This is a genomic window from Thioalkalivibrio sp. ALMg13-2 (assembly GCF_000381185.1).
GTDB classification, from domain to species: Bacteria; Pseudomonadota; Gammaproteobacteria; order Ectothiorhodospirales; family Ectothiorhodospiraceae; genus Thioalkalivibrio; species Thioalkalivibrio versutus.
Genome location: NZ_KB906122.1, coordinates 1 through 40,595 on the forward strand (window position 1 = coordinate 1; position 40,595 = coordinate 40,595).

32 protein-coding genes and 2 pseudogenes are annotated in these 40,595 nt (G+C 66.5%); 19 read left to right on the forward strand and 15 right to left on the reverse strand.

The window, feature by feature from the left end; genetic code table 11:
- Positions 1 to 344: 344 nt before the first annotated feature.
- Together F618_RS0112255 and F618_RS0112260 are read right to left on the reverse strand one after the other, a co-directional pair.
- Entirely contained in the window at positions 345 to 2,012 is a 1,668-nt protein-coding gene (locus F618_RS0112255) for a Na/Pi symporter (protein ID WP_018939084.1), read from the reverse strand.
- A gap of 48 nt (positions 2,013 to 2,060) precedes the next feature.
- Positions 2,061 to 2,615, reverse strand: a pseudogene (locus tag F618_RS0112260) (sodium-dependent transporter); the annotation flags it as partial.
- 3 nt (positions 2,616 to 2,618) lie between these two features.
- On the opposite strand from F618_RS0112260, the pseudogene F618_RS14915 reads away from it, so the two are divergent.
- A pseudogene (locus F618_RS14915) lies at positions 2,619 to 3,051 on the forward strand (aminotransferase class I/II-fold pyridoxal phosphate-dependent enzyme); the annotation flags it as partial.
- A 24-nt stretch (positions 3,052 to 3,075) separates the two neighbouring features.
- Here the strand turns inward: F618_RS14915 and F618_RS0112275 are convergent.
- Positions 3,076 to 4,449, reverse strand: coding sequence for a sodium-dependent transporter (locus F618_RS0112275; RefSeq protein WP_019568732.1), 1,374 nt, complete (start codon positions 4,447 to 4,449; stop codon positions 3,076 to 3,078).
- 3 nt (positions 4,450 to 4,452) lie between these two features.
- Entirely contained in the window at positions 4,453 to 6,090 is a 1,638-nt protein-coding gene (locus F618_RS0112280) for an alpha-D-glucose phosphate-specific phosphoglucomutase (RefSeq protein WP_019568733.1), read from the reverse strand.
- Between the two features lie 428 nt (positions 6,091 to 6,518).
- On the opposite strand from F618_RS0112280, the gene F618_RS0112285 reads away from it, so the two are divergent.
- On the forward strand, positions 6,519 to 7,004 hold the full coding sequence (locus tag F618_RS0112285) for a DUF1249 domain-containing protein (protein ID WP_018145970.1): 486 nt from the start codon (positions 6,519 to 6,521) through the stop codon (positions 7,002 to 7,004).
- Between the two features lie 44 nt (positions 7,005 to 7,048).
- Here the strand turns inward: F618_RS0112285 and F618_RS0112290 are convergent, their stop codons facing one another.
- Positions 7,049 to 9,184 (reverse strand): EAL domain-containing protein, encoded by a 2,136-nt coding sequence (locus tag F618_RS0112290; protein WP_019568734.1) that lies wholly within the window; start codon positions 9,182 to 9,184, stop codon positions 7,049 to 7,051.
- 24 nt (positions 9,185 to 9,208) lie between these two features.
- Positions 9,209 to 11,338, reverse strand: a complete 2,130-nt coding sequence (locus F618_RS0112295; protein ID WP_019568735.1) for an HDOD domain-containing protein — start codon at positions 11,336 to 11,338, stop codon at positions 9,209 to 9,211.
- Between the two features lie 208 nt (positions 11,339 to 11,546).
- Here F618_RS0112295 and F618_RS0112300 point away from each other — a divergent pair, with 208 nt between their 5' ends.
- Entirely contained in the window at positions 11,547 to 12,995 is a 1,449-nt protein-coding gene (locus F618_RS0112300; protein ID WP_019568736.1) for a MinD/ParA family protein, read from the forward strand.
- Positions 12,996 to 13,017: 22 nt separating this feature from the next.
- On the opposite strand, the gene F618_RS15675 is transcribed toward F618_RS0112300, so the two are convergent.
- Positions 13,018 to 13,194: a PLDc N-terminal domain-containing protein gene (locus F618_RS15675; RefSeq protein WP_018145966.1), complete on the reverse strand. Its 177-nt coding sequence runs from the start codon at positions 13,192 to 13,194 to the stop codon at positions 13,018 to 13,020.
- Between the two features lie 174 nt (positions 13,195 to 13,368).
- On the opposite strand from F618_RS15675, the gene F618_RS0112310 reads away from it, so the two are divergent.
- The gene (locus F618_RS0112310; RefSeq protein ID WP_018951260.1) at positions 13,369 to 13,818 is read left to right on the forward strand and encodes a YaiI/YqxD family protein; all 450 of its coding nucleotides are present in this window, start codon (positions 13,369 to 13,371) and stop codon (positions 13,816 to 13,818) included.
- Between the two features lie 14 nt (positions 13,819 to 13,832).
- Here the strand turns inward: F618_RS0112310 and F618_RS0112315 are convergent, their stop codons facing one another.
- A complete protein-coding gene (locus F618_RS0112315) occupies positions 13,833 to 14,039 on the reverse strand; it encodes a hypothetical protein (protein ID WP_019568737.1) in 207 nt (68 codons plus the stop codon).
- Positions 14,040 to 14,273: 234 nt separating this feature from the next.
- Here F618_RS0112315 and F618_RS0112320 point away from each other — a divergent pair, with 234 nt between their 5' ends.
- The 3 genes from F618_RS0112320 (at position 14,274) to F618_RS0112330 (ending at position 17,224) form a co-directional block, all read left to right on the forward strand.
- Positions 14,274 to 14,648, forward strand: a complete 375-nt coding sequence (locus F618_RS0112320; RefSeq protein WP_019568738.1) for a hypothetical protein — start codon at positions 14,274 to 14,276, stop codon at positions 14,646 to 14,648.
- Between the two features lie 53 nt (positions 14,649 to 14,701).
- Positions 14,702 to 15,028, forward strand: coding sequence for a non-heme iron oxygenase ferredoxin subunit (locus F618_RS0112325; RefSeq protein ID WP_019568739.1), 327 nt, complete (start codon positions 14,702 to 14,704; stop codon positions 15,026 to 15,028).
- Between the two features lie 213 nt (positions 15,029 to 15,241).
- Entirely contained in the window at positions 15,242 to 17,224 is a 1,983-nt protein-coding gene (locus F618_RS0112330) for a DUF1631 family protein (protein WP_019568740.1), read from the forward strand.
- Positions 17,225 to 17,496: 272 nt separating this feature from the next.
- Here F618_RS0112330 and cysZ read toward each other — a convergent pair whose 3' ends face one another.
- The 4 genes from cysZ to queF form a co-directional block, all read right to left on the reverse strand.
- Entirely contained in the window at positions 17,497 to 18,225 is a 729-nt protein-coding gene (gene cysZ / locus F618_RS0112335) for a sulfate transporter CysZ (RefSeq protein ID WP_019568741.1), read from the reverse strand.
- Positions 18,226 to 18,235: 10 nt separating this feature from the next.
- A complete protein-coding gene (locus F618_RS0112340; RefSeq protein WP_018650312.1) occupies positions 18,236 to 18,445 on the reverse strand; it encodes a DUF3185 family protein in 210 nt (69 codons plus the stop codon).
- Between the two features lie 376 nt (positions 18,446 to 18,821).
- Positions 18,822 to 20,117 carry an FGGY-family carbohydrate kinase gene (locus F618_RS0112345; RefSeq protein ID WP_019568742.1) on the reverse strand — a complete coding sequence of 432 codons (1,296 nt, stop codon included), beginning with the start codon at positions 20,115 to 20,117 and terminating at the stop codon, positions 18,822 to 18,824.
- Positions 20,118 to 20,128: 11 nt separating this feature from the next.
- A complete protein-coding gene (gene queF / locus F618_RS0112350) occupies positions 20,129 to 20,551 on the reverse strand; it encodes a preQ(1) synthase (RefSeq protein ID WP_019568743.1) in 423 nt (140 codons plus the stop codon).
- Between the two features lie 217 nt (positions 20,552 to 20,768).
- Between queF and smc the strand changes: the two genes are divergently transcribed.
- The 9 genes from smc (at position 20,769) to F618_RS16410 (ending at position 33,874) form a co-directional block, all read left to right on the forward strand.
- Positions 20,769 to 24,263 (forward strand): chromosome segregation protein SMC, encoded by a 3,495-nt coding sequence (gene smc / locus F618_RS0112355; RefSeq protein WP_019568744.1) that lies wholly within the window; start codon positions 20,769 to 20,771, stop codon positions 24,261 to 24,263.
- 39 nt (positions 24,264 to 24,302) lie between these two features.
- Positions 24,303 to 25,520, forward strand: a complete 1,218-nt coding sequence (locus F618_RS0112360) for a cell division protein ZipA C-terminal FtsZ-binding domain-containing protein (RefSeq protein WP_019568745.1) — start codon at positions 24,303 to 24,305, stop codon at positions 25,518 to 25,520.
- A complete protein-coding gene (gene ligA / locus F618_RS0112365) occupies positions 25,517 to 27,607 on the forward strand; it encodes an NAD-dependent DNA ligase LigA (RefSeq protein WP_019568746.1) in 2,091 nt (696 codons plus the stop codon). The genes F618_RS0112360 and ligA overlap by 4 nt, the downstream gene beginning before the upstream one ends.
- 156 nt (positions 27,608 to 27,763) lie before the next feature.
- A complete protein-coding gene (locus F618_RS0112370; protein ID WP_019563822.1) occupies positions 27,764 to 28,219 on the forward strand; it encodes a transposase in 456 nt (151 codons plus the stop codon).
- Positions 28,220 to 28,520: 301 nt separating this feature from the next.
- Positions 28,521 to 30,422: a nucleoside-diphosphate sugar epimerase/dehydratase gene (locus F618_RS0112375; RefSeq protein ID WP_026331226.1), complete on the forward strand. Its 1,902-nt coding sequence runs from the start codon at positions 28,521 to 28,523 to the stop codon at positions 30,420 to 30,422.
- 229 nt (positions 30,423 to 30,651) lie between these two features.
- Positions 30,652 to 31,818, forward strand: coding sequence for a nucleotide sugar dehydrogenase (locus tag F618_RS0112380; RefSeq protein ID WP_019568748.1), 1,167 nt, complete (start codon positions 30,652 to 30,654; stop codon positions 31,816 to 31,818).
- A gap of 399 nt (positions 31,819 to 32,217) precedes the next feature.
- Positions 32,218 to 32,463 carry a DUF6364 family protein gene (locus F618_RS0112385; protein ID WP_018950448.1) on the forward strand — a complete coding sequence of 82 codons (246 nt, stop codon included), beginning with the start codon at positions 32,218 to 32,220 and terminating at the stop codon, positions 32,461 to 32,463.
- Entirely contained in the window at positions 32,460 to 32,861 is a 402-nt protein-coding gene (locus tag F618_RS0112390) for a PIN domain-containing protein (RefSeq protein ID WP_019563919.1), read from the forward strand. The genes F618_RS0112385 and F618_RS0112390 overlap by 4 nt, the downstream gene beginning before the upstream one ends.
- A gap of 551 nt (positions 32,862 to 33,412) precedes the next feature.
- Complete coding sequence (locus F618_RS16410; protein WP_231362683.1) at positions 33,413 to 33,874, forward strand: type II toxin-antitoxin system Phd/YefM family antitoxin; 462 nt, start codon at positions 33,413 to 33,415, stop codon at positions 33,872 to 33,874.
- Positions 33,875 to 34,023: 149 nt separating this feature from the next.
- Here the strand turns inward: F618_RS16410 and F618_RS0112395 are convergent, their stop codons facing one another.
- The 3 genes from F618_RS0112395 to F618_RS0112405 are packed head-to-tail and all read right to left on the reverse strand — an operon-like array spanning position 34,024 to position 37,831.
- Entirely contained in the window at positions 34,024 to 36,249 is a 2,226-nt protein-coding gene (locus F618_RS0112395; RefSeq protein WP_019568749.1) for a polysaccharide biosynthesis tyrosine autokinase, read from the reverse strand.
- A 4-nt stretch (positions 36,250 to 36,253) separates the two neighbouring features.
- Positions 36,254 to 36,694 (reverse strand): low molecular weight protein-tyrosine-phosphatase, encoded by a 441-nt coding sequence (locus F618_RS0112400; RefSeq protein WP_026330574.1) that lies wholly within the window; start codon positions 36,692 to 36,694, stop codon positions 36,254 to 36,256.
- Between the two features lie 3 nt (positions 36,695 to 36,697).
- Positions 36,698 to 37,831, reverse strand: coding sequence for a polysaccharide export protein (locus F618_RS0112405; protein WP_019563922.1), 1,134 nt, complete (start codon positions 37,829 to 37,831; stop codon positions 36,698 to 36,700).
- Positions 37,832 to 37,991: 160 nt separating this feature from the next.
- On the opposite strand from F618_RS0112405, the gene F618_RS0112410 reads away from it, so the two are divergent.
- The 3 genes from F618_RS0112410 (at position 37,992) to F618_RS16025 (ending at position 40,332) form a co-directional block, all read left to right on the forward strand.
- Positions 37,992 to 38,957 carry an IS5 family transposase gene (locus F618_RS0112410; protein WP_019568750.1) on the forward strand — a complete coding sequence of 322 codons (966 nt, stop codon included), beginning with the start codon at positions 37,992 to 37,994 and terminating at the stop codon, positions 38,955 to 38,957.
- A 615-nt stretch (positions 38,958 to 39,572) separates the two neighbouring features.
- Complete coding sequence (locus tag F618_RS16020) at positions 39,573 to 39,872, forward strand: nucleotidyltransferase domain-containing protein (protein ID WP_155998032.1); 300 nt, start codon at positions 39,573 to 39,575, stop codon at positions 39,870 to 39,872.
- 301 nt (positions 39,873 to 40,173) lie between these two features.
- A complete protein-coding gene (locus F618_RS16025; RefSeq protein WP_155998034.1) occupies positions 40,174 to 40,332 on the forward strand; it encodes a hypothetical protein in 159 nt (52 codons plus the stop codon).
- The last annotated feature ends 263 nt before the right edge of the window (positions 40,333 to 40,595 follow it).

Below are 40,595 nucleotides of genomic sequence, written 5' to 3' on the forward strand. Positions count from 1 at the left end.
CGGTTGAACCCCAGGATCAGTGTCTTCGGGCCAGGGCATGAGAGGCCGGTGAGGAGAACCCCTGGCGCTCCTATGAGGTGCGCCCTTCCCCGGAAGGGCCGACCCTCGACTGTAGAGAAGGGCAGCTCCGCGACGAAGTGAAGTCCGGTCGGTAACCAACCCACGTATATCAGAGTGATCCACCGTCGCAATTCGCTTCTCGTGCCCTGACCCGAAGACATTGAAACAAGGAGGCCTCTATCGAACGCTATAGCCAACCGTTGACAGGTCAATCCATATCAGGAGGCTAGCCCTCTGGCCGAAGGGGCGCTGGCGAGGCCAAGATCGCCGAAAGTACGCGGCTCCTATGCGCTGGTGGCTGCGGTTTCGGGGGCCTCGTGGCGAGCGCCCTCCGGGGAGGCCAACAGCAGGGAGTAGCGGCGCAGCAGCCAGACCCCGCGCTCGAACAGGCTGGTGGCACCGAACACTGCGTCGCGCGTGCTGCCGACGAGTTCGCCGCCGGTCAGTAGACGGCGCCGGATCGAGTCCATCAGTTCCGATCGATCATGGGTCAGCGACTGCAGCAGTTCGATGTCGTCGGCATCCTCGGTACGCGCCGCATCGTTCAGCGTCAGCAGCATCATGTGGAGGGTCTCGATCAGGCCATGGGTCAGCGCACGCGCCTCGGCCGAGTCCTTGCCAGTGCGCGCGCGTTCGACCTCGATGACCAGGTCGTTGAGGGTCTCCTGCAGCGACCCGATCAGTTCGTTCCGGCTCTTCAATACGATCGCATGGTCCAGGGTGGCGCCGCTGAGGGCGCCAGACAGGATCTCGTCCAGGAATTGTGCCGTCGCGTCCGCGACCTGGGTTCCGCCGCGCTGCAGGCTAACGCGGTCGTGACGGGGCTGTGGAATCTCGTCGCGCACGCCGTCGAGATATTCCGGCAGATGCCGCAGCAGGCGCAGCTGCTCCTGTTCAGCGAGCATCAGGGCACTGCCCGCGTCGTTCTGGGCCCCGGCGTACAGGTACTTCGGCTTTCCCAGGGTCTCCTCCGCGGTGGGTGGGGCCTTGCGTTCGAGATAGTCGGCGACGCGGTGGTGGAACGGGTGCATGACCATGTCGCAGGCAATCTGATAGAGCACATAGGAGAACGCGATCTGGAAGCCAATCCCGACCGGGAGTGCGGCCAGCAAGGCCGCGACCAGCGGGATGCCGCCGTAGAACTCGATCCAGAACAGTGGAAGCAGCAGGGCCAACCCCATGGCCTTGAGGATAAACTGGTACAGCGCTAGCTGCCGCCCGAGCCCCTTGTGCGAGGCGGCCAGCACAAGGGTGCTGATGCCCGTGCCGAAGCCCGCGCCGTAGACCACCATCAGCCCGTACTCCAGATCAATCACGCCACTGGCGGCCAAGGCCATGGTGACGATGGTGATGCTGGAGGCGGAGTGGGCGATGACCGCGAATACCAGCCCCGTCACGAACGCGATCAGCAGGGATTGCGCCGAGAGGGACATCAGTTCGGTCATCCAGGGGAGGTCGGCCAGCGGCTTGGCCCCCTCCTTGATGAAGATCAGGCCCAGAAACAGCAGCCCAATGCCGAGCAGCGCGCGGATCAGATGGCGCAGGCGAGCGGACTGGTCGCGATCGAAATAGAACAGCAGACCGGTCACACCCACCAGGATGAACACCATCAGGCTCAGGTCCAGGGCGGCGATCAGCACCAGCAGCGAGGTCCCGAGATTGGCGAAGTTGATGACCGGCTGGGCACGGCGCGCATCCAGCACGCCTGCGGTCACTAGCGAGATCAGCACGAAGATTACGGCGTGGATGCTCTGGCTGATGGCCCCGCCTACTAGTCCCAGCGCGGCAGCCGAACGATCGCTTGCGGTTGCCCGTCCGACCAGGGTGCGCAGGCGCCGATCCGCCAACTGGCGCAGATGTTCGCTGATCAGGCGGATCCCGACGAAGAACAGCCCGAGTCCCGCGAACAGGGTGGCGGCGATCTCGAACGTGACGATCCATTCATCATTCATGGGCGTATTCTAACGGTGCCTGAGGACGAAACGTGCAGCGGGCGTCGTTCACAACGGCAGATGGCCGCCCAGGTCCGACAGCTGCCAAAAGAGGCCGAGCAGGGCCGCGGGCGCGAGATAGCGCAGGATCGTGCGCCGTAACGAGTCGGTGATTCGCCACTGTCCCATCTCGCTGGCGGCGATCTGGTTGGGGGTGACCCAGCCCGCGAACAGGGCGATCAGCAATCCGTTCATGGGTAGCAGGATATTGATTGAGGCATGCTCGATCAGGTGGTAGAGCGTGGGCAATTCTCGCCCCAGCAGGGTTAGCTCGATCTGCGCCCATTCGGCATCGGTAAACGAGGCAATGGTGATCAGGCTGAGCCCCCAGATTGCGAGTCCGGAGATCATCGCAGCCCCGGCCGGATGCATCCCGAAGCGCTCCCTTAGCAGGTGCATGAAGACCTGCACATTGGCCATCATGGTGCTGAATACCCCGATACTCAGGACCACGAAAAATACGGTCGCGCGCAGCACACCCGCCGGGATTGCCGAGAGTGCCAGGGGCAGAGCCTCGAATATCAGACCCGGCCCCGCGGCGGGGTTCAGCCCATGGGCGAACACGGGCGCCTGGGCTGGATGGTGGTGCCGGAGACCTGGGTGGACCCGGTGCGGCGCCTGGCACAGAATCTGTGTGTGGCCCCAGCCAGCATGGCCCAGACCGCGGCGCTGGCGGCCTTCGCGCCCGAGACCGAGGCGTTGCTGCAATCGCGGGTGCGCGAGCTGAAACGCCGTCGGGACGTGCTGCTGGAGGCGCTGCCGGGGCTCGGGTTGGAGGTCCAGGCGCGGCCGGAGGGCGCGTTCTAAATCTATGCCGACTGTACCGCCCACGGCCCGGACTCCGAGGTCCTTTGCGCGCATCCTGGACACGGTCGGTGTGGCCCTGACGCCGGGGACGGATTTCAGCCCCAGCCGGGGCCGGGACTACCTGCGCATCGCCTATACCCAGTCCGAGTCCCGCCTGCGCGAGGCCGTCGCGCGCCTGCGGGGCTTGTTGTGATCCCCCTGGCCGCACTCCGTCGGGCTATATCCAACCGGCCAGATTCAACAGGAGTGCACCGAGTCCGATTGGCGCAACATAGCGGAGCACGAGGCGCCAGATGGTGAACGCGAAGGGGGCCAGGGCGAGCTCGTCGCGGGCCACGCGGGTATGCACAACCCAGCCGGCAAATACCGCGATCAACAGGCCCCCCAACGGGAGCATCAGGTTGATGGCCACGTGTTCGATGGCGTGGTAGACGGTCGGGATCTCGCGGCCCAGCAGGGTGATGTCCAGGCGTGTCCAGGCCGCTCCGCTGAACGAGAACACACTGGCCAGGCTCAGCAGCCAGACCGCGCCGCCACACACCAGGACGGCGAGCACGCGGGACGCATGCAGGCGCTCGTGAAACAGGTGCACGAAGGCCTGAACATTCGTGATCATGGTGCTGAATGCGGCCAGGCTCAGGGTGGCGAAGAACAGGGTCGTCAGCAGGACGCCGGCGGGCACGGCCGCCAGTGCCAGCGGCAGGGTCTGAAACATCAGCCCGGGGCCTTCGGCCGGGTCGAGCCCGAAACCGAACACGATGGGGAAGATCGCCAGCCCCGCGATCAGGGCGACCGCAGTATCCGCCAGTGCCACGCCAATGGCAGTGCGGCCGATGGACGTGTGCTGTGGCAGGTAGGCGCCGAACATCATCAGCACCCCGGAGGCCAGCGTCATGGTGAAGAACGCATGGCCCACCGCGATCAATACACCGTGCGAGGTCAGCGCGGAGAAGTCCGGCCGCAGCAGGAAATCCAGCGCCTGGCGGACATCCCCAATCCACCAGGCGCTGGCCAGTGCGGTCAGCAGCAGGACCAGCAGCACCGGCATCAGCACATGCAGCCAGCGTTCCAGCCCCTGGCGCAGGCCCAGGGCGACAATGCCGAAGGCCAGGGTAACGGCGAGGGTGCTCCAGGCGAGCATCTCGGCGGGGGAGGCCGTCATGGCGGCGAACACTCCCGCCACCTGGTCTCCGTCGGCGCCGACAAAGGCGCCGGTGGCGGCCTTGTGGATGTAGGAGAAGGCCCAGCCGGTGATCACCACGTAGAAGCTCATGATCAGAAAGGCGGAGAACAGGCCCAGCCAGCCGACCAGCTGCCACAGGTCGTGGGCGCCGCTCTCGCGAGCCACTTCGCGGGCCGCGTATCCAGGCGAGCGGCGGCCCCGGCGACCGATCATGACCTCCGCCATCATGATCGGTATGCCGATCAGGACGATGCAGCCGAGGTAGATCGCGAGAAAGGCGCCACCCCCGTTCTGGCCGAGGATGTAGGGAAACTTCCACACGTTACCCAGCCCCACCGCCGAGGCCGTGGCTGCGAGGAAGAAGGCATAGCCGTGGCTCCAGCGCTGCGCAGTGGCAGTGATCGTCATCCGTCAGGTGATGACGTCGGGCTTCTCGCGGCGGGTCAGGCCGGGGATGTCGCCCAGGCGGGAGGCGGCGTCAATAAGCGGGCCCAGCAGTTCCTGAGGGTCGGCATCGAGGTGTTCGGGATGGGTCTCGTGCTGCTCGATATACAGGCGCAGGGTGGCGCCCTCGGTGCCGGTGCCGGACAGGCGGAAGACGATGCGGGCACCGCTCTCGAACAGTACCCGCAGGCCCTGGTGCTCGGTCAGGCTGTTGTCCACCGGATCGCGATAGGCGAAGTCGTCCGCCTGGGCGACGCGCATGCCGGCCAGGGACTGGCCCGGCAGTACCGAGAGCTGCTCGCGGATGCGCGCCATCACCTGTTCGGCCCGTTCGCTCTCCACCGCTTCGTAGTCGTGGCGCGTGTAGTAGTGGCGGCCGTACTGGCGCCAGTGATCACGCACGATCTCCTCGACCGACTGGCGGCGTACGGCCAGCAGGTTCAGCCAGAACAGCACGGCCCACAGGCCGTCTTTCTCGCGTACGTGATCGGAACTGGTGCCGAAGCTCTCTTCGCCGCACAGGCGGATGCGCCCGTCGTCCAGCAGGTTGCCGAAGAATTTCCAGCCGGTGGGGGTCTCGAAGCAGGGGAGGGCCAGCTTCTCGGCGACCACGTCCACGGCCTGGCTGGTGGGCATGCTGCGGGCCACGCCCTTCAGGCCGTCGGCGAACGCCGGGATGTGATGGGCGTTGGCGGCCATGATGGCGAGGCTGTCCGACGGCGTGACGAAGAAGCGGCGCCCGAGGATCATGTTGCGGTCGCCGTCGCCGTCCGACGCGGCCCCGAAATCCGGGGCATCCCTGCCGAACAGGGCCTCGCTCAGTTCACGCGCATGGGACAGATTCGGGTCCGGGTGACGGCCGCCAAAGTCGGCCAGCGGTTCCGCGCGCAGGATGGTGTCGGCCGGGGCGCCGAGGCGGTTGATCAGGATCTCCTCGGCGTACGGGCCGGTAACCGCGTGCATGGAGTCGAAGCGCATGCGGAAATGGTCGGATCGCAGCAGTTCGCCGATGCGGTCAAAGTCGAACAGCGTGGCCATGTAGTCGGCGTAGGTGCCCACGGGGTCGACGACCTCGATGTCCATGTCGCCCATCTGTACTGCGTGTAGATGATCGATGTCGACATGCTCAGCGCCGTTGGCGATCCGGTAATGGCTGATGCGGGTGCTCTGTTCGAAGATCGCGTCGGTCACCGAGTGCGGGGCCGGGCCACCGTTGGCGGTGTTGAGCTTGATGCCGAAATCCCCCTCCGGCCCGCCCGGGTTGTGGGAGGCGGACAGGATCAGGGCGCCCGTGGCCCCCCGAGACCGGATCAGGTACGAGGCGGCCGGCGTGGACAGCAGTCCGCCATACCCGATGGCGACCTTCTGCACCCCGTTGGCTGCGGCCATGCGCAGGATGACCTGGATCGCCTCGCGATTGTGGAAGCGCCCGTCGCCGCCGACCAGCAGTTCGCCGTTCTTCAGGTCCGGGCAGGCATCGAAGACGCTCTGGATGTAATTCTCCAGATAGTGCGGCTGGCGGAACTGCCGGACGCGCTTGCGCAGGCCGGAGGTGCCGGGTTTCTGATCGGGAAAGGGCTGGGTCGTGACGACACTTATGTCCATGGGTCGCTCATCCTTGTTGTCCAGGGAGACGCTGAGCAATGCGGACGCTCGCGCTCGAGTCGATTCTGTGGCCTGACAGGGCGTGGTGACTGGCGTGCAGTCGCTCGGCACAAGGGAGTCGCCTTGCGGGCAACGGGCCCGTTTTCATCCAGCACGGGCGGCCGAGTCCCGTTTTTCGATGGCTTGTGAGGATGGTGCCCCGTGTTCCGCAATCCTGTGTTGCGCCTTGATGAGGACAGGAACGGGCCGGTAGCACCACCACCGGACTGCGTGCCGGGCCGGGTCTCGGAGAACATGGACACCAACGCGTGCGAGTACAACATTGCTCGGCACCTCCCCTGTCGACGTTACCAAAAAGCCCTGGGGGTGTCCTGCTCTGGATGCGGACAATCGGTGTCCCGCGAAACGGTGCTGTTAGACTGCGCGACATGTTGCTGGAGCGTAAGACCCCGTCCCATCTGGAGCCCAGGCCCGAGAGCTTTGCGGCGCTGATGGAGATGTACGAGGAAAACTACCTCGCACTGCGGCGTTTGTGCCCGGAGCTCGAGCGGCAGCCGTTGCGGTCGGTCTCGCGGGTCGAGGGTGCGCTGGATCTGTATCTGGAGGTGCTGGAGCGCACCCGCTACACGACCACGCTGCACCTGACCTACCGGTTCGACCACCAGGGCGAGCGTCGGCAACAGCCGGACATGCGCGTACGCATGTTCCATGATGCGCGGCAGGCGGAGGTGCTGGAACTGCACTGCCGCACGATGGGCGACGGTCGCGCGCCAGAGATGCTGACCGGTCACCCGGGCCTGGTCTGCCGCTGGAGGCATAACCGGTTCCTGTACAAGTGGCTGCGCTACTGCCTGCGCCAGGGACACCGCTTCCTGGCCGATGCGGCGCCTGAGGTGGTCGCGGCCGATTCGTAGGGACACGCAAGGGAGTCGCAGCGTCCCCCGGGTTGCCGGAGAGGCTACTGGCAGGTAGTGGGTGCGGCGAAGAGGGCCTCGTTCTCCAGCAGGGTATGCAGTGGCGCCGGCTGGCCGAACAGGAAGCCCTGAATCATCGGGCACTCCAGGTCGCGCAGATAGTCGCGGTGGGCCTCGGTCTCGACCCCCTCGGCCACGATGTTCATGTGCAACCCGCGGGCCATGGAGATGATCGCGTTGACGATGCAGGCCTCGTCCTCGCGGCAGATCGTATGGGTAAAGCTGCGGTCGATCTTGAGCGTGTGAATCGGCAGCTTCTGCAGGTAGCTTAGCGACGAATAGCCGGTGCCGAAGTCATCCACCGCGATCTGCACGCCGGCGGCCCCTAGACGGTTCAGCTTGTGCACCGTGTCCGGGGTGTCGCTCATCAGCAGGTTCTCGGTGATCTCGACCTCCAGAAGGTCGGGCGGGAAGCCCGTATCGCCCAGGATGCCGAGGAAGTCCTCGACGAAGTCGTCACGCTCGACCAGCACGGGCGACAGGTTCACCGCCAGGCGCAGCTCCGGGTAACCGGCGCGGCTGTGGCGCTGCATTTCGCGGATGGCGGTGCGCAGGGTCAGACGGTCGAGATCCACAATCAGGCGGGTCTCCTCGGCGACCGGGATGAACTCGGCCGGGCCCAGCAGCCCGAGCGTCGGGTGATCCCAGCGGATCAGGGCCTCGACGCCCACCATATGCCCGGTTTCCGTATCCACCTGCGGCTGGTAGAGGATGTGAAACTCGTCGCGCTCGAGTGCGCGGCGCATGTCCTGTTCCAGTTGCAGTCGCCGCGGCGGATGGCCGCCCATGTCCGGGCTGTACACGCGCACACCCGTCTTGCCGCTGCTCTTCTCGCGGTACATTGCGATATCCGCATTCTTGATCAGGGCCTCGAGGTTGTCGCCGGCATCCGGGTAGATCGCGATGCCGATGCTGGCCCCGACGAACAGCTCCTGGTCGCCGATCTTGAACGGGGCCTGCAGGCTTTCCAGGATCTTGTCGGCTACCTGGATGGCGGCCTCGTTGCTGGCCAGTCCCGGGATCAGCAGCGTGAATTCGTCGCCGCCGAAGCGTGACAGCGTGTCGCCCTTGCGGATGCAGGCTTGCAGCCGCTGGCCGACCTCCTGCAGCAGGCGGTCGCCCATGGTGTGACCGAGGGAATCGTTGATCACCTTGAAGCGGTTCAGGTCGATGAACAGCACCGCCAGCTGGGTGCCCGAGCGCTGCGCATGCGAGATGGCCACATCCACCCGGTCGCGGAACAGGGCACGGTTGGGCAGTCGGGTCAGGAGGTCGTGATAGGCCTGGAAGTTGATGAAGGCCTCGGATTCCTTGCGGTCGGTGATATCCCGTGCCGTGCCGTAGATCAGCGTTTCGCCGTTGTCCGCGTCGTCGCTGTTGCTGGACGGCCACACCGCGACCTCGAAGAAGCGGCGGGTGCGCGAAGGCGTGCCGGGCTTCAGGGCCAGTTCCACCGAGCGGATGTGGGGGTGCGGGCTGGCGGCCTGTTCGAAGAAGTATTCCGCCTTGTCGCGATCCTCGGGTTCGACGAGGTCGAACACCGAGCGGTCGATCAAGTCGCGGCGGGCATGGCCCAGTAGCTCGTGGACACGTGAATTGACGAAACGGAAGCGATGGTCGGCGCCGAGAACAAAGACAATATCCGGGGAGTTATTGACGATCACCCGGTGCAGGCGCTCGGACTTCTCCAGGCGGGCCCGCATGGTCCGATTGGCGTCCTCCAGCGCCTTGTGGTGCAGGGCATTGCGGACGGTGGCCAGTAACTCGGCGGGCTCGTAGGGCTTTTTCAGATAGTCGTGGGCGCCCTCGCGCAGCGCCCCGGCGACATCCTCCACCGTGCTGTTGCCACTGACGACCACGGTGAGGGTCTCGAGCCCGGCGGCTTGCATGAAGCGCAGCACGTCCAGTCCGTTGAGTTCCGGCATGGTCAGGTCGAGCAGCAGCAGGTCGTAGTGCTTTTCGCGCAGGGCCTCGATGGCCGCGCCACCCCCTGCGGCCGTCCGCACGGGGTAGCCCTGAATGGTCAGGAGTCCGCGCAGGCTCTCGAGCAGGCCGGGATCGTCATCGGCAATGAGGATTTTGACGGATTGCGGGTCGATCGGCGCGTCGCGTTCGGGCATCGGGGTCTCGTGGTCAGTAGCGAATCATTGTCGCGTCGTCCCTGATGCGCTCGCCAACCCCCGTGATGCGTGGGGCAGTGCGATTTCGAAGCGCGTCCCTGCGCTCCCGCTGGTGAATGAGAGTCCCGCACCGATCTCCTCGGTCAGGCGTTTGACGATGCTGAGTCCGAGCCCGGCATGGCCTGTGCCCTTGGTCGATGTCACAGGCGCGAATGCCGCGGCCTGGACCTCGGCAGGGAGCCCGGGCCCCTTGTCCTCTACCGACAGGGGCACAACCCTGCGGCCGTTCACGGTGGTTGGGGCACGGGTGGCGATGGTGATCTCCCCGCCGGATGCCTGGGCCTCGGCCGCGTTCTTCAGAAGATTGATGAGGATCTGCCGCAGGTGATCCGCGGGGGCCGACAGCGGTGGATCGGAGGGGGTCAGATCCAGGTGCAGGCGGACGCCTCGTGTGCGACAGAGTGAGCCGTCCACGATATCGGCGACTTGGCGGACCAGTGCATTCAGCGAGACCGGTCCGGTGTCCTCGTTCCCGGCAGCCTGCGGATCGCGCAGGCGCAGCAGGATGCGCCCGACCCGGTCGATTTCGTCCTTGATCAGGCCGAGCTCGTGGCGCGCTTCGTGTTCTTCGCCGAGCTTGTGATTCAGCACGCTCAGGTAGTTCTGGATGATACTGAGCGGGTTTCCGGCCTCGTGCACCGTGTCGCGGATGCGCTGCTCGGTGGCGCCGTCTGGGGCATCCGCCGGCTCGGGTGTGGCGACCAGCGCCCGGGCGATCTCGCGTGCGAGGGAGCCGATGAAGTCCGAGCGGGCCTCCAGGGCCTGCGCCTGACTGCGTGCAAGGCCCAGGATCAGCACCCCCGCGGGTTCCTGGCCGTCGGCGAGCAGCGGAAAGCTCCACAGGATTTCGGCTTCGCAGAGCCGGAACAGTTGCTGGTCGATCACGGGCAAGCCGGCGGCGTTCTCTTCCTCGTGGAGCTGAATCTCGCGATCCAGCAGCGTATCGGTCACCAGGCTGCGCCCGGGTAGCAGCGGCAGGGTGAAATCGGGGATCTCGTCGTCCTCCACCCAGGCGGCGACGGACTGGTGATCCGGGTCGATCAGAAACAGCAGGCTGTGGTCTATGCCCAGCGTCAGGTACAGGGTGCGGCGCGCGGCGGTGCAACGCTCCTGCAGGTCGGCCGCCCTGGCCAGTTCGCCATTCATGCGTTCCAGCTCGGTCAGATCACGGACGCGGGCGGCCAGTGCGCGCTCCGCCGCGTGATCGGTCTCCTCCGGCTTTTGATCCGCCGTGGTCCGGGTGGCGCCCAGATCGATTTCCAGTGATCCGGCAATTCGCCGCACATCCTCGGCCACGCGCCCGCGCAATTCGCGGGTCAATCCCTCGTTGAGGCCGAAAAGCGTATCCGCCGCGGCCAGGGCGGTCTCGTTGCACCCGGCCGCGGAATCCTGTGTGCCTGCGCCTGGCAGACAGCCCATTGCATGCGACAGGTTGACCAGTTTGACCAGGTGATGGGCGTCGCGCACGCGCTCGGCCGGTTCCAGGTGGTAGCGCACGGCATCGGCCAGGAACGGGCCCAGCCCCCAGGCCTCGAGGCATTCGCCGCCCAGTTCCCCGTAGTGTTGACTGTAGGTTGTGCGTTCGGTCTCGATCAGGTGGGGGTCGTCTTCGGCGGACTGGAGGATGGGCCAGTAATGCCCCTCGTCACCCACCAGGCGGACCAGGCGCCCGATGTCGATCAGCAGTCCGGCGAGGTAGGCCTCCTCGGGCCGCGGATAGCGGGTGAGGGTTGCGAGGACCTGTGCCAGGTTGGCGGTGGTCAGCGCCCGTTGCCAGATGGTGCGCAGGTAGCCGCGATGGCGCGGTCCGAACTCGCCGAACAACTGCTGGATCGACGCGGTCAGGGCCAGGCTGCGCACGGTATCCAGGCCCAGGCTGAACAGGGCGCGATCGATGGTGCGGCAGGTGGAGCCGCGATAGTAGAAGGGCGAGTTGGCGGCCTGCAGCAGGCGGCTGGACATGCCCGCGTCCTGCATGATCGCCTGGGCCAGGGACTGGAAATCGGCCTCATGGGCCTGGGTGGCGTCCAGCACCGGGATGAGCGCCTGGGGCAGGCTCGGTAGACCGTCCGTTGCCGTATTGACGCTCGTCATGCTGCTCCCCGGTCGCGTGCAGTCGGCCTGCCGCGCCTTTTGCCCTGTGTGCGTGTCCGGAACCGAACCTCTGATGCAGTCTGTCGGATCACCACTGGTTCCTGACTATACTGAGTGGTATTGCCCCGCGCCACCGAATGGGGTAGACCGACCGTGAGTTCGCCATCATTCTTTCCCAATGCCGATGAGTGCCATGCAGGAAGCCGCGATGTCCCGTCACAGCGCCTTGACGGATACCCGTTCCCGGGTCGCCGCGCGCCCGCGGGTTCTCGTCGTGGCCAGCGGCAAGGGCGGGGTGGGCAAGTCCAGCATCGCGGTGAACCTGGGGATCACGCTGGCGCGGCGGGGGCGGCGGGTCGGCATCCTGGATGGCGATACCGGCCTCGCCAACGTGAACATACTGCTGGGGTTGCGCCCGCAACAGGGCCTGGCGGAGGTCCTGGCGGGCGAATGTGGAATCCGCGATATCCTGCTGGAAGGGCCGCACGGCCTGAAGATCATCCCCGGCGCCAGCGGTATTCGCGAATATGCGGAGCTCTCCGGGGCGCATCAGCAGCGGCTGGCGGAGGAACTGGCGAACATCGAGGCGGATTTCGACGACCTGCTGCTGGATACCGCCGCGGGCATCGGTGATACCACGCTCGATTTCCTCGCGGCCGGGCACCAGGTCCTGCTGGTGCTGACGCCGGAACCGACCTCGCTGACCGATGCATTCTCCCTGCTCAAGCTGGCGTTGCGGCGTCAGGCCCTGGATGTCCGCGTGATCGTGAACATGGTGGCGGATGTCGCCGAGGCCCGCAGCGTCTTCCAGCGGTTTGCCAATGCCGTCGAGAAATATCTGCATACCCGGGTCGAATTTCTCGGCTTCGTCCAGCGCGACGAAAGCCTCCGCTCGGCCGTCACACTGCAGCACCCGGTCGCCCTGTTCGCCGAGAATGACCCCTCGGCGCGTCCGTTCCAGCGTCTGGCGAATGCCCTGGAAGACAGCCTTCCGCATGAAGACGCGCCAGCATTCAGCCTTTTCTGGCGGCGTCGTCTGCAGCAGGATGATCCGGCTGCGCATACGCCGTTGGGGGACGCCCGTCCACAAGCCCCGGCGCTCGCTGCGGAGCCGCCCTCGGTCGACCATGCCTCGGAAGCCTCGGAAGCCTCGGACGGTTTGGGCAGCGAAGAGGGTGTGCTCGGGCGCTTGCGCGCGGCGTTCGACGCGGCCCTGGAGGTCTCCGAGCCCGAGGCGCTGGCGGTGGAATTGGACGCCATGCACGAGCAGTACCGGGCGCGAACAGGCCGCGCTGCGATCGATCTGGTGGCACTGGTGGACGCGCTGCAGGCGGATCCGGAGGCCCATGCCGGGTTGCTGGGCCGTTTGCGTGCGCGGCTTGCGCCCGCGATGGACGCACCCCAAGACGTAGCGGCGCCGGCGACCATGCAAGCCGGGGAGGGTCGACGCCCCGGGGCTGACCGTCCTCCGCCCGATTTCGGCTGGAAGGGTCGGGACGAGTCGACCGCCAGGCCCGCTCGGGCGGGCTCCGCGTCTCGTGTGCCGGCAACTGCCTACGACGCGGCCCGTTTTGGTCCCCAGGAGGCGCTACTCGAGCGACTGCGTCAGGGGGGCGATGACGCGCCGACCCTTGCGGAGTTCCTGCGCCGGATGTGAGCGCCCGGTGCCTGGGTTGGGCCTACTTGGGCCCGAGCAGCAACCAGGCGATCAGACCGACCAGGGGAAGAAACAGCAGGATCAGGATCCACAGTACTTTCACTATGGGGGTCGCGGGGCTTTGTGCGGTGCGCACGATTGCCCAGATCACGATCAGCAGCCAGATCAGGCCCAGAATGCCGGTGACTTCAATGCCCATGTAATGCTCCTTGCGAGGCTTGGCCCGGAAAGGTCAAGCATGTTGGTTGACGTCTCCCAAGCAGATAGCACGTGTACCACCCCGGCGCCAATCCGAACGGTGAGGAAATGTGCCGGGCGCCGCAAACGACTACCCTGCGCCCCGATCATTAGCGAGCTTTCGGGAAGGAGAACCATGAAGATCTGGGTCGACGCGGATGCCTGCCCCGCGGTCATCAAGGAGATTCTGTTTCGTGCGGCGAAGCGCACGGGGGTTCCGGTCACGCTGGTGGCCAATCAGCCGATGCGCACGCCGCCGTCGAAGCTGATCGACTCGATCCAGGTCGGGGCCGGGTTCGACGTGGCCGACAACGAGATTGTCCGGCGTCTTGGCACCGGGGACCTGGTCATCACCGCGGACATCCCGCTCGCCGCGGATGTGATCGAGAACGGCGGGCAGGCGTTGAATCCCCGGGGCGAACTCTATACTCCCGACAACATCCGCGAGCGCCTCAGCATGCGCGACTTCATGGACACGCTGCGCTCCAGTGGGGTCGAGACCGGCGGCCCGGCGGCGCTGGGCCCGCGCGACCGCCAGGCCTTCGGCAATGCCCTGGATCGCTGGCTTGCTCAGAACGTGAAATAGCGTCCTCGGTCTCCCTAGATGCGTAGCTGGCGGATCAGTTTCAGGGTTTCGTTGGCGAGCTGTACCCAGTCATCATCCTGCGCGGTACTCCGGGATTCCTGCGCAACGGTGATGGAATGGTCCCGGCTGGGGCTGACAGTCCCTTGGCGGTATTCCTTCGGCGAGGATGGGCCGTTGTTCCAGGTCCGCGGGGCCTGATGATGGTGGCGTGAAGAGTTCACTGGTGGGGCCGTCCTTGATCGCGGGTGTGTGCGATTTACCTGCCCAGGGTAACGGCGGTGATGCCATCAGCTTGAGCGTGCACCTCCGAACGATAACGCTCCTGAAGCCCCGACGGGGCCGACGTCGCGCGAACGGATCCGGGTTTCCTTAGGCCCGTCATTCAGGGGTGAATGGGCGTGACATGGTGCAGTTTCGGTAGGCTGGAGCCGGATAAGCGTCGGCAGTCGCCGCGAGTGCAACTGGGAGAGAAGATCGTGCTGAAAGGGATCAATGCCGTGTGGCTGGGGCTGGCCATGACCGCCCTGCTGGTGGCTTGCGGGGGCGAGCGGGTATCGCCGGTGACCCTGGAACAGCTGGCTGCATCCGCGCCGGCCTTCAATGGCGAACTGGTGGAAACCGAGGGTGTCGTGAATCGTTTTGATGATCCGGAGCACTACTGGCTGGAAGACGACGCCATCAACCGCGTGGCGGTCAAGCCCGGGTCGGCGGTGCGTGATCACCTGGGCGAGAACTTGCGGGTGGTGGGGCGCTTCTCCTACCACCCGGAAGAGGGCCGGCGGATCGAGATCGATGCGGCCGCGACCGCGGCCCTGCGGGCGTCCCCCTGAGCTGCAAGCGCAGGGGGGCGATACCGGAAATTTTCAGAAGCAAAGGAGTCGTGATGACGGAATGGATTGACGTAGCCCCGGTCGGGACCATCCAGGATGGCGATCATCGCCTGGTGGAGACAGCGGATACCGAGGTGGCGATCTTTAACCTGGGTGGTGAATATTTTGCCGTGGAGAACCTCTGTACTCACGAGGATGTGCCCATCGCGGATGGTGAGATCGGCGCCGATGACTGCATCACGTGTCCGATGCACGAGGCCCAGTTCTGCCTGCGAACCGGCGAGGTGATGGCCGCGCCTGCCGAGGAACCACTGACCCGGTTCCCCGTGCGTGTCGAGGGCGAAATGGTTCAAGTGGGAACGCAGCCGCTGGAGCTTTAGGCAACGTCTCAGCAAGGGTCTCCCTGTCCGGTGCGAAACTGCGCTGGATGCCCCGCTTTGGTCGCGCCTGTACACTGTGGACGGGCTCACGCTGAACTAACGCGAGCCACCACGCAGCAATACGAGGACACCTCATCGATGGCAGGCAGGGAGCATACGGACAGGGAAGCACGGGCCGCGGACCCGGCCGCGGTCTGGTCGGGTCTGTCCGGTTTGTCGGATGCCCAGCGCCAGCAACTGGTGCGCGGGATCGTCCCGCGGGTGACCGATCACCTTGAGCGCTGCCTGGAATCCGTCGCGCAGGATTGGTCCGCTGGCGGTGACGAGGCCGACAGCGCGGAGTGGGCGAACCAGCTCCAAGGCTATCAATATGTGCTGCGTCGTCAGTTCGAGGAGGCCCTGGAGCGTGACTTTGTCTCCACAACCTACCCACCCGAGTACAAATTCTCCGGTTCCAGCTACGCCGATGACAACTCCGGCCTGCAAATCCTGGACGATTACCAGTCCACCCGCCGTTCCCTGCGCCACAAGCTCGAAGGGCTGGTCCGCGAGCAGAACCGCTACTCCTGGTTCGTGTTCCTCCAGGCCGCGCGCGAGGATCACCGCTTCGAGCACCCCGGCTGGGCGCCGTGGTCGCCGCTGAACTGGTACGAGCGCCTGATCGAGTCGGCCGAGGAACAGTTCGGCCGGACGGATATGACGCTGGGCCTGATGCGAGCCTACGTGCGTTGTCTGGGCCAGACGGCCGCACCGACCCTGGCCTTTGTGGTCGAGACAGTCGAGGGCTGCGGGCTGGTCAGAGAGCCGGTGTCCGAGGTCCCGGAGGGCGACTTGCCCGGAGCGTCGCCGCGTGCGAGCTGGGCCCATGCCACCCGGGAAGAGGGCCTCGCCACGGCGTCGGAATCGGCTGCGACGGAGAGCGCCGCACCTGCGGTTGGCGGAGCAGGGGGCCTTGCGGTCTCTGGTGCCGTGATGCCGGCCCCGGATGCCGGCGCGGCGGACTGGTTGCAGTGGGCCGCGGCGGCTGGCTGGCTGCCATCGGGCCATGGAGCTGCGGTAGGCGGCGGTGGCCCCGCGACCGCCGCCGTGGCGGACGAAGCCACGGCGGACCCACGGATCGAGAGCGTCATCGAAGGGGTGCTGGCCGGTGTATTCGCCGAGGTATCGCGTCACCTCGATTGCCATGCAGCGTTTCGCGCAATGATGCTGGAGCTGCAGCCGCTACTGGTACGTGCGGTTAGCCACGACCTCGAATTTTTCCATGACCCCGGGCATCCCTTGCGCGAATGGGTCGGTAGCCTGATCAATACGGGCGTACGGATCAGCCCCGAGGTCAGCGCGGACGACTCGGAGACGGTCCGCCGCTACCTGGAAGCCATGCGCCGGAGTATCGAGCACCTGGGGCGTGCGATCGATGATCTGGATCGCCCTGCGGCGCAGGCGCTGGCAGACGACTGGGCCGCCGCTGTGGCCGCGGAACACGAACACTGGCAGGCGCAGGCGGCCGAGTTCACGGGGCCGATGTGTCAGAGGGAACGCGCGGCCCGCGCCCGGCGCACCCTGACGGTCTGCGTACTGGAGACCGGGGCCGAGCTCCCGGAGTGTTCCGCCGAGCAGATCGTCGAGGCCTGGGAGGACCTGCTGGCAGTGGACGAGGCGGCTGTGCAGGTGCTGGATGGCCAGGTGCAGGAGCTCGTGCGGGCCATCTGCAACCAGGCGTCCCCAGACGAAGCGAATCCGCTGGTGCAGCGCATTGTGGCCACCGCACGTGAGCATGGCGCCGACGAGGCGCGCGTCAAGGCGGTCGTGCAGCACCTGGGGCAGGCCCATCTGCAACGGATCCGGGCCTCCGCCGACGAGCCGCGCTTCGATCCGCAGGCGCGCATCGAAGCGCGGCGGGCCGTGCGCCTCGAGGATGACGACCCCGACTTGTTGACCGATCTTGACGATCCCTGGGTCTTCGATGCCAGCCGGATCCGCACCGGCGAGTGGTTCGAGATGGTCGACAAGGCGACCGGGCAGTTTCACCGCATGGGCCTGGTCTGGCGCGGTGAGGCGACCCGCGGCTACCTGTTCCTGTCGCTGGATCTGGGCGCCAGCCGGCGCCACTCCCTGCAGGGTGTGGCCCAGGAACTGCGCGAGGGCCGCATGCGCCCGCTCCCCGACGACAACCCGCTGGATGCCCTGCTCGCCTGACCTGCGCCTTTGCGCCAAGGGTCAAAGGCCTTTATGGCACCTCGAAGCGCACGAAGGCACGAAGAGGCGTCAAGGGTGCGGCACCCGAGAGGGTCCGGAGACGGCAAGGGAATCGGGATGAGAACGTTGGTGCCGAGAGCCGTACGGGGTTTTCATGACGACGCGCCTGGTATTGGGCTTGAGGTACCCCGGACTATGGTGGAGGTATGGGCGTTGCGCCCTGTGAAAAGCCCCGTTCGGAGACGTTCGCGTCCATCTGGAGTGTCCCGACGTTAGGCCCGGGGCAGGCGCACTCGCAGGTGGGTCGCGCCGATGACCGCGGCCGGTACCAGCAGCAGATTCACTAGCGGGACCATTGCCAGCAGCGTGGTCCCGGCGCCGAAGCTCAGGGTCTCCAGCCGGTGGGCGCGCAGCATCGTGCGTACCTCGGCGAATGCCAGGCCGTCGTTGGCCAGTGGCGCCTCCAGGAATTCCACGGCCAGTACCCAGCTCCCGAACGTGAACCAGGCGATCGGGGCCAGCAGGTTCAGCCCGGGAATGATCGTGATCAGGAGTACGGGGATAAAAAGCAGGCCGTAGTAGCCGGCCTTGCGCAGCGCGGTTACGGTCGCGTGGCCCATCTCGCCAAGGAACGAGCGCGCCGGCTGGCGGGGCTCGTGGCCCAGCCCGCGGGCGGTGCGGTAGGCCAGTGGTCCGGAGAACGGGCTGGCGATGATCGCCGCCAGCGCGACGGCGGAGACCCCAAAGGCCACCAGCAGCGCCAGTGCGAACAGGGGCCACAGTAGCCAGGCGAGCCAGTCCCACCCGCCGGGCAGCCAGGCCGCCAGAAGGGCCTCGAAGCCGACCCCGGCGGCCGTCGCGAGCCCAATTACGACCAGGATGTTGATGATCAACGGGCCGATCACCAGACCGCGCAGGCCCGGGTCGAATACGCGCGCGAGCCCGCGAAACGGCGCGAGGAAGGCGAGCAGCGGCGTCAGGCGGAGGGTGCCGGCGGGCACGGATGTGTCCTTAGCGGCGCACCCCAAAGATCGCGAGTACGAGGCCCACGACGGACATGATCCCGCCGGCGATCAGGTACATGCGCGTGTCTTCCGTATAGCGCCCCATGAACTCCTGGTGCAGTTCCTCGCCCAGGCTTTCTGTGGCGTTGTAGCCCATCACCAGCAGGATGATGCCGCCCACCAGCAGTGCAATGCCGAGAATTCGCGTCCAGTGCATGTCGTATCCCCTTGTTGTTGGGTGCCTCCCCCGAATGTAGCACCGATCCGCACCCTCGGCGTCATGGCAGAGCACATCGTGGGACGGGTTTTGTGGGAACGGCCTGCCCGTGCCTTGTTCTGGCAAACAGCGCCGTAGGATGCGACGAGCGCAGCGAATCGCATCAATCACCGGGGGGCTGAGCAATGATGCGATTCGCTGCGCTCATCGCATCCTACGTTTGTTGTCCGAGTCCGGCTTTGTCGGGGACTTCGCGGCCAAGGCCGTTCCCATAAGATCCCCTCATGGAATGGGTGGCCCCACCCGGCATCGCGGTCGGCTTGCAGGCGAAGCCCCGGCCAAAGCGGGCGATTGCCGAGCCTCTCGGCCTGGCCGGTCAGCCCGTGAAACCCGGCTCCAGCCCCACGCCGATGCGCGCGAGCCGGGCGGCGCCGCTGGCGGCATCGTCGTCCTCGGCCGTGGTCACCGGCAATCCTAGGATCCGGCTGCGGAGGCGTGTCCACACGGGGTTCTGGGCGCCGCCACCCAGGGACACGACACGCTCCACGTGCGGGGCGCCCAGCTCGGTCAGGCGTTGGTAGCCGTCACGTTCCACGCGGGCAATCCCCTCGAACAGCCCCTGTAGGAAACGCGCGTCGTCCTCGGGGCGTGGGGTGAGGCGGGGTTGCAGCTCGGGGTCGTTGACCGGGAAGCGTTCGCCGCGGCGGGGCAGGGGGAGATAGTCGAGCCCGCTGTCGGTCTCGGGGTCGATCGTGGCGCTCAGCCGCTCCAGGGCCGCATCATCGAAGTGCTGGCGCAGCACCGCGCCGCCGCTGTTGGAGGCCCCGCCCACCAGCCAGCGCCCCAGCAGCCGGTGGCTGTAGATCCCGAGTTCCGGGGCGTAGATCGGCTCCGGGGCCAGCTGCTTGATCACCAGCGTGGAGCCCAGGCTGGTCACGCCCGTGGTGTCGTCGTCCACACCGGAGGCGAGGAACCCGGCGATGCTGTCGGTGGTGCCGGCGACCACCCGGCAGGCCGGGTTCAGCTGCAGCGATTCCGCCATTTCCGGGTCCAGCGGGCCCAGCACCGTCCCGGCCGGGACCACCTCCGGCAGTAGCGACGCGTCACTGCCCAGGGTCTCCTGCAGCCAGTTTGGCCAGCCGCCCCACAGCGCGTCGTAGCCGAGCTTCAGGGCGTTGTTCTCGTCCATGCGGTCGAAGCGCCCGCGCAGGCGTCCGGTAACCCAGTCGGCCTGGTGCAGGACGCGGCGCACGCCGGAGAGCCCCTCGTGGCGACGCAGCCACAACAGCTTGGCCGCCGACGAGCTGGGGCTGTGCACGGCGGAGTCCGCGGGCGCGACCCCGGCCAGTACCGACAGCATGTCGGTGGCCCGGGCATCGTTGTACATCAGGGCTGGATGGGTCGGGCGTCCGTCGGCATCCTGGCGCAGCAGGGTGGCGGAAGTGCCGTCCACCGCGATGGCGGCGGGCTCGCCGTGCAGATGCGTGGCCGCCTCGCGCAGCAACTCGCGCACGATGGCCCACCACAGCGCCGGGTTCTGTTCCGCCCGCTGCTCGTCACCCCCCACTGACGCCGGCAGTGCCCGGTGCGCGGTGTGGATGCGCGCCCCGTCCGGATCCAGCAGTGCGAGCCGGATCCCGGAGGTGCCCAGGTCAATCCCGATGGCGTGCATGGCGGGCTCGGTCAGCCGTTCATGTCCAGCGGGCTGCGCGTCGGCGTCGGCAGGTGCACCGGCTCCGGGGGCGTCCAGCCGGGCTTGCGATGTTCCGCAACCACCGTGGTATAGACGCCGCCACGCACGTTGAAATACGAGGTCAGGCGCATGTAGCGCGGGTCGGTCGCCGCCACCAGATCCGCCAGGATGCGGTTGGTGACCGCCTCGTGGAATGCGCCCTCATCGCGGTAGGACCACATGTAGTTCTTCAGCGACTTCAGCTCCACGCACTTGCCGTCGGCAACGTACTGGATATGAATCTCGGCGAAGTCCGGCTGCCCGGTGGCGGGGCACAGGCAGGTGAACTCCGGGACGCGGATATAGATCGCGAAATCGTTCTCCGGCGCCGGGTTGTCGAAGGTTTCCAGGGTCTTGCTCGGCTGGCTGGGCATGGGTTTGTCGCGTCCTCGGTCGTTCCTGTGGGAGCGGGCCTGCCCGCGAAGCCCCCGCCAAAGCGGGAGGCAAGGAAGGCATGGCGTGCAGGCGCGCCGCAGGGTTTTGTGTGGTTTCGTGAAACGGTTGGATTGTCGAACTGGCAGTGGGTCACGGTAAACGTCTAAGCGTGTACCATTCTAACCCCGACTTTCCTGACCGCGGATAGCGCCGAACGTGCGACTCGCCCGAATCAAGCTGGCCGGCTTCAAGTCGTTCGTGGACCCGACCACACTCGTCCTCCCCGGCAACCGGGTGGGCGTGGTCGGGCCGAACGGCTGTGGCAAGTCCAATACCATCGACGCCGTGCGCTGGGTCATGGGCGAGTCCTCGGCCAAGCACCTGCGCGGGGACTCCAGCGAGGACGTCATCTTCAACGGCTCCTCCAGCCGCAAGCCGGTGGGGCAGGCCTCCATCGAGCTGGTGTTCGACAACTCCGACGGCCGTCTGGGCGGCGAGTACAGCGGCTACGGCGAGATCGCGGTCAAGCGCGCGCTGACCCGCGACGGCCAGTCCAAGTACTTCCTCAACGGCCAGCGCGCGCGCAAGCGCGACGTGGTCGACCTGTTCCTCGGCACCGGTCTGGGCCCGCGCAGCTACGCCATCATCGAGCAGGGCATGATCGCGCGGCTGATCGAGGCGCGCCCCGAAGAGCTGCGCGTCTACCTGGAAGAGGCGGCCGGTATCTCCAAGTACAAGGAGCGCCGCCGCGAGACCGAGAACCGGGTGCGCCATACCCGCGAGAACCTGGAACGCCTCGACGACGTGCGCGACGAGGTGTCCAAGCAGGCCGAGCGCCTGAACCGCCAGGCCGCGACTGCCGAGCGCTACCAGGCGCTGGCCGCCGAGCGCCGCCGCAAGCGCGCCGAGGCCATCCTGCTGCGCCTGCAGGCCCAGGAGCAGGAGACGGAGGCCAGCCGCGGCCGCCTGAACGACGCCGAGACCGCGTTGGCTGCGAGCCAGGCCGAGGCCCAAAAGGCGCAGACCGGCACCGAGCAGGCACGCCAGGAGCGGGTCGAGCTGGAGGCGGCCACCACCGAGGCACAAAGCGCCTATTACGATCGCGCCGCCGAGGTCTCGCGCCTGGAGCAGTCCATCCGCCATGCGGAGGACGAACTGGCGCGCGAACAGGCCGAACTGCGCCAGCTGGAAAGCCGCATCGAGGCCGCCGCCAGCGAGCACCAGGCGGTGGAGGCGCGCATCGCCCAGGCGGAACAGGAGAGCACGCAGCGTCAGGAGGCCGCCACGACCGCCGAGGGCGAGCGCGAACGCCTGGAGGCCGCCGCCGAAGGCGCCGAAACCGAATACCAGACCGCACGCGAGGCACTCACCGAATGGGAGCGCTCGCTCGCCGAGCCGCGCCAGAATGCCCAGCTCGCGCGCTCGCGCATGGACAATGTTGAGCAGCTGCTCAAGCGCGTCGCCCAGCGCCGGGAACGCGTGGAGGCCGAACGCGCGGCGCTGCCGCAGACCCATCCGGGCACCGAGGCCGACCGCCTGGACGCGGAGCTCACCGCGCTGCGCGAGCGCTTGCAGGGGCTGCAGGGCGAACGCGACCAGCAGCAGGCCGCGCTGGCCGATCTCGAACAGGCCCAGCGCGAGGAGCAGGACACCCTGCATGCCACCGAACGCGAGGCCCGCGAGGTCGCCGGGCGCCTGGCGGGGCTGGAGCACTTCGCCGGCGAGGACGACCCGCAGGAGACCCGCGCCCGCCGCGAGGCCTGGGCGCGCGAGCACGGGCTGGACCTGTCGCGCCCGCTGGTGCAGCAGCTGGAGGTGGCCGAGGGCTGGGATACCGCGGTGGAGATGGTGCTGGGCAGCTGGCTGGAGGCCGCCGTCACCGATCAACCAGAGACCGCGCAGGATCTCCCCGAAGCGATGCTGCGCCTGGTTGGCACGGGCCTGTCGCACACGCCGCAGGTGCCGGCGGGGCGCCTGGCCGGGCACGTGCAGGGCTCCCCGGTCGTCACCGCCTGGCTCGCCTTGGTGCATTGCGCGGAGGATGCCGACGCGGCGCGGGCGCGCCTGGCCACGCTGGGGCCGGGCGAGAGCGTGATCACCCCGGACGGCACCTGGCTGGGCCCGGGCTGGGTCGCTCATCGCACGCTGGAGGGTGGGGCCAGCGGTGCGGTGGCCCGCGTCCGCCTGGCGCGCGAGCTGCAGGAACGCCAGGAAGACCTGAACACCCAGGTGAGCCGGCTGCAGGCTGCGCTGGAAGAACGCAACGAGACCATCGCGGCCACCCGCGCCCGGCGCGAGGCGCTGGACGGGCAGATCCGCGAACAAAAGGCGCAGATCGAGGACCGTGAGCGCCGCGTGCAACGCCTGCGTGACCAGGCGCGGCAGCTGGAGCAGCAGCAGGAACGCATCGACCGCGAGTCGGGCGAGCTGGACGACGAGGCCGCGCGCGCCCGCGAGCAGTTCGCCGCCGCGGAGGCCGAACGCAACGGGGCCCTGACCCGCATCGAGACCCTGGAGGCCGACCGCGCCGCTCTGGAGGCGCGGGTCGAGGCCGCGCGCACGGCCCAGACGGGCGCCCGCGATGCGGTGCGCGCGGCGCGCGACACGGCCAACCAGGCGCGCATGGCCGAGCAGGAGGCGCGCCATCGCCTGGAACGCGAACAGAATGAACGCGGGCGACTGGAGCGCCAGCGCGAGGACGACGCCCAGCGCCGCGAGCGCCTGGCGCAGGGGCTCAGCGACCGCCAGGGCCCGCTGGAGCAGTGGCGCGCAGACCTGCAGACCGCGGCGGAACAGCGCCAGGCTGCCGAGGCCCGCCTGACCCAGGCGCGGGCGGACCTGGAGGCGTGCGACGCGCGGCTGCGCGAGCTGGCGAGCACCAGCACCGAGCTGGGCAACCGGGTCGAGGCGCAGCGTTCCACCTGCGAGGAGCTGCGCCTGGACCTGCGCGAACGTTCGGTGCAGATCGAACAGCTCAAGACCCAGTTCCAGGAATCCGGCTTCGCCTCCGAGGCCCTGGCGCCCGAACTACCGGAGGACGCGACCGTCCCCGCCTGGGAACAGGCGATCGGCGAACTGGATCGCAAGATCGAGAAGCTCGGACCGATCAACCTGGCGGCGATCGACGAGGCGCGCAGCCTGGAGGAACGTTCGCGCTACCTGGAGGAGCAGCACGCGGACCTGATCGAGGCGCTGGAGACCCTGGAGGCGGCGATGCACCGCATCGATCGCGAGACCCGGGCCCTGTTCAAGCAGACCTTCGACCAGGTGAATGCCGGGCTCGGGCACAAGTTCCAGCGCCTGTTCGGGGGCGGCGAGGCGCGGCTGGAGATGACCGGCGATGACCTGCTGGATACCGGGGTCACCATCATGGCGCGCCCGCCGGGCAAGCGCCTGTCGACCATCCACCTGATGTCCGGCGGCGAGAAGGCGCTCACCGCCTCGGCCCTGGTGTTCGCGATCTTCGAGCTGAATCCGGCGCCCTTCTGCATGCTGGACGAGGTGGACGCCCCACTGGACGAGGCCAACGTCGGCCGCTTCTGTGACCTGCTGCGCGAGATGTCGGAGCAGATCCAGTTCATCTTCATTACTCACAACAAGGCAACGATGGCCATGGCGGAACAGCTGATCGGCGTTACCATGCACGAGCCGGGCGTGTCGCGCCTGGTTAGCGTGGATATCGACGAGGCTGTGGAACTGGCCGAGGCCTGACCGTCGGTACCGGGATCAACGAGGTTTTTTGTGGATTGGATGCGTATCAGCCTGGTCATTTTGGGAATTGTCCTGATCGCGGGGATCTGGGCCGCCCATCGTCTGCGCGCGCGGGCGCAGCAGCGCGATATGGAGGACGATGCCGCGGACTGGGGCGACGAGGCCGTACATATCCGTGCCAGTGACGAGCCGGGCGACAAGCGCTGGTACGCGCCGGCCGAGCCCGGGGACTCCGCTGAACCGGAGGCCGGCTGGGGCGATCCGCTGGATACCGGCCGCAGCGTTCGCACCGGCGGCGCGCGCGAACCCGCGTTCGACGAGCCGCGCATCCCCGGCGCGGCGCGCGAGGAGCGCCACGAGCCACACCTCGGCGTGACCGCCAACGACGACGGGCCAGATCTGGAACCGGACTACGGCCGACGCGGTGAACGCGCCCAGGACATCTACGGCGTGCTGGACAGCGACGACGAGCCCACGCCGCCCCCGCCGCACGGGGCGTTCGAGCCGTCACCCGAGGATCGCCCGGCCCGGGCCTGGCGCAAGGGTTCGGCCAGCGCCCCGGTCGAGCGGGCTCGCGAGGCGTTCGGGGGGCTGGGTGCACGGCTGCGCTCCGGCATGGATCGCCTGCGTCCGGGCAAGCTCAAGCCCACGCGCGCCGATGACACCCTGGGCGAGCATCTGGATCCGGACCACGAGATGAACCCGGACCTGATCGAGCAACCGGCGCCGGATATGGAGACGCTGGGCGAATACGTGTCCGAGCCGCGCGTGGTTGGGCGCAATCCGAGGGCCGAACGTCGCCCGTCGGAGGAGAAGATCCTGCTGCTGCACGTGGTTGCGCCGCGCAACAAGCCGTTTACCGGCGTCGCCCTGGGTGCGGCAATGCAGCGCGCCGGCATGACCCCCGGCGAGATGGATATCTACCATTTCTTTGAACCGGAGACGGATGCGGGTGTGCCGCTCTTCTCCGCCGCCAACATGATCCCGCCCGGCACCCTGCGCGAGGAAGACCTGGCGGACATGATGACGCCCGGCGTCACGCTGTTTACCCAGGTGCATCGCAGCGCCGAGCCACAGCGCGCCTTCGAGGCGTTGCTGGAGCATGCCCACGTGCTGGCGCGCGATCTCGGCGGCAGCATCCTGGATGCCCAGCAGTCCACCGCGACCAACCAGACGCTGGCCTACATGCGCGAGGACCTGAGCGACTGGCTGCGCCGTCACCGCCCGGATGTGCTGCGCCGGCGGAGTACGCGGTGAGCCGGTCGGGTTCGCCTGCCTCGCAGGCTGGCTCGACGGATTCTCCGAAGACGCGCATCGACGCGCTGCGTCGCCAGATCGAGCATCACAACTACCGCTACTACGTGCTCGACGACCCCGAGGTCTCGGACGCCGAGTTCGACGCCCTGATGCGCGAGCTGGAGCAACTGGAGGCGGACCACCCGGAGCTTGTTACCCCTGATTCGCCCACCCAGCGCGTGGGCGCCACCCCGGCCGAGGGCTTTGCCACGGTCCGGCATCGCCTGCCGATGCTGTCGCTCGCCAACGGCTTCGAGGCGGACGCGATCCGCGACTTCGACCGCCGCGTGCGCGAGCGCCTGGCGAAACAGACTGGTGAGCCGGCGCGCGGCGAGGGCGCCGTCACCTACATGGCCGAGCCCAAGCTGGACGGCCTCGCCATCAGCCTGATCTACGAGAACGGCCGTCTGGTGCAGGCTGCCACCCGCGGCGACGGCGAGACCGGCGAGGACGTGACCGCGAACGTGCGCACCGTGCGCCCGATCCCGCTGCACCTGGGCGACCGCTTCACCGACGACGCCCCGCAGGTGCTGGAGGTGCGCGGCGAGGTCTTCATGCGCCGCGCCGATTTCGAGCGCCTCAACGCCGGGCTGGAGGCTGAAGGCCTGCGCGGCTTCATGAACCCGCGCAACGCCGCCGCCGGCAGCCTGCGCCAGCTGGACTCGAAGGTGACCGCGCGCCGCCCGCTCAGCTTCTTCGCCTACTCGGTGGGCTTCGTCGAGGGCGGGACCCTGCCGGATACCCAGTCCGGCACCCTGGACTGGCTGCAGGGCCTGGGCTTCCCGGCCTGCCCGGAGCGCGAGGTGCTGGAGGGGGTCGAGGCTTGCCTCGACTACTACGAGCACCTGGCCGCCCGCCGCGCGGGGCTGGACTACGAGATCGACGGCATCGTGTACAAGGTGGATGCCCTGGCCGATCAACAGCAGCTGGGCTTCGTTTCGCGCGCGCCGCGCTGGGCCATCGCCCACAAGTTCCCGGCGGAGGAGCGCACCACCACGCTGCGCAATGTCGAGTTCCGCGTCGGTCGCACCGGCGCGCTGACCCCGGTGGCGCGTCTGGAGCCGGTGCTGGTGGGTGGGGTGATGGTTAGCAACGCCACGCTCCACAACATGGACGAGATCGCGCGCAAGGACGTGCGCATTGGCGACCGCGTGATCGTGCGCCGCGCCGGCGACGTGATCCCCGAGGTGGTCGGCCGTGCCGGCGGCGAGCGCCCCACCGAGACGCGTGCCATCGAAATGCCCGCGGCCTGCCCCGAGTGCGACTCGCACATCGAGCGCACCGAAGGCGAGGTCGTCGCCCGCTGCACCGGCGGGCTGGTCTGCCCGGCGCAGCGGCGCGAGGCCCTCAAGCACTTCGTCTCGCGCCGCGCGATGGACATCGAGGGCTTCGGCGAGAAGATCATCGAGCAGCTGGCCGACGGTGGGATCGTGCAAAGCCCGGCGGATCTGTTCGCCCTGGATACCGAGCGCCTGGAAGCGCTGGAACGGGTCGGCCCCAAGCTTGCCGAGAACCTGGTCAACGCGCTGGAGCAGGCGCGCGAGACCACGCTGGCGCGCTTCATCTTCGCGCTGGGTATCCGCGAGGTGGGGGAGGTCACCGCCCGCAACCTGGCCGAATACTACGGCGACCTCGACACGCTGATGCAGGCCGATGCCGAGGCACTGCAGGAAGTCCCGGATGTCGGCCCCATCGTTGCCGAGCACATCGCCAACTTCTTCGCCGAGCCGCACAACCTGCAGGTGATCCGCGCCCTGCGCGAGGCCGGTGTGCACTGGCCCGACCCGCCCCGACGCGAGGCCGCGGAGGCGGGCGACGACGCGCCGCTGGCCGGCTGCACCTACGTCCTCACCGGCAGCTTCGACGCCATGACCCGCGACGAGGCCAAGGCCGCCCTCGAGGCCCGCGGCGCCAAGATCACCGGCTCCGTCTCCAAAAAGACCACCGCCGTCATCGCCGGCGCCGACCCCGGCTCCAAGGTCACCAAGGCCGAATCCCTCGACATCCCCATCCTCGGCCCCGACGACCTCGCCCAACTCCTAACCTGAGGCAATTTGGGCTGCCGCAATTTCACTGTGGGAGCGGGCCTCGCCCGCGAAGCGCCTGCCGGTGTTGGGCTTGGGCGGGAGGCATCCGCGGGCAAGGCCCGCTCCCACAAAGCTCGTTCCTGCAAGTAAGTGCTTCAACAAGTCAAGGAGGTTGGAATGCCACGGAAGGCACGAACGCACCGTCTGCGCCTCGGCCGTTTCAGCGAGCCGGGGCGGGTCTATCTGATCACCGCGGTCTGTTCTGATCGGCAAGCATGGTTTTCGCAATTCGACCAGGGTCGCTGCGTCGTTCATGCGTTGCGCGATCTGGAAGGCGCGGCGTCGACGCTCTGTTTCGTGGTCATGCCTGACCATGTGCACTGGCTGATGCAGTTGGAAGGGGGTGACCTCTCCAGTACCGTGCAAAAGCTCAAGAGTCTCACTACCCGCCGGATTGGGCGACTGCGGAGGTGCACGTGTCGAGTGTGGCAGAGCGGCTTCCATGACCGCGCGTTGCGCCGGGAAGAGGATCTCCAGGCGGTCGCCCGCTATGTGGTGGCGAACCCGCTGCGGGCAGGGCTGGTCGGCAATCTCGGTGATTACCCCCTGTGGGATGCGGCCTGGCTGGAGTAAGCGGCTGAACGGACTTTGGCGGGGGCTTCGCGGCCAGGGCCGCTCCCACAGTGAATGAGGCAGGGAGCGGGGATGGAGTCTGCTAGCGGTAGCGGCCCTGTGGGAGCGGGCTTGCCCGCGAAGCCCCTGCCAGCGTCGGTTGGTGGCAACACTCTCGGCCGTGAGTGCATTTTTATAACGGCTTGCTTATGCTCCGCACGCCGCGATGGAGAGCGGGTGCGTACACTTGCTGTAGTGTAATTCGGGCTGTTTTTGTGGACGGGGGAGTCGGGCGAGACATGCCGGAACGGTATTGCAGATCATGCTGAGGAAGGGCCTGGAAAGCTTGTTCAAGCTGCCGCGCTCGAAGAAGCGCTGGCTCATGGTGATGGCGGATACCGTCATGCTGCCGCTGGCGTTGTGGTCCGGCTTTGCGATCCGCCTGGCCGAGCCGTTCCCGCCGATCATGCTGGAGACCTGGTGGCTGTTCCCGCTGGTGGTCCTGGTCGGCATTCCGCTGTTTGTGAGGCTGGGGCTTTATCGGGCCGTGGTGCGGTTCATGGGATCGCGCACCATCTGGGCCGTGGGGTCCGGGGTGGTGGTTCTGGCGTTGGTGCTATGGACGGCCGCGATGCTGGGACGGGTCGAGGGCTTCCCGCGTTCGGTGCCGATCAATTTCGCGATCGTGGCCTTCATCTATGTCGGCGGCAGCCGCTTCCTGGTGCGCACGTGGTATCGCTCGATCATCGAGGCGGGCGCGGGTGCCGAGCCGGTGGTGGTGTTCGGGGCGGGCGAGGCCGGCGTGCAGCTCCTGTCCGGGCTCAAGGCCGGGGGCCGGTTTCGAGTGGTCGCCTTCGTGGACGAGGATCGCAGCCTGCAGGGGAGTTCGATCGACGGGATTCCCGTCCATAGTCCGGACTGTCTGGAGCGCTTTGTGTCGCGTTTTCGGGTCAAGCGGATGCTCCTGGCCATCCCGTCCGCGACGCGCCAGGAACGCCGGCGCATCCTGGAACAGCTGGAACCGCTTCCGGTGTACGTGCAGACGGTCCCGTCGATGGAGTCGGTGGTTTCCGGGCATGCGAGCCTGGAACAGCTGGAAGATGTTGACATCGCCGATCTTCTCGGGCGCGACCCGGTACCCCCGGACCCCGAGCTGCTGACCTGCAGCGTGCACGGGCGGGTGGTGATGGTGACCGGCGCGGGCGGTTCCATTGGCTCCGAGCTGTGCCGGCGCATCATCCGTCTGGAGCCGGCGGCGCTGATCCTGTTCGAGCGCAACGAGTTCGCGCTCTACAGCATCGAGCGCGAGCTGCAGGAGTACTCGGCGCAACTGGAGCAGTGCCCGGCCATCCACGCGGTCCTGGGCTCGGTGGCCAATGCGCGGCGTGTGGCCTCTGTTCTGGCGGAATACGGCGTACAAACGCTGTACCACGCCGCGGCCTACAAGCATGTGCCGATCGTCGAGGCCAACCTGATCGAGGGCGTGCGTAACAATGTCTTCGGTACCGCCGCGCTCGCGGAGGCAGCGCTCAATGCCGGGGTGGACCGCTTTATCCTGATCTCCACCGACAAGGCTGTGCGCCCCACCAACGTCATGGGGGCCACCAAGCGCCTGGCCGAGATGGTCCTGCAGGATCGCGCCCGCGAGCAGCGCGGGACCATCTTCAGCATGGTGCGCTTTGGCAACGTGCTGGGCTCGTCTGGCTCCGTGGTGCCGCTGTTCCACCAGCAGATCCGCGATGGCGGCCCGGTGACGGTGACCCATCCGGAGATCACGCGCTACTTCATGTCCATCCCCGAGGCGGCCGAACTGGTGATTCAGGCCGGCGCCATGGCCGAGGGCGGCGAGGTCTATGTGCTAGACATGGGCGAGCCGGTCCGCATCGTGGACCTGGCGCGGCGCATGATCCACCTGCATGGGCGTCAAGTGAAGGAAGACGGCGTGCCCGAAGATGGTGTGGAGATCGTATTCACCGGCCTGCGTCCGGGCGAAAAGCTCTACGAGGAGCTGCTGATCGGCGACAACGTCCAGGCCACAGGCCATCCGCGGATCATGCGCGCACGCGAGGACTGCGTATCGGCGAAGGACCTGCACGCAGCCCTCAATCAGCTGGACCAGGCCGACCACGACATGGACACCGAGCGGGCCTGCCGCACCATCTGCGCTGTAGTACACGAGTACGCCCCGGCCAATCACCCACCGCAGGAACGCGTGGCGGGGTAAGGCGGGCGTTAACCTTTCGTGCCCCCGATCGCATCATTGTTCATGGAGCCCCAGTATCCTCGGGCGCTGGGCAAACGTGCCAGCGCCCCTGTAGGAGCCTGCTCGCAGGCGAAGCCCCTGCCCGCGCCGGCCTTTGGCAGGGGCTTCGCCGTCAAGGCGGCTCCTACGGGGCTCGGACGCACGGCCGACGAACTTGGCTACACAGATTGCAACAGGAAGGAAACCAGGAATGAAAATCGCAGTCGCCGGAACCGGCTACGTCGGGCTCTCCAACGCCGTCCTGCTCGCGCAGAACCACGAGGTCGTAGCGCTCGACGTGGTGCCGGAGAAGGTCGAGCAGATCAACCGCAAGCACTCCCCGATCATCGACGCCGAGATCGAGGACTTCCTGGAAAACCACGCGCTGAACCTCAAGGCCACGCTGGACAAGCAGGAGGCCTACGCGGACGCGGACTTCGTGATCATCGCCACGCCGACGGACTACGACCCGCAGACCAACTACTTCAACACCGCCACCGTGGAGTCGGTCATCCGCGACGTGCTGACGATCAATCCGCATGCGGTGATGGTCATCAAGTCCACCGTACCGGTCGGCTACACGCGCGAGATCAAGGCGCAGCTGGAGACCGACAACATCCTGTTCTCGCCGGAGTTCCTGCGCGAGGGCCGGGCGCTGTACGACAACCTGCACCCCTCCCGGATCATCGTCGGCGAGCAGTCCGAGCGGGCCGAGACCTTCGCCCGGCTGCTGGCGGAAGGCGCGATGGACGACGATATCCCCATGGTCTTCACGCACTCGACCGAGGCCGAGGCGATCAAGCTGTTCGCCAATACCTACCTGGCCATGCGCGTGGCGTATTTCAACGAGCTGGACAGCTACGCCGAAGCCAACGGCCTGGATACGCGCCAGATCATCGAGGGCGTGTGCCTGGATCCGCGCATCGGCAGCCACTACAATAACCCGTCGTTCGGTTTTGGCGGCTATTGCCTCCCGAAAGACACCAAGCAGCTGCTGGCCAACTACGACGAGGTCCCGAACAACATCATCAAGGCCATTGTTGACGCCAATCGCACGCGCAAGGACTTTGTTTCCGACGCGATCATCAAGCGTCAGCCAAAGGTCGTCGGCATCTACCGCCTGGTGATGAAGAGCGGCTCCGACAACTTCCGCGCCTCCGCCATCCAGGGCGTGATGAAGCGCATCAAGGCCAAGGGCATCGAGGTCGTCGTCTACGAGCCGGAGCTCCCCGATGACGAGTTCTACCACTCCCGCGTCATCCGCGACCTGGACGAGTTCAAGCACGTGTCGGACGTCATCGTCGCGAACCGCATCACCGACGACCTCCGCGACCAGACCGACAAGATCTACACCCGCGACCTCTTCAACAACGACTGACCCTTGCCCCTGTCCTGCCCACGCGCAGGAGGTGCATGTGGGAGCGAGCCCGCCCGCTCCCACAATTCAAGGACGAGCCCGACCGGCACTTAACCCGACCTCGTGATCCCCGCCGAAGGCCACCGGCCTCTCTCGTCATCCCGGCCGGACCGAAGCCACCATGCCCGTCATCCCGGCCGCAGCGAAGCGTAGAGCCGGGATCTCCAGCGGTGGGGGCACCCGAACGTGCGAGATCCCGGATAACCGCTGCGCGGTTTCCGGGATGACGAGGGGGTGGCGCGGTTTCCGGGATGACGAGGGGGCGCATGATCGCGCGTGCTGCCGTGTGTTTTTGGTCCGGAGGTGATCGTGCCGTACAATGCTTCGATCTCTGCCATACAGTCCTGGGAGGCAGGTCGCATGGAACACGAAACGACCAAGGTCACCGTCCGCTTGCCTAAGCAGGACGTCGAGTTCGCGAAGGCCTATGCCAAAGCGCATGGGATCACCATGACCGAAGTGATCGACCGTCACCTGCGCCGTCTTCGGGCGCTCGAGCGCCATGCACCCAGTGCAGAGCTGGACGCGATTACCGGGCTTCTCCCTCCTGACCTGGACGCGGAACAGGCGTACCGCGACCATCTGCTGGAAAAGCACCGCTCGTGATCATGCTCGACCTCAATGTCCTGCTGGACGTGCTGCAAAAGCGGGAGCCGCACTACCGAGTATCGGCAGCGGTACTGGAGCAGGTGATTCACGGTGAAGGGCCAGGAGCCCTGAGTGCTCATGCGGCCACCACCATCTATTACCTAGTGGGGAGGTATGTCGGCCGCGACGCCGCCGAACAGGCACTAGGGTGGCTTCTCAAGAATCTTCACGTGTGTTCGGTGGGGCGCGACGAACTCGAACGGGCGCGTTCTCTCGGTTGGTCGGATTTCGAAGACGCGGTGGTGGCAGCTGCCGCTGAACGTGCCGCCTGCTCCTGCATCGTCACGCGCAACGTCAAAGATTTCGCAGCCTCGCCCGTGCCTGCTCTCACGCCACAGGAGTTCCTCCTGCGCTAAACATCGTCCCGGCCGTACGCTAGCCCGGCCCGTCATCCCGACCGTAGCTCACCCACCACTCCCGTCATCCCGGCCGAAGCGAAGCGTAGAGCCGGGATCTCCAGCGGCGGGGGCGCCCGAACGTGCGAGATCCCGGATAACCGCTGCGCGGTTTCCGGGATGACGGTGGGATGGTGCGGTTTCCGGGATGACGGTGGGGTGGTGCGGTTTCCGGGATGACGATGGTTGGAGCGGTTTTCCGGGATGACGGAACTCGGGGAAGTGCGGAGCTCGGAGTGACGAGGCCGGGCACGGTTGCGGGGTCGACCAGGGGCAGGGCGCAAGCGCAACCCGGAACACCCTGTGGGAGCGAGCTTGCTCGCGAAGATTCGGCCAAGGGACCCAGCCCCAAACATCTATCCAGGCGTGCAGGGCGGCTTTCTCAAAAAGGGGGTCCAGAAGGCGGCGGAGGACAGCCTACTCACAAACCGCAGATGGTCGGACGAAAGGCTTCGCCCTGAAATGGTTCGGCGTGTACAAATATTGTGTACACATTGGATTCGAGGTCCGATATGAAAGAGGTCAGCGTCCGCGAGGCGCGCGAACAGCTCGCGAGCATCCTGAAAGAGGTGGCGCAGGGCCAGGAGGTCAGTATTCTGCGCCGGGGTCGGCGCGTGGCCCGTGTCGTTCGGCCCGCGGCCGATCCGCCAAGGTTCCGTTCCCGGGCCGAGTTGCGGCAGAGCCTGCCGCCGACACGGTTCGCGAAGTACAAGACACCGAGCGTGGCGGATGTTCTCTGCGGCTACCGGCGCATTCCTGCCTTTTGCCGCAGCGAACCCGCCAGCGACGCTAACGTATCACTCTCCTCGCCCAAGAGGCGTTCGGTCATCAGTGAACGTGTGCGCGTCGAGTTGCCGGCCGTGGCTGTGGACTCGCGGCGTAATCGGAGTGGGTTGGGGGGGCTGAGAGCCTCGTGTGCGCAGAGGATTAACCGTTGCCTCTTGGGGCGTGTCTCGTTTCGCCCGGGAGGGTGAGCGGGGCCACTCCCGAGCGGCTTGGTTGGCTGCGCGACCTGTGGTCACCTTGTCCTTCGGGCTGGCCGCGCGGATGACGGTGCCGCGCTTCGGCCCGTTGGTGGCAGCCCCGGCTCGGACGTCTGAAGGGAACCGTCCAATTTGGGCGATTACGCTTCGCGTTGCTCGGTGCCGCTGGATTTGTAGGAGTAGTGGTAGTAGCCGTATCCGTAGTTTGTGGAGGCGGTGAACTCAACCGCATTCAGGATTGCGCCGCGCGTTTCGATTCCCGCCGATTCGAGTCGGCGTCGAGCGGCGGCGATTTCGCGCACGGGGTTTTGCTGGAAACGCACAACCATTAGCGTGGTGGCGCATTGGCGGCCCACAATGCTCGCATCCGTCACCGCCAGAATCGGCGGGGTATCCACGAGGACAAGATCGTAGCGCTCGCTGGCAAGGCGCAGGAACTCGCTGAAACGCTCGCTCATTAGCAGTTCGGCGGGGTTGGGTGGGGCACTGCCGCGGCCAACGTACGCCAAGCCGTCGACATCCGTTGAACGGGTGATGTCGTCGACACTGGCACGCCCGGAGAGCATATCCGAAAGCCCGCCTTCGGTGGGGTCGCCAAAGGTTTGATGCGCATGGCCCTTGCGTAGGTCCGCGTCCACAACAAGCACTTTCTGGCCGCCCTGCGCGCAGACAGCGCCCAAGTTCAGCGTGACGAAGCTCTTGCCAATGTTGGGACTGGGCCCGGTGATGGCGATCCGATTGTTGGACGCCTCGAGCATGCCAAAGTGCAGGCTGGTGCGAAGGCCGCGCAAGGCCTCGATGGCCTGATCACCCGGGGCGACCTGTGCCAGGAGTGCCTGGCGCCCGCTTTCGTGCCGACCGGATCGTTTGCGCTTCACCTGGCGGAGCAGCTTTTCCTGTTCCTGCGAGCGCGGGATGCTGGCGTAAACCGGAATATCGATCGCCTCGATTTCTTCCTGACTCTCGACACCCCGATTCACCAGCCCGCGAAGTAGAACCAAGCCCACTGCGAGGATGACGCCCAGCACCGTGGACGAGGCCACGATCACGGAGCGCTTGGGTTCGACAGGGCCGGGCGAGACGGCTGCATCGTCGAGAATGCGCACGTTACCCACGGTGCTGGCCTGCGCGATCCTCATTTCCTGCATGCGATTGAGTAGTTGCACGTAGATGGCCTGGTTGACCTCCACGTCGCGGCTCAAGCGCAGGATTTGTTGCTGGGTCTCCGGTAGGTCGGCCACCTGTTCGTTCAACCGGGCCCGCTCCTGGTCCAGACTCGAACGCTTCTCCAGCAATGCAGCGTAAGTGGGATGGCTGGGCGTGTAGCGTCGAGCAATCTCCGCCTCTTGGAATTCCAGTTCGTTGAGCTGCCTTTCCAGATTCACCAGGCGTTCGAGCACCGACCGCGTCTCCTGGGACAAGTCCACGCTATCGCGTTCGGTGCGATAGGCATTGAGTACGTCTTCGGCCTCGCGCAGCTGTTCGCGGACCCGCGGAACTTGCTCGTCGAGAAATTCGAGGCTCTGTTCTGCCTCGGCCGACTGACGCTGGACGTTCTGCAAAAGAAAGATTTCGCTGATCGCGTTCAGCGAACGTTGTGCCTGTTCCGGCTCGGGGCTCGTCAGCGTCATGTGGAACACGCCGCTGTCTCCACGTGCACTCACCTCAAACCGATTCCGCAGCGAGTTGATCGCGGAAAGGCGTGGTTGACGCACCAGGTTGAAACGCGCGCGGGGCGCCGCGTCGAGCTCACTAACCCGTAGCGCAAGGCCGCCATCCATGAACTCGGCATCCTCGCCCACGGAGCCTTCTCCCAGTGCCTCGTCCCCGAGGAACAAGCGATACTGGTCGGGTTCGATGACTTCCAGAGTGAAGGTTCGTCCCTCCAGCGCGTGCACCACACGCAGATTGGCGACCTCCAGAGACTCACCGGCCCAGACGCTCGACCCGGCCCAATCCGGACGTTCCCAGCCTCGGCGCACCAGAAAATCACCGACGATCGGGAGCCGATGGGGATGCACAACCACTTCCAGTTGTTCCCGCTCCACGACCCGGCCCAGCACCATGCGCGAGCGCAGAATCTCGAGCTCGGCCTCCGCGCGCGGTTCCTGCCCCAGCATGTCGCGCATGTCCGACAAGGGGTTGCTCACGCCGCCGCGCTGTTCAACCTGGACTAGAGCATCGGCCTGAAAGATCGGCGTGGAAAGCAGTGCATAGGCGGCCCCCCCCAACATGAAAAGCGCGGTGATCCCGGCGATCCACCACTTGTGATCGAGAAGCAGCCCAAAAAGGCGGCCGAGATCGATTTCGTCGTCGGGGCTGGCGGCAGCGGGTGCACGCGATGTGTTGGATACGGGATCAGTCATGAATTCACCTCAGGCGCTGCGCCCATCGCTCGCCCGCTTCCATCAGCAGGGCGTGCACTTCTACAAAGACTTCGTGGCTTTTTCCGTAAGGGTCGGGGATATCCTGCCCCTGGCCGTCATTCAGCCAGTGACCGAAGCGCATGGTTTTGCCAAGCGCCTCGGGGCGCTGACGGCCGATCGCCTGGCGCTGGCCATCGCTCATCACCAGAATCAGGTCGGCCCCCTGCAGCATGACGGGCTCTAGCTGACGTGCACGATGGGCGGACAGATCCAGGCCGTCGGCCTCGGCCAGTGCACGTGCGCTAGGATCGGCTTCATGGCCGACCAGAGCGCCAAGGCCGGCCGATTCCACGGTTCGCCCAGGCACGCGAGCACGCAATAAGGCCTCTCCCACCGGGCTACGACAAATATTGCCGGTGCAAAGGACCAGGACGTGATCAAACATCGGTCAGAAATCGTCCGAAAGATTGCGGAGGTCGCGGGTGGTTCGAGTGGTCTGCTGGATGGCGATCGCCGAGGGCAGCAGTTGATTGATCAGGCGATTCCAGCGCCCCAGAGGGGTCGTTGTGACGTAAACGATATCCAGTGGTTCCAGCTCGAACTCGACCCCCAGCATCAGCGAGGCCGCGTGGCGGGCATCCAACTGGTACACCGTTGCCAGCTTCTCGCTCTCCGGCGTCGCCTGGCGGATCACGAAGATCCCGCTGGCATCGGCCCGGGCCTCCTGGAAGCTGCCGGCCTCGGTGAGGGCGTCCACCAGCGTCATCGGCCCGCGGCCGAGCGCGAGCCGCTGGGGGGCGCCCACTTCACCCATCACAAACACCTGTTGACCGGCTGTATCCGGGATATGCAGTACATCGCCATCCCGCAGTAGTCGATTCTGTGCCAGCTCGCCGCGCGCCAGCATGTCGTACACCGACAGGCGTATATCCTCACCGTCGCGCGTCAGGCGCGCATCGTGCCAGTTTGCATCTTCCGTGAGTCCGCCGGCCTCGCCGATGGCGTCCAGCAGGGTAAGGGGAATCTGCGTGATGGGTTGGCGCCCGGGCTCGCGCACCTCCCCGGTTACCTGGACCTTTTGCGAGTTGAATTGCGCCACGCGCACCTCGACCTGGGGTCGGGTCACATAGGCCGCCAGTTCCCGGGCAACGATATCGCGCACCTCCGATACCGTCAGTCCCTCGACCCGCACCCGCCCAACGAACGGGTAGAAGATCGATCCATCGCTGTGAACCAGATTGCCGGACTCGGCAGCGGATCGTTCGGCACCGGCCGGAATCGTCAATTCAGGGTGTTCGTACACAATGATGCTGAGGATGTCACCACGACCAATGCGGTAGTTGTACTGGTCGACTTCATCCTCGAGCGTTTCGCTGGCGCGGCGTAACCCCGGTTCGACAGTGAGGCGGGCTTGCGTGCGAATCAGGTCGAGGGTGATCGGCTTGATGTCCACGAGCTCGTCGATCGGTGGCGCGTCAGTGCGTTCGCCGATGTGCGCCCCAGGCGCATGCGCGCAACCCGCGAGTGCCGCAAGGCTGGTCATTGCCAGCATTACTGTCGCCACCTTGCGAAACTGCATCATATAGCCACCATCCTGGATCCGTCCGCGAGCTGGGGAATTCCCCCAGCTTGGCATTAAAAAACGCATTGTTAGGGAAACACTGATTTAATCCGCCGTGGGTCCCGCCCGCCTGGCGGGTTTGGGATAATGGCGCCAGGTTTCCTGCCCGAGGTGATGGCCGATGTCCCAGCGCAGCTTTTCCGATCTCGAGTACTCCGCCAAGCGCAAGCAGACGCGGCGCGACCGCTTTCTGGGGGAGATCGATGCGATCACGCCCTGGGCGGCGCTGGTGGAGGCGATCGAGCCGCACTACCCGAAGGGGAAGCGGGGTCGTCCGCCGATTGGTCTGGAACGGATGCTGCGGCTGTACGTGGTCCAGCAGTGCTTCAACCTGTCGGATGAAGGGATCGAGGATGCGGTCTACGACAGCCAGGCGATCCGGGGGTTTGTCGGGATCGACCTGAGCCGCGAAGACGCGCCGGATGCCACCACACTGCTGCAGTTCCGCCGGCTGCTGGAACAGCACAACCTGACCCAGATCATCTTCGACCGGATCAACGCCCATCTGCAGCAGCGGGGTCTGATGCTGCGCGAGGGCACGGTGGTGGACGCCACCTTGATCGCGGCCCCGCCGTCGACCAAGAACCGGGAGAAGGCGCGGGATCCGGAGATGCACCAGGCGAAGAAGGGCAACCAGTGGTATTTCGGGATGAAGGCGCATATCGGGGCCGATGTCGTCACCGGCCTGGTTCACACCGTGAAGGGCACGGCGGCGAACGTCTCCGATGTATCGCAGGTGCCGGAACTGCTCCACGGCGAGGAAGCCAGCCTGCATGGCGATGCCGGTTACATCGGTGCGGAGAAACGCCTGAACGGGCATCGTCCGGAGACGCACATCGCGCGCAAGCGCGGCACGGTACGCGCAATGCAAGACGGCCCGGAACGCGATCAGGTGCGGGCCGATGAACGACAGAAGGCCCAGTTGCGTTCGATCGTGGAGCATCCGTTCCATGTGCTGAAGAACCTGTTCGGGTATCGCAAGGTGCGTTACCGGGGCCTCAAGAAGAACACCGCGCAGCTGCACAGCCTGTTCGCCCTGGCGAACCTGTACCGTGCGCGACGATGGGGACTCCTGCCGCAGGGGTAGTGTGTCCGCAGGACCGGAAATCGCCCCTGTAACCGCCAAAAACGGCGGTTACAGGGGCCCAGGCCGGCCGTAATGGCCCCAGTGCCCTTCCAAAAACGCTTCGGCGGGGCACCGAGCCGGATGCAGGCCCATTGATCAGTGTTTCCTTAGAGGGGAAGCCGCGCGCACGGCGGCGGCAAATGATACCGGGCCAAGCCCTGCGTTACCAGCAGGAACTGGCCGTGCGGGGTGCGGAGAAGCGCAACCGACGCGGCGTCGTGAGCTGCATCAAGATGACTCGGCCGCGTCGACCATTCGAAGCAATCGGGGCGGCCAAATGGCCTCAAAACAGTGTAAAAGAACTTGACTTCTGTTGCCTGGGCCCGGCCGCCATGGAGGCGCGCAACGCCGAGTGCGCTGCGCCCGGTTCGTCCGGCAGGACTGGCCGAATAACGAGCTGCGGCTGATGCGAATGGCGCTTCAGCAAGGCCATCTCACCGGCAAGAAGCGATTCCTGGACGAGGCCGAGTCATGGCCGCTGTTGCGTCGCCCGCTTGAAATCGGCAGCCTCGCGGTTGCCTACGGCACGGACCCACCATTGGGCCGCGACTACGCGACTGGCTTACAACCAAAGGTATGCGTCTGAGTCCCGTACACGTAAAGGGGATCCACGAGGTGGTGCGCCGCGAATGCGGCTCCAGCGCCCATGTTCGGCTATTTGGCTCACGGCTGGACGATGTGTGGCGAGGCGGCGATGTCGACGTGCTGGTCGAACTCGACGCACCCGTCGAACGCCTGGCCGTGCTTTCCGCGCGTCTCTCTACCATGCTCAGCCGCCAGCTCCAGGAGCGTGCAGTGGATGTCGTCCTCTCCGCGCCGAACATTACCCGGAGCCCGGTCCATCACACTGCGGAAAAAGAAGGACGGCTTCTGTGAAGATTGAGCCGGAACAGCTTGGGCGTCTGCAGTTTCTCGTGCCTGTCGTCCAGCGTGAGCAAAAGCATCTTCTAACCATCGACCAGCGCGTATTCAACGAGCCGTCCACCCCAGCGCGTGCGCGCGATCTCCCCGAGAACGTCGACGAAGCCGAACGGGTACATGGAGGCGTGTCTCCCTTGGCGACAAGCGGCTTCCGCTCTACCCGGAAGCTCGCGGCGAGCACCTCGGCACAGCCATCGACAACCTCGACTGAGCGGAGAAGCTGGGGCGGATTCCCTCCAGCGACGACTGGCTGGCCATGCGAAAACTGCGCAACCCGATGGTGCCCGAATACATCGAGGATTCGGCCAGCCTGGCCGACGCCCTACAAGCCGGCCACCAATTCGTGCCCACGTTGACGACAGTCGTTAATGCGTTCCGCGCCGATATACGCGAGCGCGGCTGGGCAAGCGCGTAGACATCATGGATTGACCTGCCCGACCTCGAGAGCGTGGGTTATGTTTTCGGGGTTGGGATAACCACCTTCAACACAGAGCCATTATCGAGGGGGCAGGTCATGAATGAGTTTATCGCGGAAGGGGTGAAGGATGCAGGCCCGGTGACGGGGCAGGCCGGGGTGAAGCGAGTGCTCGAGCAAGCGAGCAACGTCTACGGTGCCTACATCGGGCTGGACGTGCATAAGGAGACGATTGCGGTGGCGGTGGCCGAGTGCGGTCGTGG

Bases quoted from the DNA above. Each gene is read 5' to 3' on its own strand.
- F618_RS15675 (WP_018145966.1), bottom strand. From the start codon at position 13,194: ATGGGCATTGAAGTCACCGGCATTCTGGGCCTGATCTGGCTGCTGATC.
- F618_RS16025 (WP_155998034.1), top strand. From the start codon at position 40,174: ATGCGAAAACTGCGCAACCCGATGGTGCCCGAATACATCGAGGATTCG.
- F618_RS0112360 (WP_019568745.1), top strand. From the start codon at position 24,303: ATGCGTATCAGCCTGGTCATTTTGGGAATTGTCCTGATCGCGGGGATC.
- F618_RS0112340 (WP_018650312.1), bottom strand. From the start codon at position 18,445: ATGCACTGGACGCGAATTCTCGGCATTGCACTGCTGGTGGGCGGCATC.
- queF (WP_019568743.1), bottom strand. From the start codon at position 20,551: ATGCCCAGCCAGCCGAGCAAGACCCTGGAAACCTTCGACAACCCGGCG.
- F618_RS0112255 (WP_018939084.1), bottom strand. From the start codon at position 2,012: ATGAATGATGAATGGATCGTCACGTTCGAGATCGCCGCCACCCTGTTC.
- F618_RS0112395 (WP_019568749.1), bottom strand. From the start codon at position 36,249: ATGACTGATCCCGTATCCAACACATCGCGTGCACCCGCTGCCGCCAGC.
- F618_RS0112325 (WP_019568739.1), top strand. From the start codon at position 14,702: ATGACGGAATGGATTGACGTAGCCCCGGTCGGGACCATCCAGGATGGC.
- F618_RS0112345 (WP_019568742.1), bottom strand. From the start codon at position 20,117: ATGCACGCCATCGGGATTGACCTGGGCACCTCCGGGATCCGGCTCGCA.
- F618_RS0112280 (WP_019568733.1), bottom strand. From the start codon at position 6,090: ATGGACATAAGTGTCGTCACGACCCAGCCCTTTCCCGATCAGAAACCC.
- F618_RS0112310 (WP_018951260.1), top strand. From the start codon at position 13,369: ATGAAGATCTGGGTCGACGCGGATGCCTGCCCCGCGGTCATCAAGGAG.
- F618_RS0112410 (WP_019568750.1), top strand. From the start codon at position 37,992: ATGTCCCAGCGCAGCTTTTCCGATCTCGAGTACTCCGCCAAGCGCAAG.
- F618_RS0112400 (WP_026330574.1), bottom strand. From the start codon at position 36,694: ATGTTTGATCACGTCCTGGTCCTTTGCACCGGCAATATTTGTCGTAGC.
- F618_RS16410 (WP_231362683.1), top strand. From the start codon at position 33,413: ATGAAAGAGGTCAGCGTCCGCGAGGCGCGCGAACAGCTCGCGAGCATC.
- F618_RS0112375 (WP_026331226.1), top strand. From the start codon at position 28,521: ATGCTGAGGAAGGGCCTGGAAAGCTTGTTCAAGCTGCCGCGCTCGAAG.
- F618_RS0112370 (WP_019563822.1), top strand. From the start codon at position 27,764: ATGCCACGGAAGGCACGAACGCACCGTCTGCGCCTCGGCCGTTTCAGC.
- F618_RS0112290 (WP_019568734.1), bottom strand. From the start codon at position 9,184: ATGCCCGAACGCGACGCGCCGATCGACCCGCAATCCGTCAAAATCCTC.
- F618_RS0112405 (WP_019563922.1), bottom strand. From the start codon at position 37,831: ATGATGCAGTTTCGCAAGGTGGCGACAGTAATGCTGGCAATGACCAGC.
- F618_RS0112295 (WP_019568735.1), bottom strand. From the start codon at position 11,338: ATGACGAGCGTCAATACGGCAACGGACGGTCTACCGAGCCTGCCCCAG.
- F618_RS0112380 (WP_019568748.1), top strand. From the start codon at position 30,652: ATGAAAATCGCAGTCGCCGGAACCGGCTACGTCGGGCTCTCCAACGCC.
- F618_RS16020 (WP_155998032.1), top strand. From the start codon at position 39,573: ATGCGTCTGAGTCCCGTACACGTAAAGGGGATCCACGAGGTGGTGCGC.
- F618_RS0112285 (WP_018145970.1), top strand. From the start codon at position 6,519: ATGTTGCTGGAGCGTAAGACCCCGTCCCATCTGGAGCCCAGGCCCGAG.
- F618_RS0112300 (WP_019568736.1), top strand. From the start codon at position 11,547: ATGTCCCGTCACAGCGCCTTGACGGATACCCGTTCCCGGGTCGCCGCG.
- F618_RS0112385 (WP_018950448.1), top strand. From the start codon at position 32,218: ATGGAACACGAAACGACCAAGGTCACCGTCCGCTTGCCTAAGCAGGAC.
- F618_RS0112275 (WP_019568732.1), bottom strand. From the start codon at position 4,449: ATGACGATCACTGCCACTGCGCAGCGCTGGAGCCACGGCTATGCCTTC.